The sequence below is a fragment of the Streptomyces sp. MA5143a genome (genome assembly GCF_900290235.1).
GTDB lineage: Bacteria > Actinomycetota > Actinomycetes > Streptomycetales > Streptomycetaceae > Streptomyces.
Map to the genome: position 1 here is coordinate 1 of NZ_OLMK01000076.1, position 55,720 is coordinate 55,720.

Genomic DNA, 55,720 nt, shown 5'->3' on the forward strand with positions numbered 1-55,720 from the left:
CCTCCGCTTCGCCTGAGGGCCGCCCGTGTTTCATCCGGAAGACGATAGTGCGCGCGGGGCGGTCGAATGGCTCAAGGGCACGACGGGGATCACGGATGCACATCGCGGCCGGGGTTGTGACCGGCCACGGACAATCACCTGGGAACATGGGCCCCTGCACGGACGCACGGCGGGAAGGGCGACGGGGGATGGCACGGGGGACGAACGACTTCGTACGGGGGCGCACACACCCGGCGCGGGGGACGCGGGGACGGCTGGCGGTCCTCGTCCTGGCGCTGCTCGGTCTCCAGTTGGCGTCGCTGGTGGCCCCGGCGTACGCCTGTGGGTGCGGGGCCATGGTGCCGGACGGGCAGCGCAGTGTGTATGTGAACCGTGAGACGTCCGTGGTGCGCTGGGACGGCCGCGAGGAGCAGATCGTGATGCGTCTGACGGTCGCCGGGGACGCCCGGACGGCCGCGTGGATCATGCCGGTGCCGAATCGGGCGACGGTCGAGCTGGGGGACGCGGCCCTCTTCGACCGGCTCGCCGAGGAGACGGCGCCCGAGTACCGCGAGCGGGAGTACTTCTGGCCGCGGTCGGGCGACTGGCCGTTCGACGCGTTCGAGGAGGACGGCTCGGCGGGGGCGGCGCCCGGCGACGGCGCGGTGGACGTCGTCGGCCGGGAGCGGCTCGGCCCGTTCGACGTGGCCCGGCTGACCGCGACGGACTCCGGGGCCCTCGGCGACTGGCTCGACGACAACGGCTTCGAGCTGCCCGACCGCCTGGAGACCGCGCTGGAGCCGTACGTCCGCCAGAAGTGGGAGTACGTGGCGATCAGGCTGGCGCCACAGGAGGCGGCCGGGGACGTCCCACTCGGCGGCACCCTCGACCCGCTGCACCTCACCTTCGCCAGTGACACGCCGGTGTACCCGATGCGGCTGTCGAAGCTCGCCACCACCCCGCAGGCCCTCGACCTGTACGTCCTCGCCGGGCACCGGATGGAGCCGGGCTCGGCGATCGGCGGGGAGGAGCCGCGGGTCACCTTCGCGGGCCGGATCGGCGCGCCCGGCGGTCCGCTCGGCGAGCTCGCCGCCGGTGGCACGGACTTCCTGACCGCCGTCGAGCAGAACTTCCCCCAGCCGTCGCGGATCTCCGGCGATCACACGCTCCGGCGGGCGGCGGCCGACGACCCCTATCGAAAGGTCATCTACGTGGACGAGATGTGGACCGTGGGCGGCATCCCCGGCTGGCTGTTCACCTTCGGGCTCGGCATCGCCGTGCTCGCGATCAAGGCGGTGGCCGTCGCGATCGTGCTCCGCCGCAACGCCCGCAAGCAGCCGCCGCTGCCCCCGATGGCGCCGGGCCCGTGGGTCCCGCCGGGCGGCCCGCACGCCGGATACCCGCACGGCGCCCCCGTGCCGCCGGCCGCTCCCGCGCCGCCGTCGGACCACAAGCCCGGTCCGGGCGCCTGACTCCGAACGACCGAAACACGCACGCGAAACGCCTGACAGCGAAGGGACCTGCGCCTACCATTCGTTAGCGCAACTAGTTAGCCGATCTAACTAGCTATCGGAAAGGGCGCAGGTCCATGAGCAGCTCGCAGACGTGGGACGACGTCGACACCTACTTCACGACCCACCTCTCCCCCGACGACGCGGCCCTGGAGGCCGCGCTGCGCGACAGCGAGGCCAACGAGCTCCCGCACATCAACGTCGCCGCCAACCAGGGCAAGCTGCTCCAGCTCCTCGCCCTCGTCCAGGGCGCCCGGCGCATCCTGGAGATCGGCACGCTCGGCGGCTACAGCACGATCTGGCTGGCCCGCGCGCTGCCCGCCGACGGCAGGCTGATCTCCCTGGAGTACAGCCCCGAGTACGCGGAGGTCGCCTGCCGCAACATCGCGCGCGCCGGGCTGGACCCGCTCGTCGAGGTACGGGTCGGCGCGGCCCTGGACTCGCTGCCCAGGCTGGCCGACGAGAACCCCGAACCGTTCGACCTGGTCTTCATCGACGCCGACAAGGCCAACAACCCGCACTACGTCGAGTGGGCGCTGCGCCTGACCCGCGCCGGCAGTCTGATCATCGTCGACAACGTCGTACGGGGCGGCCGCGTCGCCGACGCCGACAGCACCGAACCGGACGTCGTCGGCACCCGCGCCGCCATCGAACTCATCGCCGGCCACCCGAAGCTGGACGGCACGGCCATCCAGACCGTCGGCACCAAGGGCTACGACGGGTTCGCGCTGGCCCGGGTCGTGGACTGACCCGAGGACGGCGGGGCCGGGGCCGGGCGCCGTCCTCGGGGGCGGGCTCAGAGCTCGTGGTAGAAGCCCACGTTGACGCTGCGCGGGCCCGTGCGGTCGACGATGACGAGCTCGCCGGAGCCGTTGTGCGGGAGCTTCGCGGTGCCGCCGTACGGCAGCGGCTGCGGCGGGTGGCCCTGGAGGGCCAGGCGGACCTCGGAGGAGGGCTCGGCGTGCGTACCGCGCAGCCAGGTCACCTGCCAGGTGCCGTCGGGGCCGCAGAGGAACTCCAGGTGCACACGGGAGACGAACAGCCAGTCGTCCGGGGTCGCGAGACGGCACACCGCCCGGTCCCGGCCCACCCGGAGCACGGCGCCCGGCTCGCTGGGCGCGTCGGCCATCTGCATGCCGGCCGTCGCCCCGGCGTCCGCCTCGGACACCGAGGCCATGGTGAGTTCGAGCACGTACCGCTCCTAACGGGTCAAACTCCGATTGTCGCTGGACACGGCGCGCTCGACGCACCGCCGCCGCATGATAAATCGCCGGATCGTCCGCTTGTGCGGGGTCCGGCACAATGGACGCATGACCGAGCGAAAGCCACCGGGTGTCAGCTTCGAGTCCTTCGTCGACAAACAGATCCGCGACGCGGAGGCGCGCGGCGATTTCTCCCACCTCCCCGGAGCGGGGCGACCGCTCGACGGGGACGACACGACGTACGACGAACTGTGGTGGATCAGGCGGAAGATGGCCCGTGAGGGGCTGTCGGTGCTGCCGCCCGCGCTGGAGTTGCGCAAGGAGGCGGAGGACGCGCTGGCCGCCGCGTCACGGGCCCCGTCCGAGCGGGCCGTACGGAAGATCATCACCGAGGTGAACGTGAAGATCCGCGCCATGATGTTCCGCCCGCCGCCTGGACCGCCGCTGGGGCTGAAGCCGTACGACGTCGAGGCGATCGTCGAGGAGTGGCGGGCGGCCCGACAGAACCGTTGACGTCCTCGGGCGCGGACACGGGGCGGCCGCGCCGCGCACGCGGGAGGCCGCGTCCCCGGGCACGACCGGGGGCGCGGCCTCGTTCAGGGGCGCCGCTTCAGGGGCGCCGTCGCAAGCGGAGCGGTTACAGGCGGAGCAGTCGTTCGGTGAGTTCGCGGTAGTCGCGCAGGGCCAGCCTCAGTTGCTCCGTGTCGGAGGAGGAGGCGCGCTCCTCGCCGGCCGTCTGCCAGCTGGCGCGCAGCGTGCGGCGCCGCTGGTTGACCGCGTCGGTGAAGCGGGAGGCCGCCTCCTCCAGGACGTGGTCGGCCTCCTCCACGGAGGTCCGGGGCCCGTCGACGAAGCCGCCGACCGCGTGCTGCAACCGCAGACTGAGCTTGTCGGTCTCCTCGTTCGGCAGCAGATGCCCGCCGGAGCCGGCGGCGGCACCGGTCGCCCGGCCCTCGGAACGTCCCTCGGTACGACCCCCGGTACGGCCTGCGGTAGGCCCCTCGGCCGCGTCCTCGCCCTCGTGACCCGCCACGAGCGGGGACCGGGCGTCCTCGGCGCCGGTGGCGCCCATGGTGTCGTTGGGGCCGGTGGTGCGGGTGGTATGGGTGGTGCGGGTGGGGTCCACGGTGCCCTTGGTGATGCCGGAGCCGCTGGTTCCGGTGGCGCCCGTGGTGTAGGCGGTGCCGGTGGCCGCGGGGCGCTGCTCGCGCCGCCCTCGGGTGTTGCCGTCACCTGTCGTCGTGTTCTCGGTCATCCCCCTCAACTCCCCTTCGCATGACGCCTGGTCAGGCCCCACGGCAGATGGTGTCGGCCGTCGGAGCGAGCGGCGGTGGTGGTGGTCGTGCGGCGGCGGTCGGCCGCCGTGCGGTCGGGTTCCGTCCCCGCGTCACGGTCGGCCCGCGTATCGCGGCGACCGGGCGCCACCAGGTCCTCGAACAGGGCGCGGCCCTCGACCATGGCCTCGCGCAGTTCCTCGGTGCCGGCGCCCGAACGGCCGTCGGCGGTCACGGTGTCCGGGGAACCGCCCTGCGCCGCGCGGTGCAGTCGGCGGTAGCCGTGGACATGGTGGGCGTGGTGGACGGAGAGCGCCTCCAGCTGGGTCTCGTAGCGGCCGCCGTCAGGGAAGCCGCGCGCACCGGCCAGGTCGGCGATCAGCCGGTCCGCCTCGACGACCGCCTCGCGCGGCGAGTCGACGAAGCGTTCCTGGGCGGCGGCCCAGCGGGCCTCGTACCGTTCACGCTCCGCGCTCGGCAGCGGCCGGCGCTCCAAGTTGCCGTGCCGCTTCACTCGTTCGGCGAGTTCGCGGGCGGCGGCCCGCTCGTCACCGTCATGGTGGGCCACGGTCCGGTCGTACTCGGGTCCGAAACGCCGCTTCAGCGATCCGCCGCCGTTCGAGGCGCCGCGGGCGCGCAGGGTCAGGACGGCCGCGAGAACGACCACGACCGCCACGATCACGATCAAAGCGATGATCACGCCTGTGGACATGGATGCCTTCCAGATTCGTCGGCCCAGGGCTTCTCGGCTCGGCGGGCCGTCTCTCGCACCGGGTTGCCCGAACCGTTTCGTTCAAACGGCGACGACGGGCGGGCGAGAGAGGCGATGGCGCCCGGCGCGGCCCCGGGGCGTCTGAAGTGGCCCCGGGCAGAACACCGTTGACCACGGACCGGCACAGCGTCCGCCGCCCGGCACTCGCCCGCCCCGTGAAGTCAGTGCCCGGCGCCGTGAAACCCGCTCGCGTCCGCCTCACCCGATCACCGACAATCCCGCCATGGCCTCCACGACGACCGCCTGGTCCATAGCCCCCGAACCGTTCGACTCGCCCGTCGCGGCAGCGCTCTGGCGGGCGTACTACACGGAGGTCAGCGACCGCTGGTACCTGCTGCACGAGGGCCGCGCCACCGACCCCGACGAACTGGAGCGGGAGATCGCGGCGAACACCGGGGACCGGCTCGCGCCGCCGGACGGGGTGCTGCTGGTGGCGCGGTACGCCGGCGAACCGGTCGGCACGGCGGGCGTCCGGCTGATGGACGCGGACACGGCGGAACTCAAGCGGGTGTTCCTCCGTACGGACGCCCGCGGCAAGGGCGGCGCCGCGCTGCTCGTGACGGCGGCCGAGGACCGGGCCCGGCTCCTCGGCGCGGAGCGGATCGTGCTCGACACCCGCGCCGACCTCGTCGAGGCCCGCGCGCTGTACGCACGGCTCGGCTACGAGGAGGGCGAGCCGCACAACGACGACCCGTACGCGGACCACTGGTTCACGAAGAGACTGGCGCGGCCGGCGGCTCCGACGGGCGGGTGACCGGCCGTTCGTCGTGCGGACGCTCGGCGTCCGAGCCGCACATCTCGTCGGTGAGCTCCTCGACCAGACGGACCAGATCGGTCGGCCGGTCGGGTCCCCACCAGTCGCCCAGCAGCTCCGCCAGTGACTCCTCACGGGCCTTGGCGAGCCGGTCGGCGGCCGCGCGCCCGGTACCGGTCAGCACCAGGTCGAGCCCCTCACGGCGGGCGAGCCGGCGCTCCTCGACCTGCCGCGACGCGGCCATGATCACATCCAGTGGCACGGTAGTGCGCTCGGCGAGAACGGCGGGTTCGACCCAGCCGTACCTCCGGATCCGCAGCAGCAGCCAGCTCGCGGCGGGCTCCAGGTCGTAACCGGCCCGCGCGGTGATCGTCCGGTAGATCTCCCGTCGGCCCTCCCGCGACCCGAGCAGGGACAGCGCCCGCCACACCTCGTCGTACGACGACCGCTCGACGGGGTTGCTGGCGAAGGTCTCTGTGCCGTCGGGGGCCGTCACCGAGGCGCGCAGCCGGTCCTCGCGCAGGAACCAGGCGAGGACGAAGCCGAGGAGGGCGACGGGGGCCGCGTAGACGAAGACGTCGGTGATGGCCTCGGCGTAGGCGTCGAGCGCGGCGGGACGCAGCGAGGACGGCAGCGCGGCGATCTCCCGCGGGTCCGCCTTCAGCCCGTCCACGCTGACGCCGGCCGGCAGCCGGGCACCGTCCAGGGCGCTCGCCAGCTTGTCCCCGAGGTGCCCCGCGAAGACCGTGCCGAAGACGGCCACCCCGAACGCGGCCCCGATGGACCGGAAGAAGGTCGCGCCGGAGGTGGCGACGCCCAGGTCCTCGTACGGGACGGCGTTCTGCACGATCAGCACGAGCACCTGCATGACGAGGCCGAGGCCGAGCCCGAAGACGAAGAGGTACGCGCTCATCTCGCCGTCGCCGCTGTGCGCGTCCAGCTGGTGCAGGAGCAGCAGGCCGAGCGTCGTCACCGCGGTCCCGGCGACGGGGAACACCTTCCAGCGGCCCGTACGGCTGACGATCTGCCCGGACACCGTCGACGACAGCAGCAGACCGAACACCATCGGCAGCATGTGCACACCGGACATGGTCGGCGACACACCGCGCACGACCTGGAGGAACGTCGGCAGATAGGTCATCGCCCCGAACATCGCGAAGCCGATGATGAAGCTGATCACGGCGGAGAGGGTGAAGGTGCGGACGCGGAAGAGCTTCAGGGGCAGCACGGGTTCGGCCGCCCGCCGCTCCACGGCCACGAAGACCACGGCGAGCGCCACGCCCAGTACGGCGAGACCGATGATCTGCGGCGAGCTCCAGTCCCAGGTCGTACCGCCGAGGGAGGCGACGAGGACCAGGCAGGTGGCGACGGAGGCGATGAGGAAGGTGCCGAGGTAGTCGATGACGTGCCGCTCGGCCTTGCGGGGGACGTGCAGGACTGCGGCGATGACGATCAGCGCGACCGCCCCGACCGGCAGATTGACGTAGAACACCCAGCGCCAGCTCAGATGCTCGGTGAACAGCCCGCCGAGCAGCGGCCCGAGCACGCTGGTGGCGCCGAACACGGCTCCGAACAGCCCCTGGTAGCGGCCTCGTTCACGCGGCGGGACGAGGTCCCCGACGATCGCCATCGACAGGACCATCAACCCGCCGCCGCCCAGGCCCTGGAGCGCCCGGAACCCGATCAACTGCGGCATGTCCTGCGCCATTCCGCACAGCGCCGACCCCACGAGGAAGATCCCGATCGCCGTCTGGAACAGCCGCTTGCGGCCGTACTGGTCGCCGAGCTTCCCCCACAGGGGTGTCGCCGCCGTGGCGGCCAGCATGTACGCGGTGACGACCCACGACAGATGCTCCAGGCCGCCCAGATCGCTCACGATCGTCGGCAGCGCCGTCGACACGATCGTCTGGTCCAGCGCGGCCAGCAGCATCCCGAGCAGCAGGGCCCCGATGGACACCATGACCCCACCGGGCACATGCTCGGCGGCCCCCGCGGCACGACGTGCACCGGCGGGGTCCGACGCCACCGCGCTCCCCGTCGGATCTCCCGCCGTGGGCCCCGCCCCGCGCCCCGCCTCGTGCCCCGCCGGGCGGCCGCCGTCGTCGTGCGCGGTGTCGTCGGTCATACGGACCTCCCGAGGGCTTCCGAGGGCCTCGTACGGCGTCCCCGGTTTCCTCATTCCTCCGGCTCGTTCTCCGGTCGTTCCTCCGGTGTTCCTTCCATCGTGGGCGGTGTGACCGGTTATGGCCTGTCGAACCACTGCGGCGCCCGTCACTCCTGTGACGATCGGGAGGTTGTGTGACGACGGTTTGCATAAACTCGGGAGTCTTCACGGGGAGGGACCACACGTGAGTGAACCGAACAGCCACATATGCCCGGAGTGCTTCGCTCCCCGGGCCACGGACGGGACCCCGTCCTGCGGCTGTGGCCGCCGCGTCTCCGAAGCACTCCTGGAAGCCCGCACGGCACAGGCGGCGGCAGCCGAGGACTTCGACCCGCTGCGCATCCGCCCGTACGTGGAACTGGGCGACGCCGGGGACCACGACGGGCACCCGGACGACACCGGCCCCCTCGCGGACCGGAGGCCCGCACGCGGCCCCGGACACGGCGAGCCCGCCGAGGCGGCGACGATGCGGCTGGCGGCCTTCCGCGCCCCGCGCAGGACCACACCGGCCGACGACCGCACCCGGCCGCTCACGGTCCCACCGCCCGCTTCCGCCTCCGGGCACCCGCACACCCGCTCCTCGACGCCCGCACGCCCCCGCTCCGCCGGCCGTCGCCGCCGTACGGGGCTGATCGTCGCGCTCGGGGGCACGGCGGCGGCCGGGGTGATGGCGGCGGCCGGCTTCATGAGCGGCCTCTTCTCCTACGAGGCGCCCGAGCGGAACGGGGCACTCCCGGACGACGTGCGGGCGAGCGCGCCGGACACCACGGTGGACGGCGACAAGACGCCGGTGCAGACGCCCGAGGAGGCCGCCGGGGGCGGGGCGCCCGCACCGGCACCGCCGGGCGGCGCCGGACGGGCGAAGCCGTCCGGGAGCCCGTCCCCCTCCGCCTCGAAGTCGTCGGCGTCACCGTCGGCGTCCCCGTCGCCCAGTCCCAGCGAGGCGTCGCCCAGCGCCCGCGCCTCCGACGGGTCGACGGCCGACGAAGCGAACAAGAAGGGGGACAGCCGACTGGAGGCCCCGAAGACGCTCCGCCTCGGCGACGACGACCCAGAGGTCACCGAACTCCAGCTCCGGCTGCGCCAGTTGGGCCTCTACAACGGCGACATCGACCAGAGCTTCGACCGCCAGGTCGAACAGGCCGTCATCGACTACCAGACCACCCGGGCCGTCTCGAAGGACGACGAACCCGGCGTGTACGGCCTGGCCACCCGAGCCCGCCTGGAAGCGGAAACCCAGGAACCCTGACGCCGGGGGTCGACGCACACCCCCGTCGACCCCGTGATGCAGGATGACCTCATGAGCATCGTCAAGATCAACGTCCTCACCGTACCCGCCGAGCAGCGCGAGGTGCTGGAGAAGCGGTTCGCCTCTCGTGCCGGGGTGGTGGAGGGTTCCGACGGGTTCGAGTGGTTCGAGCTGCTGCGCCCCGTCGACGGCACCGACAACTACCTCGTGTACACCCGGTGGCGCGACGAGGCGTCGTTCGAGGCGTGGATGGAGGGTCCGATGAAGCAGGCCCACCAGGGCGGCGGCGACCAGCCCCCGGCCGACCGCCCCAAGCCGGCCGCGTCCGCCTCCACCGTCTGGTCCTTCGAGGTGGTCCAGCAGACGGGCCCGAAGAACACCGAAGCCTGACGGCCCCCGCGTCGCGCCCCGCCGTCGCCCCACCGCGCGCGGGGCGGGGCCGCGGCGGCGCGGCCGCGCGGGGCGGGGCCGCGGCGGCGCGGCTCCGGGCCGTGTGTCGCGTCACACGGAGGGATCCACGTTCCACGCCTCCGGCAGATCGCCGCCGCAGAAGACGCAGACGAAGTCGTCCTCGCGCACGATGGTGGGCTCCTGGCAGTCGGGGCACCGCCGGAATACCACCTCGTGGGTGAAGCCGGAGGGCCGCCCGAGCTCCACGTCGTCCAGAGCACGCGCCACCGCCGGCCAGGAGGTGACGTCCGGACAGTATCCGGTGGACTGGTTGCTGACCTCGTCCACGGTCCACCGGTCCGCCTCACGCATGAAGCTGATCTCGCCGGCACTCAGAACCATGCGCCCACCGGCGCAGGCCACGTGCTCACTGCGCCGCGGCGCCAGCCGAAGCACACCGTCCGTGCCGACCACAAAGGTGAAGGGTTCGGTCAGTTCCGCTGCCGATCGCTCAGCGATCCAGCGGTCGAAGTCAGCCGCCGAGCCGATGCGGCACCCGCCACCGCCAGGCCGGACCGCGGCCTCCAGCTCAACCGGTCCGACGTACCTGTAACTCCGCCCCCGCACACTCACCTCGGCCGACCCCAAGCACTTCCGGCACACACCCCTAGGCGATGTGCAGCCGGACCAGCCCGTCCTCGCCCGTTACGACCCGTACCGAGCGCAGATCGGGGACCACGGCGTCCGGGCCGTGGGCGGCCGCGCGCGAGCCGATGCCGACGACGCGCATGCCGGCGGCGTGGCCCGCCTGAATGCCCGCCTCGGAGTCCTCGAAGACGACGCAGTCCTCGGGGGCGATACCCAGTTCGGCGGCGCCCTTCAGGAATCCCTCGGGGTCGGGCTTGCTCGCGCCGACGGACTCGGCGGTGACCCGGACGTCGGGCAGGGTCAGCCCGGCGGCGGTCATCCGCGCGGTGGAGAGGGGAACGTTCGCGGAGGTCACCAGCGCGTGCGGCACTCCGCCGGCGGTGAGGGACGCGAGGAACTCCGGCGCGCCCGGGATCGGGACGACCCCGTCCACGTCCGCCGTCTCCTCCTCCAGCATCCGCGCGTTGTCCGCGTAGTTCAGTTCCATGGGCCGGTCGGGCAGGAGTACGGCCATCGTGGCGTACCCCTGGCGTCCGTGGACCACCCGCATGACCTCGGTGCCGTCGAGCCCGTTCCGCTCGGCCCAGCGCCGCCAGACCCGCTCGACCGCGGCGTCCGAGTTGACGAGGGTGCCGTCCATGTCGAGCAGGAAGGCGCGGGCGGTCATAACGGTCGTGGCCGGCATCGGCAAGCTCCAGGGCGCGGGAACGCGGGCAGGGGCCGGGCGTCCGGAGAGAGCCGTACGGCCCCGTGAAGGACAAGGCGGCCCCGCCCACCGGTCAGGGAATGCGGGCGGGAGCCACTTTGTTCCTCCACGGTACAAAACAAACGGGGCTCACCGCCACCCCCCTTCGTCATCCCGTCACGGCTTCCCACAAACTCCACACACCGAGCCCCGTCATCAGCACGGCCGCGATCTGGGTGATCAGCTTCAGCGGCACCCTCTTCATCAGCGCCCGGCCGCCGACGATCCCGAGCCCGGCCACGGCCCACAGCGCGAGGACGGCCCCGAGGCCCACGGAGAGCGGGTCGTCGTACCGCGCCGCGAGGTTCGCCGTCATGATCTGGGTCAGGTCGCCGAACTCGGCGACGAGGATGAGCATGAAGCCCGCGCCGGAGACCTTCCAGAAGTTCTGGTTCTCGGGCCTGCGGATCTCCTCCTCACCCTCGTCCTTCTTCATCAGCAGCACCGCCGCGCCGCCCAGGAACAGCACACCGGTGAGCGCGTGCACGATCTGCTGGGGCAGCAGGGTGAGGACGCTGCCGGCGGCGACCGCCAGCGTGACATGCACGGCGAAGGCCGCGGCGACACCGGCGAAGACGTACGAGGCGCGGTAGCGGGTGCCGAGGACGAGGCCGGCGAGCGCGGTCTTGTCGGGGAGCTCGGCGAGGAAGACGACGCCGAAGACGAGCGCCGTGACACTGAAGCTGATCAAGGGTCCTCAATCGGTCGGGCTGCCCCACCGAGAGAAACCGTCCGCTGACGCGACACCTCGGCACGGCAGCACACGTTCACCCGTGCGGGGTCGCACGGGTGTGCACTGCTTGCCGAAGGTCTCGCTGGCGGGCCCCCTGTCGATGGACCCGCTCCGGGCGCCGGCTCAGACGAGCTGAGCAGTATGTCGACGGTCCGGCGAAGAGCTACTCCCCTTCTGCGCGGCCAATGGTACGCGACGCGGCCTGGGGGCTTCGGGGGCCGCCTTTCGGGTGCGGGCGCTTCGTGGTTTCTCGCGCAGTTCCCCGCGCCCCTGAAAAGCGACCGGGGCTGCGCCCCGTGCTTTTCAGGATGAAGGGCGGGCCGCAGGCCCGTTCCCTTCAGGGGCGCGGGGAACTGCGCGACAAGCCCCCACTCGTCCGCACCCGCCAACAACAAGCGCCCCCCGAGCCGGAAGGCGCCCCCGCACCAATCCCCGCCCAAACCCTTGTCGTGTCATGCGCACGTCATTAACTTCTCACCCGACGCTCATCCGCCGGTAACACCCCACCGCGACCCTTCAATCGCTCGCGCCCCAAACCCCCCGGCCCCACAAGGAGTTCCCATGCGCAGGTTCTACGCGCGTCGACGGCTCAGCATACTCACCGCGCTCAGCGGACTCATAGCCTCCGCCGCGCTCTTCAACGCCCCGACCGCCTCCGCCGCCCTGCCCACCCCGGTCAGCGCCGCCACCGCCCGCAGCTACCTCGCCACCCTCACCGTGGCCACCGAGGACCGCACCGGCTACAGCCGGGACCTGTTCAACCACTGGATCACCATCAGCGGCAGCTGCAACACCCGCGAGACGGTCCTCAAGCGGGACGGCTCGAACGTCGTCACCGACTCCGCCTGCGCCTCCACCAGCGGCAGCTGGTACTCCCCGTACGACGGCGCCACCTGGACCGCCGCCTCCGACCTGGACATCGACCACCTCGTGCCGCTGGCCGAGGCGTGGGACTCCGGGGCCGACAACTGGAGCAGCTCGCTGCGGCAGCAGTTCGCCAACGACCTGACCCGCCCGCAGCTCATCGCCGTCACGGACAACGTGAACCAGGCCAAGGGCGACCAGGACCCCGCCACCTGGATGCCGTCGCGCACCGCGTACCGCTGCACGTACGTCCGCGCCTGGGTCCAGGTGAAGTACTACTACGACCTCTCCGTGGACTCCGCCGAGAAGAGCGCCCTCACCGGCTATCTCGCGAACTGCTGACATACCCGACGCGCTCGCGGTGACCCGGAACCTCCCCGACCTCCTCCGTCGTTCCGTACCGTACGGGGCGACGGAGGAGGGTGGTCCGCGGGGACACAGGCGTCCCCCAGGGACCTCCGACCAGAGAGGGAGCGGGTGATCGCCGATGGCGGAACTGCGCCTTGGCCCACTGCTGAGATACGTGGACGGTTCGACCGCGACCGTCTGGGTCGAGACGAGCCGCCCCTGCACGGCCGAGGTGCGCTGCGCCGGCGGCGGGGGCGGCAGGGCCCGCACCTTCCAGATCTCCGGCCACCACTACGCGCTGGTGCCGGTGACGGGCCTGACCCCGGGCACGGTGTCGTCGTACGAGGTCCTCCTCGACGACTCGCCGGTCTGGCCCCCGCCCGACTCCCGTTTCCCGCCCTCCGAGATCCACACCCCGGCCGGCGACGACCCGGTCCGTGTCGCCTTCGGTTCCTGCCGCTGGGCCGCGCCGCCCCACGGCGACCCCGACCCGGTGGGGCCGGACGCCCTGGACGCGCTGGCCTCCCGTATCGCCGCCGGGGCGGGCGACGAGCGCCCCGACGTCCTGCTCCTCCTCGGCGACCAGGTCTACGCGGACGAGACGTCCAAGGCCACCCGCGCCTACCTCGCCTCCCGCCGCGACCTGAGGGAACCGCCGGGCGCCCAGGTCGCGGACTACGAGGAGTACACCCACCTCTACTACGAGTCCTGGCTCGACCCGGGCATCCGCTGGCTGCTGTCCACCGTACCCACCTGCATGATCTTCGACGACCACGACGTCATCGACGACTGGAACACCAGCGCGTCCTGGCTCGCCGACATGCGGGACACCCCCTGGTGGCAGGAGCGCATCCTGAGCGGGCTGATGTCGTACTGGGTCCACCAGCACCTCGGCAACCTCACCCCCGCCGAACTGGCCGCCGACCCGGTGTACGCCGCCGTACGCGCCGTCCCGGACGGTACGGACGTCCTGCGCGCGCACGCCACCGAGGCGGACCGTGACCTCGCCTCCGTCCGCTGGAGCTACCGGCGGGACTTCGGACGCGTGCGCGTGCTGATGCTCGACAGCCGGGCCGCACGGGTCCTCGACGAGGCGAACCGGTCGATGCTGGACGCGGGTGAGGCCGCCTGGCTGCGGGAGCAGGCGCTGGACGACCCCGGCTCCTGCGACCACCTCCTCATCGGCACCTCGCTGCCCTGGCTGCTGCCGCACCTGGTGCACGGGGCCGAGTCGTGGAACGCCGCGCTGTGCCAGGGCGTGCGCGGGGAGCGCTGGGCGCGGTTCGGGGAGAAGGTGCGGCGGGCGGCGGACCTGGAGCACTGGGCCGCGTTCCCGGAGTCCTTCGAGGCGCTGACCGCGCTGACGGCCGAGGCCGGCTCGGGGGACGGCGCCCCGGCGACCGTGCTGGTGCTCTCCGGGGACGTGCACCACGCCTACATCGCCCAGCCGACCTGGCCCGCCGACGCCCCCGCCGTGCCGGACGCCCGCGTTCTGCAGCTCACCTGCTCCCCGGTCCACAACTCCGTCCCGCTGTCCATGAAACTGGGCTTCCACTTCGGCTGGAGCCGGATCGGGCGGTCGATCGGCCGCTGGCTCGGACGGCACGGGCGGGGCCGACGGCCCTCCATCGACTGGCACAAGGCGGGCGGCCCCTGGTTCGGCAACCAGCTCATGACCCTGACCCTGCGCGGCCGTTCGGCCCGGCTGCGCTTCGAGCAGGCGCGGGCCCGGAAGGGCGAGAAGGCCCGGCTGGAGACGGTCACGGAGTCGGCACTCACCCCCTAATACCGCCATTGGACACGGTTGGCACCCCTGTTGTCCGGGATGCGCGTGAGGCATCCCACACCGGGTGCGCTGAAGGGTTTCAGTGCTCCGTTCGCGTGCCGTCCGACGGCATGATGAGGCGGACCGTCCGCTTGCTCTCGGGCGGTCCGCCGCGCCGCGCCCCACGACGCGCCCCACACGCACGGGAGTTACCCCCTTGTCCGAGTTGCCAGGGATCAGTGACATCGGCGTCGCTCTGGTCGGCGCCGGCCCCCGCGGCACCAGCGTCCTGGAACGCCTCTGCGCCTCAGCACCCGAACTGCTGCGTCCCGGGATCCGGTTGACCGTCCATGTCGTCGACCCGGCTCCGCCGGGGCCCGGCCAGGTGTGGCGCACCGCCCAGTCCCCGCGGCTGCTGATGAACACCGTGGCCTCGCAGGTCACCCTGTTCACCGACGAGAGCGTGGACTGCTCGGGTCCGATACGGCCGGGGCCGAGCCTCCACGAGTGGGCCGCCGACCGGGCCGATCCCGGCGGCCCGCCCGCGCCCGGCCCCGACGACTATCCGACGCGCGCCCAGTACGGCCGTTACCTGGAGTGGGTCTTCGCCGAGACGGTCCGGGGCGCGCCCCCCGCGGTCCGGGTACGGACGCACCGGACCCGCGCGGTCCGCCTCGACGACGCGCCCGACGGCAGCCAGCGCCTCACCCTCGCCACCGGTCACGTCCTCGCCGGCCTCGCCGCCGTGGTCCTCGCCCAGGGCCACCTGCCCACGGCCCCGGACGAGGAGGAGCGCCGTACGACGGCGTACGCCGCCCGGCACGGTCTGCGCCACCTCCCGCCCGCCAACCCGGCCGACCTCGACCTCTGCTCCCTGGCCCCCGGGGAACCGGTCCTCCTGCGCGGACTCGGCCTCAACTTCTTCGACCACATGGCCCTGCTGACGACGGGCCGGGGCGGCCGTTTCGTGTACGACCGGGACGAGGAGGAGCGGGAGCCGGGCACGCGGCGGTCCCGGTCGCCGCGCTACCTCCCCTCGGGCCGCGAGCCCCGCCTCTACGCCGGCTCCCGGCGCGGGGTGCCGTACCAGGCGCGCGGCGACAACGCCAAGGGCCCCTACGGCCGCCATGTGCCGCTCGTCCTGACCCCCGAGGTGATCGCCGGCTTCCGCAAGCGCGCCGACTCCGGGGAGGCACCGGATTTCCTCGCGGAGATATGGCCGTTGGTGGCGAAGGAGGTGGAGACGGTCTACTACGAGGCGCTGAGGCGGCGCCAGGGCGCGCAGGCGGCGGGCGCGGAGACCGCGGGCGAGCAGGCCGCGGGCGAGCAGGCCGCGGGGGACGGCGCCTTCCGTGAGCGGTTCCTGGCCGCCCCGCACCGCAGCCGCCAAGAGGTCGCCGTCCTGGACGAGTTCGGGGTGCCCGAGGGCGACCGCTGGTCGTGGGAGCGTGTCTCGCGCCCGTACGCGGGGCTCGTGTTCCCGGATCCGGGGGCCTGGCGGGCCTGGCTGCTCGCCCACCTCCGCGAGGACGCCACGCGGGCCGCGCTCGGCAATGTGGCGGGCCCGGAGAAGGCCGCGCTGGACGTGCTGCGGGACCTGCGCAACGAGCTGCGGCTGATCGTGGACCACGGCGGACTGACCGGCGACTCCCGCCGGGAGCACCTGGACCGCTGGTACACACCCCTGAACGCCTTCCTCTCCATCGGCCCGCCCCGCAGCCGTATCGAGGAGATGACCGCGCTGATCGAGGCGGGCGTCCTGACGGTCCTCGGCCCCGGCCTGGAGGTACGGCAGGACGACGGTGCCTGGCTCGCCCACTCCCCCGGCGTGCCGGGCTCCGAGGTCCGGGTCACGACGCTCGTCGAGGCGCGGCTGCCCGAACCGGATGTCCGCCGGACCACCGACGAACTGCTCGCCCGGCTGCTGCGCGAGGGCGCCTGCCGCCCGCACCGGGTGGACGGGCACGAGACGGGTGGGCTGGACGTCACATCCCGGCCTTATCACCTGATAGACCGTCACGGAGTGCCGCACGAGAAGCGGTTCGCTCTCGGGGTGCCGACGGAAGGGGTGCACTGGGTGACCGCCGCGGGAGCCCGACCTGGCGTGGATTCGGTCACTCTTTCGGACGCGGACGCGGTGGCACGGGCCGTTCTACGCGCGGTAACGGGGGGAAAATCCGACCAAGAGGAGGTAAGGACCTGGCCAGATGTTGAACTTGTAACCATCGAGTAGCGGTGCATAACTGGTGTGACCCGCCGGTAATCCCGTCCCCACCGGTCCCCACCGGGACCGGGTGATACCGAAGGAGTCACCCCACATGACCGGACGCCTCAACAGCGCCCAGCCATACGCCCTCGGGTTGTTCCGCATCGTCATCGGACTGCTGTTCACCTGCCACGGAGCCAAGAGCCTCTTCGGCCTCCTCGGCGGCGTCGACGGACAGGGCGGAACCGCCGCCACCGGAGCCTGGCCGGGCTGGTACGCGGCCGTCATCCAACTCGTCGGCGGCAGCCTGGTCCTTCTCGGCCTCGGCACCCGCATCGCCGCGTTCCTCGCCTCGGGCGCCATGGCCTACGCGTACTTCAAGGTCCACCAGCCGGAGGCCCTGTGGCCCCTCCAGAACAACGGCGAACTCGCGGCCCTCTACTGCTGGACCATGTTCCTCCTGGTCTTCACCGGCTCGGGCGCGCTCGGCCTGGACAAGTTCATCGCCAAGCGCTCGACGGCCCAGGGCAGGGAGGCGAGGAAGCGGGAGCCGGTGGCGGCCTGACCGACACCGACACCGACACCGCCGCTGAAGGACAGTCAGTGAACGCCGGTGACCGTCGGCCGATGGCCGTCGGTTGATCGCCGGTTGATCGCCGGTCTCCTCACCGCCGCGGCGGCACCGGGCCGCCGGGGGCGCCACACGCCCCCGGCGGTCGCGCGCGCACTCCCGGCTCCGCGGCCCCTTTCCTCCCGGCTCTCCTCCCCCGGGTCGTCCCTGACTCCTTCCGGCGTACGCACCGCCTCTGATGAACCGTTCGTGACGGACACATGAGCCCCTGTGGGCTTTGTGTCGTACCCGGGGCGTACGCTGTTCGGCTATCACGGGATCACCGTGATGTCGGGGGACAACAGGAGAGTGCTCGGTGCTTGAGAGTCTGGGCTGGCTGACCGCCGGCCCATGGATCTACGCCGTCGTGGCCGCGTCCATCGTGCTGGACGTGTTCCTCCCGGTCCTGCCGAGCGGTGTCCTGGTCGTCGCGGCGGCCACGGCGGCCGCGGCGGAGACGGCGGCGGGCGCGATGCCCCACGACGTCCCCGACGTGCTCGTCCTGATCCTCGCGGCGGCCACGGCGTCCGTCCTCGGCGACCTCGTGGCGTACCGCCTGGCGTGGGCGGGCAGTGCGCGCCTGGACCGCGCGATCGCCCGTTCCCGGCGCCTGACCACCGCGCAGGAACGTCTCGGCGCGGCGCTCGCCCGAGGCGGCGGCCTGCTGGTCGTCATCGCCCGGTTCGCCCCCGCGGGCCGCTCGGTCGTCTCCCTCGGCGCGGGCGCCGCCCGCCACCGCGCCCGCGACTTCCTCCCCTGGTCCGCGCTGGCGGGCCTCACGTGGGCCGGCTACAGCGTCGCCCTCGGCTACCTCGGCGCCCACTGGCTGGGCCCCACCTGGCTCGCGACGGCGGTCTCCCTGGCCGCCCTCTTCGGCGCGGGCGCGGCGGCGGCGTACTTCATGCGGCCACCGCGGGCCGCCGGCTGAGGGCCGGCGGCGGGTCACGGCGCAGGGGTGCGGGCGTCGCACCTGCCCGGCCCGCCGGACCTACCCTGCCCCCTGACCCCTGACCTACCCGGCCCGCCGGGCCGCGGCGCCCCGTACCTCCAGCCCGGCCAGCAGTTCCGCCGTGGCGGCCGCGACGGCCTCCACCGCGTGATCGAACACCTCACGGTTGTGGGCGGCGGGCGCGCGGAAACCGGACACCTTGCGGACGTACTGGAGGGCGGCGGCCCGGATGTCGTCCTCGGTGGCCTCCTCGGGGATCGCGGGCGGTCGCAGAGTCTTGATGCTTCGGCACATGAGCCCAGTCTCCCGCGCCCACCCCACTCCCACCCACCCTCACTCGACATGAAGCAAATCCTTGGGTATCGGCAAGTTTCCCCGAGGATTGACTCCACCCTGCCCCCTTGTGATCATCACGGAGGCCGCCGGCCGACCGACGAAGGCGACGCAGAGACGAGGGGACCATGTCGACGAACGAACGGCTCACCTTGGCGGTACTCGGACCCGGCGGGGTGGGCGGCCTGCTCGCCGCGCTCCTCGCCCGCGCGGGCAACCGCGTCGTCTGCCTGGCGGGGGACGAGACGGCCCGCGCCCTGGACAAGGACGGCATCAGCGTCACCAGTGCCCGCTTCGGCGACTTCACCGCCCGCGTGGAGACCGCCGCCGAACTGCGCGAACCGGTCGACGCGGCGCTCGTCGCCGTGAAGCACACCACCCTCGGCCCGGCCCTGGACCGCCTTCCCGCGTCGTCCCTGACCCCCGGCACCCTCGTCGTCCCGTTCCTGAACGGTGTCGAACACCCGGCGGCCCTGCGCGCCCACTACGGCGACACCGCCCGCATCGCCCCGGCGACCATCCGGGTCGAGTCGACCAGGGTCGCGCCGGGCGTCATCGCGCACGGCAGCCCCTTCGCGGAGGTCGACCTGACCGGTGACGAGGCCCCCGCGGACCGCCTCAACTCCCTTGTGGGGGCTCTGGAATGGTCCGGTATCACCACCCGAGTGCTGCTCGGCGAGACGGTGGCGCTGTGGGCGAAGATGTCGTTCCTGGCCCCGTTCGCCCTGCTGACGACCCGCTACGGCCTGCCCCTGGGCGAGATCCGCACCCGCCACCGCGAGGAGCTGACCGCCCTGGTCGAGGAGACGGCGGCGGTCAGCGCGGCGGTCGGCGCCTCCGTGGACCCGGCGGAGGCGGTACGCCGCTACGACGCCTTCCCGCCCGGCACCAAGTCGTCGATGCAGCGCGACGCCGAGTCCGGCCGCCCGCTCGAACTGGACGCGTTCGGCGGCGCGCTGCTCCGCGCCGCCGAACGCCACGGCGTACCGGCCCCGGTGGCGGCGAGGGTGATGGCGGACCTGAGGGCGGCGGGCCACTGAGCCGCCCACCAAGGCCGCGCCCCGCCGCCCGGCTCTCGCCGCTCACCCCTGCCCCCTCGGTCCTCCCCCTCACTCCTCGGGCGCCGGTCGCACCGCTCCTCCGACGCGCACCGCGTGCCGGGCGACCGTGTCGGCGAACGCCCGGGCCGGGGGTGAGAGCGCGTCCCAGCGCCGTACCGCCCAGCCGACGGTCAGCGGCGGCAGATCGGGGACCGGGACGAAGCGCAGGCCGGGGTGGCCGGGGCCGGTCCAGCCGGGCAGGGCGGGGACGACGGCGTGGCCGACCCCGAGTTCGGCGAGGAGGATCGCGGTGTCCCAGTCGGCGACCCCGGCTCCGGACGGGCCGGTCTTTATGCCCAACTCCCGGTAGGCGGCGTCCAGATGGGCGTAGGAAGTGGAGTTCTCCGGCAGCCCGATGAGCCGCATCCCGTCCAGTTCCCCGGCGTCGATCCGCTCCCGCCCGGCGAGTTCGTCGTCGGCGCGTACGGCGAGCACCCAGGGGAGTTCGACGACGGCCCGCTGTTCGATGCCGCGGACGGCGGGCCCGAGGGTCACCCAGGACAGGTCGAGGTCGCGCGCGGGATCGCCCAGCGCGTCGACGCAGCCGGCGCTGGACCGCACGGTCTGGAACTCCAGTCCCACGTCCGGGTACGCCCGCCGGAAGTCGACGATGCCCTGCGCCATGAAGTGCCGCACGGTCGTGCCGCCGGTGGCGATCCGTACGACACCGCCGTCGCCCCGCACCATCTCGGCGAGCCGCCGCAGGGCGAGATCGAGCCCGGTGATCCCCTCGGCCGCGGCCTCCTGAAGCAGGCGCCCGGCCCGCGTGGGCACGACACCGCGGGCCCGCCGTTCGACCAGCCCGACCCCCACCTCGCGCTCCAGCCGCCGCACATGCTGACTCACCGCCGACTGCGTACAGCCCAGCTCCCGGGCCACCGCACTGAGACTCCCGGCCCGGCACACGGCGACGAAGACACGCAGATCATCGAGGGTCATGGAGGGGAAGATACCGAAGAGACCCAAGGGAGAGCTTGGGTGAGGGGGTCGGGACGGAGACTCGTCCAAACGACACCGCCCCGAAGCGGAAGAAGGAACTCGCATCACAAAATCGAACAGGCGTAGCATTGCCGTGTGGCTAAGACCTATGACTTCCCCAGTGACCTCCTCGCCGGCCAGGAGGAGCTGCATCAGGTCCGGGCCGAGCTCCTGGCGCTGCTGAAGCGGCTGCCCTGGTCCGTCGAGCCCCTGGACGGTTTCAGCGACGACAAGGGCTGGCGCCAGATCGAGCGCCCGGCCTCTCCCGGCTGGACACCCGACGAACAGGCCGAGGTCGAGAAGCTCCGCGAACGCGAACGCGAACTGGCGGTGTTCGTCAGCTGCCACCGCTTCTGGGCGGAGGTGGCCCCGGAGGAACGCGTCGCGGCCCGCAGCCTGTTGAAGCACGCGCGCGAGACGACGGAGGAGGCCCCGGAGGACGGGGCCTGACACGCGGTGGTCCGTCCGCGGAGGTGGACCCCTTGTGGACTCCGGGCATGCGGAAGGCCCCCGGGAGCGTATTCCTGGGGGCCGGCACAGAACTGTCGACCTGGTCCTGCGGTCGGTGGGCGCGGACGGTTTCGAACCGCCGACATCCTGCTTGTAAGGCAGGCGCTCTACCCCTGAGCTACGCACCCGAGTACGAGTCGACAGCCTACATTGCCGTGGGCCGTGCCCCGCAAACCGTTAACCGGGGGATATCCCCACCCTCGATCCGGGAGCGGCCCGGATCCCCCCGAAGACCCCCGCTCCGTACGGTCGAAGCACGCTCGGCGGATGCCGGCGGACGTGGGAAACACCGGCCCCAGGGGGAGATCGTCATGGCTCGTACGGCTCGCAGCTCACGCACGGGAACGGTGGCCGTCGCCGGGCTCGCCGTCGCGCTCATGGCGTCCGTCGCCGCGTGCGGGGCGGACGCCGGGGACGACCGGGAGCCGGAGCACCGGGCCTTCGCCCTGGAGGGCCGTACGCTCACCGTCGACTCGGACGACTCGGCGCTGGAACTGGTCGCGGCGGACGTGGACGAGGTCGAGGTGACCCGGTGGTTCGAGGGCCGGGTCGTGGTCGGCGGGGACCCGCGGGTGACGTGGGAGATGAAGGACGACCGGCTGAAGCTGCGGCTGAAGTGCTCCGGCATCGTCGCGGACTGCTCCGCCAAGCACCGTATCGAGGTGCCGCGCGGCGTGGCCGTCGTCGTGGAGGACGGGGACGGGAGCGTGCGCGCGAAGGGGTTCACCCAGTCGCTGAGGATTTGGACCGCTGACGGCGCGGTACGGGTCAGCGACAGCAGCGGCCCGCTGGAGATGCACAGCGACGACGGCTCGGTGCACGCGTGGGGCGTCGAGTCGCGCAGCGTCCGGGCCAGCACGAAGGACGGCTCGGTCAGGCTCGAACTCGGCGCCGTGCCCGACCTGGTGGAGTCCCGCAGCGACGACGGCTCCATCACCATCGGCCTGCCCCGCGAGGCCTCGTACCGGGTGACGACCGGGAGTGACGACGGCTCCGTGGCCGTGTCCGTGCCCCGTGACTCCCGCAGCACCCATGTGGTGAAGGCCCACACCGAGGACGGCTCGGTCACCGTACGCGACGCCGACTGATCAATTCGTCCTCGAACCGATCGGCCCGTGTTTTCGTCCTTGACCGGTGGGAGAATGGCACCGGTCAGGGCGGATGACAGCACGGGAGAGGGATGTGACGGCGACACCAGCAGAGCCGTACACGCCGAATGCGCCCAGCGCACGACAACCCCACAGCCGTGCACCACGACCAGCAGCCGGCCCCCCGCGGCAGCGGCCCGGCCGCCCGCGCCCCCTCCGGCGCTCCGCCGCCCACGACTCCCTCCTGCTCCTCGGGCTGCCCCTGCTCGCCGCGCTGGCGCTGCCCGCCGCGTTCGCCGGGGGCGGGACCCGGCGGTGGTTCGGCGGGCGGGCGGAAGGGCAGCGGGCCGAGGCGCAGGCGGCGAAGGACGCGGCGGCGGCCGCGTTCTACGAGCTGGACACCGCCCAGCGCGACCTGCGGATCTCCATAGAGACCATCACGGCGGTGGACGACTCCCCCGCGGCCCGCCAGGCGGTCTCCGGCTTCGAGGCGCTCGGCCGGCGGATCGACGAGGTCAGCGGCCGGTACATCGCCGCCGTCGACGCCCATGATCTGGACCGGGACGACCTGGAGGCGTCCGCCGCCGCCCGCGCCCGGACCGAGCTGACCGCCGCCAAGGACGAGCTGGGGCGGGTCAAGCAGGAGCTGGACCGTTTCGCCGAGGGGCTGGGTCCGCTGCTCGGCAAGGCCGAGACACAGCTGGCCCGGCTCGCCCCGGCCGTGGAGCGCGCCCGGCAGGGCCTGCTCGCCGCCTCCAACGCCCTGGACGCCGTGCGGGAGTCGGGGCTGAAGGCGGACGACCTCGCCGCGCGGCTCGCCGCGCTCGCCCCGGAGCTGACCAAGCTCAACCAGGGGGCGGGCCGGCACGGCGTGGCGGAGACACTGGAGCGCGCCGACCGGGTCGTGCGGGAGGCGGAGGCGGTACGGGCGGAGGCCGAGCGGCTGCCGGAGAAGGCCGCCGAGATCGACCACCGGCTGGTGTCGCTGCGGACCCGCGCGGAGGCGCTGGGCACCCGGGCGGGTCAGGTGCCGCAGACCCTGAGCGAGCTGCGGCGCAGATTCGTGGCGGCCTGCTGGCAGGACCTCCAGCAGGTGCCGGAGCAGGCCGCGGCCGATGTCGAGCAGGCCCGGCTGAAGCTGCGTGAGGCGCGGGCCGCTCGTGACGCGCAGCGCTGGCCGGACGCGACGGCGCTGCTGTCGACCGTGCGGGCGCTGCTGAACCGGACCGACGAGGCGGTCTCCGCGGCGGGCGACCGGCTGCGGCGGTTGAACGCGGTGCAGAAGGACCCCCAGCAGGAGATCGACCGCACCCGGTTCGCCATCCGTGACGCGCAGCGACTCGCCATGGCGGGCCGTTCCACGCCCGATCCCCGGCACGCCCGCCCGCTCGACGACTCCGTGGCCCGGCTGGACCGCGCGGTCGCCACACTGGAGGGCCGGCACCCCGACTACTGGCACTTCCTGACCGAGACGGAGTCCGTCCGGCAGACGGTGTCCCATGTGGTCGACCAGATCCGCAAGGAGCGTGGCGGAAGCGCCTGAGGGGCGGGGCCGGTTTGCCCGCCGGGGCGCCCCGGCGGATGCTGAAGGGGTACGGAGGCCTCCGCTCACGCCTAGGAGGCGGATATGGCCACGCATGCCACGCACTCCCTGCGGTCCCAGGGCAAGCACGCGGGTCCCCGGCGGCGGATCAGGATCGACGAGCATCTTCCCGTCGACCACCGGCTGAACCGGGTCTACCGGTTCGGGGCGGGCCTGATGGGCCTGTTCCTGGTCGCGTTCGGCATCCTCGGCCTGATCGACAAGGTCGGCTGGTTCGACACGCGCGGCGACCAGGTGGCGGGGCTGAACACGAACGGCACGCTGAGCGTCCTGTCGATCGCGGTGGGGCTGCTGCTGCTCGTCGGCATGGTGATCGGCGGCAACTTCGCCTCCACGCTGAACATGACGCTGGGCGTCCTGTTCATCCTGAGCGGCTTCGGCAACATGGCCCTGCTGGACACCGACTCCAACTTCCTCGCGTTCCGCATCCCGAACGTCCTGTTCAGCTTTGTCGTCGGCGTCCTGCTGATGACGTTCGGCATGTACGGCAGGGTCGGCTCGGCGCTGCCCCACGACAGCCCGTACTGGCGGGCGCGGCATCCGGCCCAGGCGGAGCGGGAGAACCGGGTGCGGGCCGAGACCGAGGAGGGCAGGCGGAAAAGGGCCGACGCCCTCACCGAAGGCGGAGAGGGCGCCGGCACGGGCTCCTGAGAGGCCCGACAGAAGTCGGCCGAATCAGGTGCGGTACGCGTAGTAGTACGAGTTCGGGTACGAGGCGATGATGCTCGCCACCGAACGGCGGTAGGTGTCCGCGTCGTGGTACGTCAGGTACGGCACACCGCTGGAGCTGCGGAAGGTCACCATCATCGAGTGGTCCTTGTCGCCGTCCCGGTTGAAGTCGACCTGGAGCACGTCGCCGATGTCCAGCTGGTAGACGTTGGCGAGCGGGGTGGTGCGCTGGGCGGTCTGGGTGAACCAGGACCACTCGTTGACACCGATCCACGCGTCGGCCGTACCGTTCGAGGCGTAGTACCAGGTGTCGTACTCCTCGGGCGTCACCTTGGAGATCTGCTGCCAGCCGCCTGCCAGGAGGCCCTGGCTGAGGTAGTTGGTGCAGTCGCCGCCCATCGAGTTGTACTTGCGGTACGCCGGGTTGTAGTTCTTCCAGTACTTCTCGGTGTAGGCCACCATCGCCTGGTAGTTGTACTTCCCGCCGTTGATCGTCTTCGGCGCGGAAGGAGCGGGCCAGCTGGTGGCGGCCTTCGGAGCCTGGTGGACGGCCATGGGCGTACGGCTCAGCTTGGCGTCCGCCGCCGGGGCGACGGGGTCGTTGATGCGCTGGGCGCCGCCGTCCGTGCCCTTCATGGCGGTCAGTTGCCACGTGCCACCGGACGCCGTGAAGGTGAGCTGGTGGTGCGCCTCGAAGCCCGTGGAGGCGGGCTCGTCGCCACGTATCTTCTTGTACTTCAGGCTCGTCCGCTCGGTGATCTTCACCGTGGCCTTCGTGCCCTTGACCTTGGTGCTGTCGACGGTGACCGCGGTGTCGGCCGAGGTGTAGGCCTCGCCCAGGGCCGCGAGACGCGCCTTGGTGGCGCGCAGGGCGCTCAGCTTGCCGTCCTCGACCTTCTTCTGGGCGCTGGACAGCTTGACGCCACCGGTGGGCTTCAGCGACTTGCGGGTCGCCCCACCACCGACGAGCACGGCCGTGCGGTCGGTGATCACGTTGTCCGCGACCCGCCCGAACGCGTCCTTGGTCGCCTTCGTGACCTTGGGCGTCGACCCGGCGGCCTGGGCGGCGGTCATGGGCAGCAGCGCGGTGGCCAGTACGGCCGCCGCGACGGTCGAGCCTGCGAGGCTCAACGTCCTTGATCTCACTGCATTCTCCTTGCCCCCGAGTTGGTCTTACCCGGGGCCAGAATCTTTACATGACCTCCTCAACTGGAGTAAGGCCGGGGGGAATAACAAGTCGGAGAACGGGAAGGCTACTTGATTACCGTCGCCCAGTCCGGGGACTGACCGGGGTCCAGATTGCGCAGGTTCGCCAGGGTCGACGGCTTCTGTACGTCCATCCAGTCGGCCAACTCCTGGAAGGACACGCACTTCACGTCCTTCTTGGTGCAGACGTTCTTGATGATCTCGTCGACGGCGTTCATGTAGATGCCGCCGTTCCACTGCTCGAAGTGGTTGCCGATGAACAGCGGGGCGCGGCTGCCGTAGTAGACGCGGTTGAAGCCGGACATGTAGGTGTCGATGGTCTCCCGCTGCCAGGTCGGGTGCATCGCCGGGTCACCGTCGGTCTCGCCGTTCGACTGGTTGTAGAGGAAGTTGAAGTCCATCGACAGCGCCTGGTAGTCGTCGTTGAACGGGAGCATCTGCAGCGGGAAGTCCCAGACGCCCTCCTTCTTGGCGGGCCACACCTGGTAGGCGCCCGGGGAGCTGGCGTCGTAGCGGTAGCCGAAGCCCTTGACCGCCTTCAGCAGGTTCTTCTGCCCCTCCAGGCAGGGCGCGCGGCCGCCGGTGACGGCCTTGACGTCGAAGGGCAGCGGGTCCATGTCGGTGAAGCCGGTGTTGGTCTTCCAGTTCTCCAGGAAGGAGTTGAACTCCTCGATCTCCTGCTTCCACTCCGCGACGCTCCAGTCGCCGCCGCCCTTGGCGCCGCAGAAGTGACCGTTGAAGTGGGTGCCTATCTCGTTGCCCTCGCGCCAGGCCTCGCCGAGTTCCTCGATGGTGGTGCGGATGTGGTCGTCGGTGGGGTAGCTGATCGCGGCGGAGCCCTTGTCGTGCTGCGGCGGGTCGTAGAGGTTCCGCTTGTCCTTCGGCAGCAGGTAGATACCGGTGAGGAAGAACGTCATGTGCGCGTTGTAGCGCTTCGCCATCTGCCGGTAGTGATCGAAGAGGTTGTCGTCGCCGGCCAGGGCGCCGTCCCAGGAGAACACGACGAACTGCGGGGGCTTCTCGCCCGGCTTGAGCGGTACGGCCTTCAGCTGCCCCTTCTGCGGGCCGGTGTACGACGTGGAACCGTCCCCGATGACCTTGGTCTTGCCGTCCCACTTCGGTTGGGCGTTCTTGGCGGAGTCGCCCTTGCCGTCCCCGCGGCCGGAGGACGACGCGGTCGGCGCGGTACTGGTCGTACGGTTCAGCACCATGTAGCCGCCGACGAGGGAGGCGACGACGAGCAGCGCGGCCAGGGTCAGGAACTGCGGCCGGGTGGTACGGCGGGGCTGGCGTGCTTTGCGGCGGCGGCCCTTGTGTGACGTGCTGCCAGGCTTCATGTGCGGCTCATTCTGCGAGGATGGCGGGTCGGGTGCTCATGGCGGGCGTCAGCCGACGCTCGTCGCACGGGACCAGATGTCGTAGGGCACGCCGGATCCGGGGGTTCCGGCGATGCCGTCGAGCCGCAGCGGCTCCAGGCTCTTGGACAGGTCGATCCGGTACAGGACGACCGCGGTCGACACCTTCTCCGCGGTGCCGACGTACCAGGCCGCCTTGTCGTCCTGGGTCGTCCCGCCCTTGCCCGCGACCTCGAAGGAGGCGGCGCCGGGCGAGGCGGGGTGGTCGCTGCGGAAGGCGTCCGTGAGCGCCTCGGTGACCTGCCGGGCCACCTCGGCGCCCACCGCCCGCTTCGGCTTGGGTGTGGACATCCCGACCTTGGATCCGTTGTGGGTGATCTTCCGCACCGAGTACGGCTCGGTGTGCCGGCCGTCCGCGGCGAACGTGCTGTAGCCGCTGGCCATGCGGATCGCGCTGGGGGTGGCGCTGCCGACGGACAGGGCGGGCACCTGTGCCCCGAAGCTGGACGACAGCAGTCCGGCCGCCTCGGCGGTGGAGCGCACCTTGTTCAGACCGGTGTCCATGCCGAGCTGCATGAACGGGGAGTTCACGGACTTGGCGAGCGCGTCGTGCAGGGTGATCTGGCCGTAGGACCGCTTGCCGTCGTTGCGGGCGCGGACCCGCTTGCCGTTGCGGTCCCAGTAGGGGCCCTCGGGCGTGGTGACGACCACCCCGTCGTCACCGTTGTAGAGCGTCTGCGGGGTGACAGGTGTCGACCGGCCGTCGCGTTCCTTGACGACACCGTGTTCCAGGGCGGCGGCGTAGACGAACGGCAGGAACGCCGAGCCGGACGGGACGGTGGTCGAGTTGGACTCGTTGTAGCCCTGTCTGCGGTGGTCCGGGCCGCCGTAGACGGCGAGGATCCGTCCGTCGGCGGCGACGGAGGACGCTCCGAAGTGGGCGGACTTCGCCTTCTTGGGGCTGTCCTTCTCGACGCCCTCGCGGGCCTTGGTGACGGCGTCGGTCAGCTCGGTCTGCCGCTTGCGGTCGAAGGTCGTGTAGATCTGGTAGCCGCCCATGTCGAACTCCTGGGCCGGTATGTTCCCGGCCTTCTTCGCGTACTGGGCGGCCAGCTCCACGAGGTAGTCGCTCTGCTTGCCGGTGTCGTACTGGTTCGACTGCTTCAGCGGCTCGGGGAACTTCTGGTACGTGGCGCGCTCGGCCTTGGAGAGCTTGCCGATGGCGACCATCCGGTCCAGAATCCACTCCCAGCGCACGACGGCCCGGGCGTGGTTGGACCGGCTGAGGGAGGGGTCGTACAGGGCGGCGCCCTTGAGGAGCGAGGCGAGGAAGGCGGCCTCGCTCGCGTTCAGCTGGCTGACGTCCTTGCCGTAGTACGCCTGGGCGGCCCGCTGGATGCCGTAGGTGCCGCGGCCGAACCAGCTGGTGTTGAGGTAGCCCTCCAGGATCTCGTCCTTGCTCATCTGGTTGTCGAGCTTGATGGCGATCATCGCCTCGTCGAACTTGCGGCTGAGCGAGCGGTCCTGGGTCAGATAGACGTTCTTGACGTACTGCTGGGTGATCGTCGAGCCACCCTGGGTGTCGCCCTCGCCCACGGTGCGCACCAGGGCCCGGGTGATACCGCTGAAGGATATGCCGGGGTCGGAGTAGAAGCTCGAGTTCTCCGCCGCGAGGACCGCCCAGCGCACGTCCTCGGGGACGTCCTTCAGCGGCATCGCCTGGCGCCGCACCCAGCCGGTACGGGCCATGGGCGTGCCGTCGGACCAGAAGTACACGTTGTCCTGCTGGGTGGCGAAGGTGTTCAGGTCGTCGGGTATGTCCGTGGCGGCGTAGGCGATGGTCAGCAGCATGGTGCTGAACCCCACGGCGAGCCCTCCGGCGCCCAGGGACTGCCGCCAGGACGGCACCCAGCGCCGCCAGTCGGTACGGCCGGGGCGCGGGTACTGCGGGCGTATTCGGTGGGCATACGGGGCAAGCGGGGCGAGGCGCGGGCCCACGGCGGCCAGGAATCTGGCGCGAACCGACGGCCGGGCCGCCTTGCGCCGGTCCCGCCTGCCGCCCGGCGCCGACCGCTCCGGCCGGCTCTCGAGCATGCCCGGTTCGAGCACCCGCAGCTGCATGGTCTCGTCGGCCGGCGGGGGCGGGGCCTTGAGCTCCATGGTCTCGTCGGCCGGCGGGGGCGGGGCCTTCAGCTCCATGGTGTACTCGGACTCCGGGAGCCCCTGCTCCCGGCGCTCCTGTGCCGCTCCCCGGCGGCGGCGCATACGGCCCTCTCCTTCAGCGCTGCCCATGGCACACTCCGCTGCGGGTACGGCTCATGTGCTGCGCGGCGACGATTCGGCGGATCGCGGCAACCTTTCGCCCGCCCACGGCGACATAGCGACCGGGGGACGTGACTCCCGATCGACACAGGACAGCGGTCATGACTGTCCCCCCTCCCACTTGGCATCGCCCGCGTGGACCGCCACAGCCGCCACACCCGCGGCTGTGAGTCCCCCGGCCCCCCGGTCCCCCGGCCGTCCGGTCTCCACACAGCGACCACAAATTATCAGTCACTTTCACAACCGCCCCGGTCGGCAGCGTGAAAATTTGGCCAGTGTGACCGACCCGTCGAAAACAAGTCCTGCTGACGGCGGTCCGCCGCCGGTTAGCCTGAGCACATGCCTCGCTACGAATACCGCTGCCGGACCTGCGGCGACACCTTCGAACTCAGCCGTCCGATGGCCGAGTCGTCCGCCCCCGCGGACTGCCCCTCGGGCCACCCGGACACCGTCAAGCTCCTGTCGACGGTCGCGGTGGGCGGCTCGGCCTCCGCTGCCGCCCCCGCGCCCCGGGCGGGCGGCGGCGGGGGCGGTGGATGCTGCGGCGGCGGATGCTGCGGTTGATCACACTGGGTTCAACGGCCTCCGGCCCGGGAGCGTTCATCCGCACCTCAGGCTCCCTTCAGCTTCGTTCCCCTAGCCTGCGCCCATGACAGCCATGCAAGCGGAGTCGATGAGCGGCGCACCCCTGTGGATCATAGGCCTGATGGATCTGCTGGGGGCACCGGGGGCCGGTCTGGCCGTCGCCCTGGAGAACCTCTTCCCGCCGATCCCCAGCGAGGTCGTCCTCCCTCTCGCCGGCTTCGCCGCGAGCACCGGCCGGATGGACCTCTACGCCGCGCTGCTGTGGACCACGGCGGGCTCGGTCATCGGCGCCCTCGCCCTGTACGGCGTGGGCGCCCTCCTGGGCCGCGACCGCACCCTGGCGATCGCCGCGAAGCTGCCCCTCGTCAAGGTCTCCGACGTGGAGCGGACGGAGGCGTGGTTCCTGCGGCACGGCACCAAGGCGGTCTTCTTCGGCCGGATGATCCCGGTCTTCCGCAGCCTGATCTCGGTCCCGGCCGGCGTCGAACGCATGCCCCTGCCCGTCTTCACGCTCCTCACCGCGCTGGGCAGCGCGATCTGGAACACGCTCTTCGTCCTGGCCGGCTACTTCCTGGGCGCCAACTGGACCGAGGTGACGGCGGTCGTCTCGACGTACTCGAAGATCGTCCTGGCGGTCGCCGCACTGGCCGTGCTGGCCTTCGTTTTGCTCCGCCTCATGAAGAAGGGCAAGAGCGAAGGGGCGCGGGGAACTGCGCGCCCGACCACCGACGACCGGCAGCCCGCGGACCGCAGCACCCCCACCCCCTGACCGGACCCGACAGGACTGACCGGGCCGGACCCTGAGTTCACGCCCGGCCGACGGCCCCCGCGTCACCCTTCCCGCGCGGCCCGGAGGAACTCCCGCAGGATCCGCTCCCCGGCCATGACCCCCCGCTCCGGCAGCGCCGTGATCGTCGGCCCCGACCAGCCGGCGTCCGCCAGCTCACCGTGGCCCGGCCGCCACGCCCGGTCCGCCGCCAGCAGCAGATCCGCGTCGAGCAGCGAGTCGCCCGCGGCCACCGTCAGCTGCGCCCCGGTCCGCCGCGCGACCTCCCGCATCGCCGCGCTCTTCGTCAGCGGCTTCGGCACGGCGTAGAGCTTCCGGCCCTGGAGCGACACCGTCCAGCCCCGGTTCTCCGCCCACACCGCGAGCCCCTTCACCCACTCCTCGGGCAGCAGCTCGCGCTCGACGGCGAGATAGACGAAGAGGTCCTCGGCGATGCGGTGCTTGCGCACCCAGGACGGGTCGGCGGTGGCGGCGAGATGGTCCCGTACCTCCTCCAGCGGCGCGCACTCGTCCGCGAGCCGCGCGATGACGCCCGCGTACCAGTCGGGGTCCGAGACCCCGTCGACCAGCAGATGCCCGCCGTTCGCGCAGATCGCGTACGTCGGGGTGGGTCCGGGCAGATTGATCCGCTGGTACTGCTTGCGGGTCCGGGTCGTCGTCGGTACGAACACCGCCGCGTCGCCCAGCTCGGTGAGCAGGTGCGCCGACGTCTCGGTCAGATACGACAGGGGCTTGTTCTCGTGCACCTCGACGGTGAGCAGCCGGGGCGCCCGCGCGTCCGGCATGGTCAGCGCGAGCGCGGCGGTCGAGTAGATGAGCGTACGGTCGAGGTCGCTCGCGACGAGCACACGGGGGCCGGGCATCAGACCGCCACCGCCTTGCCGTCGGCACCGGTCGCGCCCCGGGTGTACTTGGGGTGGATCAGTCCCACACAGGTGTACGGCAGCTCCGCCACCTCTTCCACCGGTACCCCTCTCTGTTCGGCGAGCAGGCGTACGTGGTCGAGGTCCGCGCCCGCCCCGGCCCGCGCGAGGATCTTCCACGGTACCCGGCGCAGCAGCACCCGGGTGGTCTCCCCGACACCGGGCTTGACCAGGTTGACGTCGTGGATCCCGTACTCCTCGCTGATCCGTTCGACGGCCGCCCAGCCCTCCCAGCTGGGCGTGCGGTCGGCGGACAGCAGGTCCTTGGTGCGGGCGTCGACGGTGTCGGCGACGTCGGCGAAGCGGGCCGAGACGACGTCCAGGAACTCCACGGACACATCGGCGCCGGCCAGCTCACGGTAGAACTTCGCGCCGTGGAAGTCGTCCGGTCCGACGAGGTCCGCGCGCAGCACGGTCCGCGATATCAGCCCGGAGACGGTCGAGTTGAGGCACGCCGAGGGGATGAGGAAGTCCTCGCGGGTGCCGTAGGTGCGGACGCAGGAGCCGGGGTCGGCGAGCACCGCGATCTCCGGGTCGAACCCGGTGATGCCCTCGGTCCGCTCGAACTCCTCGATGGCGGCGGCGAGTTCACGGGTGATCGCGCCCTTGCCGGTCCAGCCGTCGACGAACACCACGTCCGCCGGGTCGTGGTGGGCGGCCAGCCAGCGCAGCGCGTTGGCGTCGATGCCGCGGCCCCGCACGATCGAGACGGCGTAGTGCGGCAGTTCGACGCCGTGGCGCTGCCGCGCCCACCGGCGCATCAGCACGCCCACGGGCGTCCCGGCGCGGGCCAGCGACACCAGGACGGGACGCGGGGAGCGCTCCGCGAGCACGGTCTCGGTCACGACCCCCACGGCCACGGCGATCCGCTCGGCCGAGGCGTCCAGGGCGCTGTGGAAGAGGGCCTGGTACTGCTCGCTCGGCTGGTACTCGACCGGCAGCGATTCGGCGTAGTGCGCCCCGCCGCTCTGGATGGCCTCCTCCCGCTCCTCGGTCGGCGCCTCCAGGGTCACCTCGGAGAGGTCCTGCAGCAGCCACCCGACCTCCTCGGCTGCATAGGAGGAGAACGCGGGGCCGCGCAGGGGCTCGGGCAGCATGAAGGGCCTTTCGGTGCGGTGCGGGGGCGGCGCCCCGTCCTTCGACGGGGCGGGGGGCGGGACATAGGACGGGACGACCGCGAGGAGGACGGTCGGGGTGTGGGCGGCGAGGGCGGCCAGGAGGCCGTCGGGCGCGTGGAGGGCGGGCGTGTCGGCGGTCGAGTCGACGACGGCGATCACCGCGTCGAAGCCCCCGCCGGCCACGTTGTACGCGTACCGCTCCCCCGGCCCGTCCGCGGGCTCGTCGTGGGCGGGGAAGACGATACGGCTGCGTATCGCGTAGCCGGGGTCGTCGACGGCCAGCACGGGCGACCTCGTGGTGGTGGAGAACCGTGTCTCCACCCCGTCCACCAGCCGCTCCAGTTCCGTCGCCAGTCGCAGCGGCGCGTACATCAGCTCCTCGAAGCCGAGGACGAGCACCCGTCGGGCGCCCTCGGGCAGGGCGCGGACGAGGCGTGTGGCCATCCCCGGCAGCGCGGCCTCCAGGCGGTCCCGGTGCGCGGGGGCGAAGCCGTGCCGCCCGCCGTCGGGCACACCCTGGGGCCAGCCCAGCTCGACCCGGCCGACCCACCCCGCGCACACCGGCGCGGCGGGCGCCCCCTCGTGCTCGGCGACCAGCGCCTGCCCCTTCTCCAGCACGCCCCCCGGGAGCCGCACGGTCCCCTTGGCGGTGGTCACCAGGTCGACACGGGCCCCGATCTCCCGGGCGAACCCGGCGAGCCGCCCCTGGTCCTCGGCCGACCGCATGTCGACCAGGGCCACGACGACGTACCGCTCGCGCGGATACCGCTCGTGCAGCGCGCGGATGGTGTTGAGGACCGTGTTCCCGGTGGAGAACTCGTCGTCGACGAGGACCAGCGGCCCGGCCCCGGCCAGCAGGCGCGGGTCCTCCGGCAGCAGCAGGTGCGACGTCGCGTGGGAGTGGGACTCCTCGAAGCCGCCGGCCCGGTCGACACCGTCGACGGGCCGCCGGGTGGAGTGGAGGTAGGGCGCGTCGCCGAGGCCGTCCGCGACGGAGTGCCCGAGCCCGGTCGCGGTCTCGGCGTACCCGAGGACGACCGAGGCCCGCGCCCCGTCGGCCCCGAGCAGGTCCCGTACCCGGCGGCCGAGGGCGACCCCGTGTCCGTGCACGACGGCCGGCGACTGCGGCACGTGCTTGCCGAGCACGTTCGACACGAGCAGATGCGCCCGCTTGGGGTTGCGCCGCAGCGCGAGCCCCAGCAGACCGCTCAGCTCCTCGTCGCCCACCAGCTCGACCCCGAGCCGCTCGGCCACCCAGGTCCCGGACCAGATCGGGTCGTTCACTGCGTTGTTCATCGATTCCTTCGTCGGTTACGGCAGGTGCGGGCGGCCACCGCGGGTACTGGGCGGCGGCTCCTCAGTCGGTGAGCCCCGCTGCCAGCAGGTCCACGAAGCCGATGTCCTCGTTGGCCACACCGAAGACCTCGGCCCGCTGCAGAACCCTTTCAGCCCAGGCCCGGTGCGGCTTGACCTCGTTCATCTTGTTCCGGGAGGCGGAGCGCAGGACCCCGCCGCCGCCCCGCTCGGGGCGCAGGATGTCCTCGGCGTCGCTGAACTCCTCGTGGCTGACCACGGACAGCGCGTGCACGGGCAGCACATGCGAGGGGTGGATGCAGGTCTTGCCGAGCAGACCGTTGGCCTGGTCGAGGGAGATCTCGCGCAGCAGTCCGTCCAGGGCGTGCTCTATCAGTGTCTCGCGCAGCCGCCCGGCGCGGTTCTCCAGGAACGGGCTGGTGCGCAGCTGCGGCTTGAACATGCGCTCCTGCACCCGGAAGTACTCCCACACGGGCCCCGTCACCGTGAACCCGGTGCCGTCCGCCCGCCCCAGCACGTTCACCACGTCCGCGATCACGGAGGCGACGATCTGGACGTCGTACGCGGTCATGTCGGGTGCCCGGCGCAGCGCGTACGAGGAGCAGAAGTCGGTGACGCCGAGGCGCAGGGCGAGGACGCGGTCGCGGTACTTGTCGACGGTGTGGGCGATGCCCTGGAGGGCCTCTACGCGCGTCTCCCGGTACATCAGCTCGGGCGATTCCAGCACGGGCATCGCGAACAGCCGCCGTCCGCTCGTGGCCTCGGCGGCGGTGAGCGCCTCCAGGAAGGCGATGCCGCGCTCCTCGGTGAACTTCGGGAGTACGAATCCGGACAGCAGCGTCACGTCCGGGCCGAGTCGCCGTACGAGGTCGGGTATCTGCTCGGGGAAGCGGACCCGGATGAACAGCAGCGGCAGATCGGCGTGCGGGCGTGCGGCGAGGTCCGCGAACTGCCGCACGAGGTTCTCCTCGGCGCCCACGACCTCCGCGTCGTCGATGGAGTCCTCCAGGCACAGCACCATGGAGACCACACCGCGCCCGGCCTGCTTGACGATGTCGTCGGCCAGCCGCTCGCGGGTCGCCGGGCTGTAGAGGGTGGCGCCGAGGGCGGCGGCGAGGACACGGGCCGGTGAGTCGGCGGTGAAGCAACCCGGCTCGCGGAAGAAGAGACGCTGACGCTCCTCAGGGGCGATATGCCCGAAGTGACGCATGGAGATCCCCCGTGGCTGCTGGGCGGCCGGTCGTGAAGGTGGCCGGTAATAGTACGTACAAATGTGTGTCTTCAGTTCCCTCCGGGCGTGAAGTTCTGGTAACCCGGCCATGTCGGCCGCTCGACGACCCGACCGACCCGTCCTCGCCCCCGCGTTGTCGTGATCAGGACCGAGAGGGCAGGATGAACGACATGACGCACGCGATGCTGAAGGGGTCGAACGTCCCGGTCGAAGCCACGGCGGTCCGCGCCGTGCTGCGCTGGGCGCCCGGACAGGGTGCCCCGGAAGTCGATGCCTCGGCGCTGCTCCTCGGCCCCGACGGACGGGTACGGTCCGACGAGGACTTCGTGTTCTACAACCAGCCGCGCCACCCCTCGGGCAAGGTGTGGCGACTCGGCAAGAAGCGCGTCGCCGACGGCCTCACGGACACCATCCAGACTGACCTGGCCGGTGTCGAGTCCGCCGTCGGCCAGATTCTGCTCGTGGCCTCCGCCGACGACGTCACCTTCGACCACGTACGTTCCCTGCGCATCCTGCTGTACGACGCCACGGTCTCCGACGCGGAACCGCTGGCGTACTTCGACATCAAGCCGGAGACGGGCGAGGAGACCGCGCTGATCTGCGGCGAGCTCTACCGCCGGGGCGGCGGCTGGAAGTTCCGCGCCCTCGGCGAGGGCTACACCAACGGCCTCCAGGGCCTCGCCACCGACTTCGGCATCTCGGTCGACGAGTCGGAGGCGGCGGCCGCCGCGGCGAACCAGACGTCCACCACGCAGGCCCCGGCACCCGAGGTCTCGGCCCCGCTCCCCCCGGAGCAGCCGACCACCGGGGTGCCGTCCCAGCCGGCGTACGGCTACCCCCCGGCGGCGCCGACCCAGCAGCCGCCCCAGCCCGCCTACGGCTACCCGCACACCCAGCAGGTCCCCGCGACCGCCGGCGCCGCCTACGGCTACCCGCAGCCCACGGGCGCCGGACCGGGCTCCGACGTCCGGCTCCCTCCGCAGGGCCCGCAGTTCATCGGCAGGTGAGCGTCAGGGAGCCGGGGAAGGCCCCGTGCAGGGCACGGGAGGACGTGGGGGCGGGCGGGGCCGCGGTCAGCGCTCCGCCTTGGTCTTGAAGCCGCGCCCCCACTGCAGGCCCCACCCGTAGAGCCGGTCGAGCTCCGCCTGGAAGCCGTAGACGAACTTCACCTCGCGCCGCACGATGATCTCCCCCTTGACGTTCTCGATCATCACCACCGCGCACGACCGGGCCTGCGGGTGGCGTTCGTCGAGCCCGATCTCGATCCTGGGGCCGTTGCTCGGGTACAGCGTCACGACGGCGTGCGTACGGTCGAAGGCCGGCGTCTGGTCGTAGATGTAGACGAAGACGAGCATCCGCTTGAAGGCGTCGCGGTGGTCCAGGTTGATGTACATGGTCTCGCCGGACCCGGACCCGAACCGGTCGTCTCCGCTGAGCCGCATGTACGGCGGGTCGTTGATGTCGCCGAGGAAGCCGCCCAGCGGCTGCACGACCCCCTTCGTCCCGTCGGCCAGCTCGTACAGGCAGCCGAGGTCGAGGTCGACGTTGACCATGCTCTGGCTGTGCGCCACGACCTCCTCCGGCTTGAGCGCCCTGAAGGGGTGCCGGAGCACGCTCTGCCGCTTGGGTCCGCCGATGTCGGAGGTCCGCATCCGCCAGGACAGGTTGACGCGCAGATGGCCGGTGGCGGCGCCCTGCTTGCTGAGGGAGACCTTCTGGTGCCGTTTGGTCAGCTCGATGGCGTTGGTCGCCGCGTTGCCCGCGTCGAACTCCGTGGACCGTCCGCGCCAGAGGTTGTCCAGGAAACTCATGCCCGCCCCACAACTGCCGTGTCGTCGCGTCAACCACCAGCGGGGCGGCCGACGAGGACGAGTCCTCGTCGGCCGCCCCGCTCAGAGCGTTCCCTCACCTGGAGGGCAATCACACTCCGGAACCGGTCACACCGGCCCCGGCTTCCGGGTCGTACCAGCCTCGGGGTCAGACGCCGGACGCCACCTCCTCCTTGGAGGCCTCAGCTTTTCCCTCCGCGGCCTCCAGCGCCTTGTTGCGGCGGACCGAGGACCAGAAGGACCAGCCGATCAGGACGACCCCGATGAGGCCGGTGATGATCTCGTTGATCTCGTACTGGATGGTGACGAGCAGGATCACGGCGAGGGCGCCGATCGCGTAGTGCGCGCCGTGCTCCAGGTAGACGTAGTCGTCGAGGGTGCCCTGGCGGACCAGGTAGACGGTGAGCGACCGGACGTACATCGCGCCGATGCCGAGGCCCAGCGCCATCAGGACGATGTCGTTGGTGATGGCGAACGCGCCGATCACGCCGTCGAAGGAGAACGACGCGTCCAGGACCTCCAGGTAGAGGAACATGAAGAACGCGGCCTTGCCGGCGAGGGCGACGGCCGAACGCGGCTTGCCGGTGCGCTCCGCCTCCTCCTCCGCCTCGTGCTCGCGCTCCTCCTCTTCCTCCAGGCGGTTCTCGAAGAAGCTGGAGAGACCGCCGACGATGAGATAGGTGATGAGGCCCGCGAGCCCCGAGATCAGCACGGTCTGCGCCTTGTCGACATGGGTGCCGCCGTGCTGGTGGGCGTGGGTCGCGAAGGTCATCGAGGTGATCAGCAGAACGATCATCGCGATACAGGCGGACAGCATGTCGATCTTGCCGAGCTTGGCCAGCGGACGCTCCAGCCAGGCCAGCCACTTGATGTCCCGGTCCTCGAAGATGAAGTCGAGGAAGATCATCAACAGGAACATACCGCCGAACGCCGCGATCGACGGGTGGGCGTCGGTCACGTACTGCTGGTACTGGTCCTTGTCGGTGAGGGCCAGGTCGACGGCCTCGATCGGGCCCAGCTTGGCGCTGATCGCGACGATCACGACGGGGAACACCAGGCGCATGCCGAAGACGGCGATGAGGATGCCGATGGTGAGGAAGATCTTCTGCCAGAAGGCATTCATCTTCTTCAGGATCCCGGCGTTGACCACTGCGTTGTCGAACGACAACGAGATCTCCAGGATGGACAGGATGGCGACGAGCCCGAGCGCCGTCCATCCGTCGTAGAGAACCGCTGCAACCAAGCCGAGCGCGGTGACCGCGAACGACCAGCCGAAGGTTTTCAGAACCACTGGCTACCCAATCGTGTGTGTACGGGGTTCCCCCGCGCCGCGCGCGGCTTTACCAAACATTGACTCCGAAGCCGAAGTCTAGTCGGGCGCCCCTCGTCCCCCACCAGGCCCCAGGTTTTGCGCATATAGCGCCCAGCCCTTCGCCTACGACACATTGACCCCGAAATCGAGGGCGATACCGCGCAAGCCTGACGCGTACCCCTGGCCGACCGCGCGGAACTTCCATTCCCCGCCGTAGCGATAGACCTCACCGAAGATCATCGCGGTCTCGGTGGAGGCGTCCTCCGAGAGGTCGTAGCGGGCCAGTTCCTGGCCGTCGAGCTGGTTGACGACGCGGATGAAGGCGTTGCTGATCTGTCCGAAGGACTGGCCGCGGTTGTCCGCGTCGTGGATGGAGACCGGAAACACGATCTTGTCGACGGTCGCCGGCACGCGGGAGAGGTCGATGATGATCGACTCGTCGTCGCCTTCCCCCTCGCCGGTGAGGTTGTCACCTGTGTGCTTCACCGAGCCGTCGGGGCTCGTCAGGTTGTTGTAGAAGACGAACCACTCGTCCCCCAGCACCCGGCCCCCCTGGCACAGCAGCGCGCTGGCGTCGAGGTCGAAAGGGGCTCCGGTGGTGGTCCGGACGTCCCAGCCGAGCCCGATCATCACCTGAGTGAGGTTCGGCGCGGCCTTGGAGAGGGAGACATTGCCTCCCTTGGCGAGCGTGACGCCCATGGCGTGGGTCCTCCCCGTTGTCTGGCTTCGCAGGTGTTCCGTTGTGGTGCACGAGCGCGTCCGGCGCCGCGGTCGAGGACGACTGCGGCGCCGGAGCGGTTGAGCCGGATGGTTCTTCCCCGGTGGCTCAGACGTTCACACCGAAGTCCTGGGCGATACCGCGCAGACCCGAGGCGTACCCCTGGCCGATGGCGCGGAACTTCCACTCGGCGCCGTGCCGGTAGAGCTCACCGAAGACCATGGCGGTCTCGGTGGAGGCGTCCTCGGACAGGTCGTAACGGGCGATCTCCGCCTCGCCGGCCTGGTTCACCACGCGGATGAAGGCGTTGCGGACCTGGCCGAAGGACTGCTGGCGGTTCTCGGCGTCGTAGATCGACACCGGGAAGACGATCTTCTCGATCTCGACCGGCACGGCGGCGAGGTTGACCTTGATCTGCTCGTCGTCGCCCTCGCCCTCACCGGTGAGGTTGTCACCGGTGTGCTCCACGGAGCCGTCGGGGCTCTTGAGGTTGTTGAAGAAGACGAAGTTGGCGTCGCTGCTGACCTTGCCCGACGCGTCCAGCAGCAGTGCGCTGGCGTCGAGGTCGAAGTCCGTGCCGGTGGTGGTGCGGATGTCCCACCCCAGACCGACGATGACCGCGGTCAGGCCCGGGGCCTCCTTGGTCAGCGATACGTTGCCGCCCTTGCTGAGGCTGACTCCCACGAAGTCCTCCCATAGATGTCTGGGGCGGGGAGCCCCGTCGTGCGTTGGTATCGGATCAACGTGTCGATCCTAGTGACGGGTTCCCGAGAACCGCAGGCCTTGGAACCGAAGAATCACAGGGTGTCGAGCGCGGCGACGTACTCGTTCAGGTCACGGGCGTCCGGCAGGGCGTTGACGACCGTCCAGCGGACGACGCCCTCCTTGTCGATGATGAACGTCCCGCGCACCGCGCAGCCCTTGTCCGCCTCGAAGACGCCGTACGCGCGGGAGACCTCGCCGTGCGGCCAGAAGTCCGACAGCAGCGGGTACTCCAGCCCCTCCTGGTCGGCGAAGACCCGCAGGGTGTGGATGGAGTCGTTGGACACGGCCAGCAGCTGGACGTCGTCGTTGACGAACTTCGGCAGGTTGTCCCGCAGCTCGCACAGCTCGCCCGTGCACACGCCGGTGAAGGCGAACGGGTAGAAGAGCAGCACCACGTTCTTCTCGCCCCGGAAGTCCGAGAGCTTCACCGTGGCGCCGTGGTTGTCCTTGAGCTCGAAGTCGGGTGCCTTGTCGCCGACCTGGATCGCCATGATTTCCTGCGTCCCTTCGTGGGGCTGTTCGGGTGGCCCAGCCTACGCAGGTGACCGGCCGCAGAAACGGAGCGCCCCTGGACGGGCCCTGGAGGGGCGCCCGTCCAGGGGCGCGGGGAACTGCGCGACCGGCCACGGCGACGCCGCGACCGCCTCGACGCAGAACCCACCGAGTTCTCGGGCGACGCTCTATTTCTTGCCGGACTTCGCCGCCTTCGGCGTCACCAGACGGCTTCCGCTCCAGTCCTTGCCGACGCTGACGCTCTTCGACGCGGACAACCCCGCGGTCGTCGCGGCTTCCGAGATGTCACTGGGCTCCACATAGCCGTCGCGCCCGGTCTTGGGCGTCAGCAGCAGGATCGAGCCACCTTCCTCGATGTACGTGGTGGCGTCCACCAGCACATCCGTCAGGTCGCCGTCGTCGTCTCGGAACCACAGCACGACGGCATCGGCCACGTCGTCGTAGTCCTCGTCGACGAGATCGCTGCCGATGACTTCCTCGATGGACTCGCGGAGCTCCTGGTCGACATCGTCGTCGTAGCCGATCTCCTGGACCACCTGCTCGGGCTGGAACCCCAGCCTCGCGGCAGGGTTCGTCCGCTCCTCCGCGTGGTCCGCGGTCGCGCTCACGGGTTGCCTCCTGATCATGTTTCGAGTGGGGTCGCCCCCGGGGAATCAGCCACGCGCGTACGCGAGGCATTGGCCGTAGTCCACACGGGCGGGACGGATCGCGCAAGTACCCAGCCTGCGAGACCGCCGAAACGGTGACGATCCGGGCCGTGTCCACGCAACTCCAGGCATCGAATCCCAGCGCCGCGTGACGCACACCACACCATTCTGTCCGGTTTGCGCATTCGGCAACCGCTCGGGGGTACGAGTGCCGCATGCACTTCCTACTGTGACAGAGCGGGTGACCAGCTTGGTTACCTCTCGGTAGAGATGACGTTTGCGCCCTCGAGGTACACGATGGGGGCGGTGCAGGCACCCAGAAGAACCCATGAAGAGTGGCCCTCTGACAGCTAAGGAACAGCGTGGCTTCCGGATCCGATCGCAATCCGATCATCATTGGCGGCCTTCCGAGTCAGGTCCCTGACTTCGATCCCGAGGAGACCCAGGAGTGGCTCGACTCGCTCGACGCCGCCGTGGACCAGCGCGGGCGTGAGCGCGCGCGCTACCTGATGCTCCGGCTCATCGAGCGGGCCCGCGAGAAGCGCGTGGCCGTGCCCGAGATGCGCAGCACGGACTACGTCAACACCATCGCCACCAAGGCGGAGCCGTTCTTCCCCGGCAACGAGGAGATCGAGCGGAAGATCCTCAACGCCACGCGGTGGAACGCCGCCGTGATGGTGTCCAGGGCCCAGCGCCCGGGCATCGGCGTGGGTGGCCACATCGCGACCTTCGCGTCGTCCGCCTCCCTCTACGACGTGGGCTTCAACCACTTCTTCCGGGGCAAGGAGGAAGGCGACGGCGGCGACCAGATCTTCTTCCAGGGGCACGCCTCCCCCGGTATCTACGCCCGCGCGTTCCTGCTGGACCGGCTCGACGAGCAGCAGCTCGACGCGTTCCGCCAGGAGAAGTCGAAGGCGCCGTACGGCCTGTCCAGCTATCCGCACCCGCGGCTGATGCCGGACTTCTGGGAGTTCCCGACCGTCTCCATGGGCCTCGGCCCGCTGGGCGCGATCTTCCAGGCGCGGATGAACCGCTACATGGAGGCGCGCGGGATCGCGGACACCTCCAAGTCCCATGTCTGGGCGTTCCTCGGCGACGGCGAGATGGACGAGCCGGAGTCGCTCGGCCAGCTCACGCTCGCCGCCCGTGAGGGCCTCGACAACCTGACCTTCGTCGTCAACTGCAACCTCCAGCGCCTCGACGGCCCGGTGCGCGGCAACGGCAAGGTCATCCAGGAGCTGGAGTCGGTCTTCCGCGGCGCCGGCTGGAACGTGATCAAGCTGGTGTGGGACCGCACCTGGGACCCGCTGCTCGCCCAGGACCGCGACGGTGTGCTCGTCAACAAGATGAACACCACGCCGGACGGCCAGTTCCAGACGTACGCGACCGAGACCGGCGCGTACATCCGCGACCACTTCTTCGGCGGCGACCACCGGCTGCGCGCCATGGTCGAGAACATGTCCGACGACCAGATCCTGCACCTGGGCCGCGGCGGTCACGACCACCGCAAGATCTACGCGGCGTACAAGGCGGCCCACGAGCACAAGGGCCAGCCGACGGTCATCCTGGCCAAGACCATCAAGGGCTGGACGCTGGGGCCGAACTTCGAGGGCCGCAACGCCACGCACCAGATGAAGAAGCTGACCGTCGCCGACCTCAAGGGCTTCCGCGACCGTCTGCACCTGCCGATCTCCGACAAGGAGCTGGAGGGCGGGCTTCCGCCGTACTACCACCCCGGGCGGAACTCCGACGAGATCCAGTACATGCACGACCGCCGCAAGGGGCTCGGCGGTTATGTGCCCACCCGGGTCGTGCGGGCGAAGCCGCTGCCGCTGCCCGAGGACAAGACGTACGCGAGTGTGAAGAAGGGCTCCGGTCAGCAGTCGATCGCCACCACCATGGCGTTTGTACGACTGCTGAAGGACCTCATGCGGGACAAGGAGATCGGCAAGCGGTTCGTACTGATCGCGCCCGACGAGTACCGCACCTTCGGCATGGACTCGTTCTTCCCGAGCGCGAAGATCTACAACCCGCTCGGGCAGCAGTACGAGGCGGTCGACCGGGAACTGCTGCTCGCGTACAAGGAGTCGCCGACGGGGCAGATGCTGCACGACGGCATCTCCGAGGCGGGCTGCACTGCGTCGCTGATCGCGGCCGGTTCGGCGTACGCGACGCACGGCGAGCCGCTGATCCCGGTCTACGTCTTCTACTCGATGTTCGGTTTCCAGCGCACCGGCGACCAGTTCTGGCAGATGTCCGACCAGCTGGCGCGCGGCTTCGTCCTGGGCGCGACCGCGGGGCGTACGACGCTGACCGGTGAGGGTCTCCAGCACGCGGACGGGCACTCGCAGCTGCTGGCCTCCACCAACCCGGGCTGTGTCGCCTACGACCCGGCGTTCGGCTTCGAGATCGCGCACATCGTGAAGGACGGTCTGCGCCGGATGTACGGCGAGACCGCCGACGGCCGGCCCGGCGAGGACGTCTTCTACTACCTCACGGTCTACAACGAGCCGATCCAGCACCCGGCCGAGCCCGCCGACGTCGACGTCGACGGCATCCTCAAGGGCATCCACCGCTTCAAGGCCGGCGAGTCGGGTGCCGTCCCGGCGCAGATCATCGCCTCCGGTGTCGCGGTGCCCTGGGCGGTCGAGGCGCAGCGGATCCTCGCCGCCGAGTGGAACGTCAAGGCGGACGTCTGGTCGGCGACCTCCTGGAACGAGCTGCGCCGTGAGGCGGTCGAGGTGGAGCGGCACAATCTGCTCCACCCGGAGGAGGAGCAGCAGGTCCCGTACGTGACGCGGAAGCTGAGCGGCGCCGAGGGGCCGTTCGTGGCCGTCTCCGACTGGATGCGGTCGGTTCCGGACCAGATCGCGCGGTGGGTGCCGGGCACGTACCAGTCGCTCGGCGCGGACGGCTTCGGCTTCGCGGACACGCGGGGCGCGGCCCGGCGGTACTTCCACATCGACGCCCAGTCGATCGTGGTCGCGGTGCTGACCGAGCTGGCGCGTGAGGGCAAGGTCGACCGCTCGGTGCTCAAGCAGGCCATCGACCGGTACCAGCTGCTCGACGTGGCGGCGGCGGACCCGGGCGCCGCGGGAGGCGACGCATAGCATCCGCTTCTCGGTCAAGGGGTGGTGAACCGGTGGGTTCACCACCCCTTCACGTTTTCTACTATGCGCTCATGAAGCAGCGAACGGTCCCGGCGCAGGTCCGGTGGGAACAGAACACTCAGCGGCCGCTGTTCGTCCTGGCGGCCGTGTTCGCGGTGGCGTACGCCGTCCCGATCGTCCGGCCGGACGCGGGCGACGAGGTGGAGTGGTGGTGCGAGCTCGCCGAGTGGGTGGTGTGGGGCGCGTTCGCGCTCGACTACGTCATCCGGCTCGCGCTCACCGACCAGCGTCGGGAGTTCGTACGGACCCGCTGGCTGGACCTGGCGGCCGTGGTGCTCCCGATGATCCAGCCGCTGCGGCTGCTGCGGGTGGTGGCGACGCTGCTGCTGCTCGGGCAGCGTGCGCGGATGGCCTCGCAGATACGGTTCACGACCTATGTCGGCGGGTCGCTGATCGGGCTGCTGATGTTCGGATCGCTGGCCGTGCTCTCCGTGGAACGGGACGCGCCCGGTGGGAACATCGACACGCTGGACGACGCGGTGTGGTGGTCGTTCACGACGATGACGACCGTCGGGTACGGGGACCACGCGCCGACGACCGGGCTCGGGCGGGTGCTGGCCGTGGGGCTGATGCTGTCGGGGATCGCACTGCTCGGTGTGGTGACCGCGAACATCGCCGCGTGGTTCATAGCGCGGTTCGAGAAGGACGACGCGGAGGAGCGGCGGCAGACCGCGGCGATTGCGGAGCTGACCGAGGAGGTACGGCTGCTGCGGGCCGAGGTGATGGCGCTGCGGGCGGGGAGGGTGATGCCGGAGCAGCGGCGCGGCTGTTCTTGAGAGCGCCGAGGGCCGTAGGGGTGCGGATGCTTGGGCGGGTGCGGGTGCGTCGTGGCCGGTCGCGCAGTTCCCCGCGCCCCTTGGCATGCTGCACTGCCCGGCGTGGGTAAAGGGCGCCCCTCGGCTGTCGTCGGCCGATTGCGCAGTTCCCCGCGCCCCTGGAGGTTCGCTGTCCTGCCCGGAACTGGAAAAGGGGCCCTCGGCTGTTGCCGAGGGCCCCTGCCCTTTTCCCGCACTCCTGTGGGTCAGAAGAGTCCGGCCCCCGGAGTGGCTGTGCCGGCCAGCCAGAGGATGGCCAGGAGTGTGTCTATGGCACCCAGGACGACCGCGACGAGGGCGGGGACGGAGCGGGTGCCGGACCAGCTGCGGTTCATGGCCAGCCAGCCGCAGACGATCGCGACGGGACCGAGGATGATCCCCAGGACGAAGAATCCCGCGATCGCGCAGATGACTCCGATGATGCCGAGGGTCGCGCGATCCGGCCCGGTCCGTGACCACGTCCGGCCACGTGAGCGGGGGTGCCTGCGCGTACTGTGTCCGAAACCCGCCATCGCCAACAACTCCCTGAACTTCGCCGTCAGTTCGGGTACGAAGTGCCGGGTACCCCCCGATGAGGGTTGAAACCAGGGAGTGTTGACGGACGTGCCCGAGCGCGCCGCCCCCCTCCGGCAGCGCGCCCCGGACCCCACGACCCCCGCCGTCGAACACCCATGCAGTGCGGAGGAGTTGACTTACTGTGACCTGCGGCGCGTATCGGGTGGAAGTGATCTTCAGCCTTGTCACCCTGATAGGCGAACGCGGGTGGAAACCCGCGCATGAAGCGCCGGGGGGATCAGATGTGCGCCGCCCCGGCGCCCGCCTCCGCGTTCTCGCCCCGCTTGGTCAGGAACGCGACCAGCACGGCGACGGCGGCCACCCCGGCGGCGACGAGGGACGCCAGACCCATGCCCGACATGAACGTGTCGTGCGCGACCGTGGCGATCTTGGCGGCGATCTCCGGCGGGGTCCCCGGCGCGACCGGGGGCACACCGACCTGGACGGCCTCGGACGCCTGGTCGAGTTGGGCGCCCTTGAGCGGCGGGAGACCGGCGTCGGCCCAGTTGCCCGGCAGGTCGCCGTCGACCTTGGAGGCCATCACGGCGCCCAGGACGGCCGTACCGAGGCTGCCGCCGATCTGCATGGCGGCCTGCTGGAGACCACCGGCGACACCGGACAGCTCCAGCGGCGCGTTGCCGACGATGACCTCGGTGGCGCCGACCATCACCGGGGCGAGGCCGAGGCCCAGCAGCGCGAACCAGAGGGACATCACGGCGCTGCCGGTGTCGGTCTCCAGGGTCGACATGCCGTACATGGCGATCGCGGTGCAGGCCATGCCGCCGGCCAGCGGGATGCGCGGTCCGGCCTTGGTGATCAGCGCGCCGGCCAGGGGCGAGCCGACGATCATCATGCCGGTGAGCGGCAGCAGGTGCAGACCGGCGTCGATGGGGCTCATCCCGTGCACGTTCTGGAGGTAGAACGTCACGAAGAACAGGCCGCCCATGAAGGCGATGGCCATCAGGACCATCAGGACCACACCCGCGGACAGCGGTACGGAGCGGAAGAGGCCCAGCGGGATCAGGGGCTCCTTCACCCTCGTCTCCCAGAAGGCGAACAGGGCGAACAGGACGAGGGACGCCGCGACGAACGTCCAGGTCGTGCCGGAGCCCCAGCCCCACTCGGGGGCCTTGATGAGTGCCCAGACCAGGCAGAACATGGCCCCGGAGAGCAGGGCTATGCCGAGGATGTCGAAGGAGCGCGGGGCGTTCTCGGCGCGGTGGTCGAGGAGGATCCCCACGCCGAGGGCGACGGCGAGGACGCCGACGGGGACGTTGATCCAGAACACGGACTGCCAGCTGACGTTCTCCACGAGGAAGCCGCCGAGGATCGGACCGCCCGCGGTGGAGGCGCCGATGACCATGCCCCAGATGCCGATCGCCATGTTGAGCTTCTCGGCGGGGAAGGTCGCGCGGAGCAGACCGAGCGCGGCCGGCATGAGCAGCGCGCCGAACAGTCCCTGGAAGACCCGGAAGGTCACCACGAAGGCGACCGAGTTCGACAGGCCGATGGCACCGGAGGCCGCGGCGAAGCCGACGACACCGATGAGGAAGGTCTGGCGGTGGCCGAAGCGGTCGCCGAGTTTGCCCGCGGTGATGAGGGTGACCGCCAGCGCGAGGAAGTACGCGTTGGTGATCCACTGGACCTCGGCGAAGCTCGCCTTGAGGTCGTCCGCGATGGCCGGGTTGGCGATGGCGACGATGGTGCCGTCGAGGGCGACCATCATGACGCCCACGGCCACGGTGAGGAGGGTGAACCACGGGTGGCCGCGCAGGCCCCGCCCCTGGCCCGGTGTCGGGTCCGACGGGGTTGCTGGCGCCTGGTCCCCCGGTCCCGTCTTGTCGACAGTGGTCTGACTAGTCATGCGTGCGAGGCTAGTGACAGCCACTGACAGTTGACAAACGAGTTCACAAGTCGGTAACTGTCACGTCACTCGGAGCACGGACCGGGTGGAGAAGAGGGTTCATGGAGACGGCGGAGGCGACGGCGGCGGAACGCCCTGGGCTGCGCGAACGGAAGAAGCAGCGCACCCACGACGCACTGCTGCGGGCCGCCCTGGAGCTGTTCACGACCCAGGGGTACGAGGCGACGACCGTCGACGAGATCGCCGAGGCCGTGGACGTCTCGCAGCGCACCTTCTTCCGCTACTTCACCGGCAAGGAGGAGGCCGCCCTCGCGGTCGTCGACCTCGGCCAGGAGCACTTCGTCGCGGCCCTGCGGGCCCGGCCCGCGCACGAGGCCCCGCTGGAGGCCCTGCGCAACGCCCTCCTGGAGGGCTGGGACGCCATCGGCGAGGCCGTCGCGCGGATCGTCCCCGTCGACCTCTATCTGCGCAGTTACGGGATGATCGAGTCGACGCCCGCGCTGCTCGCCGCGCATCTGCGCCGCACGGACGAGGTGGCCCGCGAGATCGAGGCGATCGTCGCCGAGCGCGAGGGAGTCGATGTCCGCACCGACCCCCGGCCCCGGGTGGCGGTGGCCGTCTTCGCCGGAGTCATGCGCGTCACCGAACGCCTGTGGGCCATGGGCGGCGACCTGAGCATGGAGGCGATGCGGGAACTGACCGCCGCCCACCTGGACGCCGTACGGCCCTCACTGGCCGAGAAGTGGCGGAATGTCTGAAATACCCTCATAACACCACCATCGGGACGCTCTCTGCACACCCCGCGGAACAGACGCGCTCAAACGTGATCCCTCTCACTCGGTTAACGCGAGACCCTTCCGTTCTCTTAGTGTGTCCTTTCAGTGACTTCCTTCGACTCCTCCCCGCAACTGAACGTCTGGCGCGCACTGCTGGCGCTGGCCGTCGTTTTCGTGATGCTGGCGACCACCGGCTGGACCGCGATCCGCAGTCATCGGGGGGAGTCGCCGCTACAGGCGTCGCTCTCCGCGTGGCGGCACGGACACCTCGACGGGCGTGAACTGCCCGACGCGGAGTCGTCCCCGCACCGGCTGACCGCCTTCTTCGCCTCGCTCACCGATCAGCAGCAGCGGCGGCTCGCCCACCGCTACCCGCTCGCGGTCGGCAACATGAACGGCGCCCCCGTCGAGCTGCGCTACCGCGCCAACCGCGTCGCGCTCCGGCAGCAGAGCAAACGCGAACGGGCCCGCACGCACGACGAACGGCTCTCCGCGACCGGCCAGTACGAGGCGACCCGGCGCATGCACCGCTATGTCTCGCTGGCGGACGAGGACCGGCAGATCCTCGCCTTCGACCCCGAGGGCTCCGGCCGGGTCGCCGAGGTCTTCGGCAACCTCGACAAGGCGGAGCGCGTCTCGGTCGTCGTCCCCGGCGTCGACACCGACATCCTCAACTTCCAGCGCACCAACCGCCGGTACTCGGCGCCCGTCGGCATGGCCAAGGCGCTGTACCGGGCGGAGCGCACGGCGAGCACCCGGACGCGTACCGCCGTGATCGCCTGGGCCGACTACACCGCGCCCGACGGTCTCGGCCTCGACTCGGCCACCGCACTCCGCGCCGAACGGGGCGCGGTCCGGTTGAACACACTGGTCAGGGCGCTGCCCGGCGGGTCCACCGTCGCTCTGGTGTGCCACAGCTACGGCTCGGTGGTGTGCGGGGTCGCCGCACGCTCCCTGCCGTCGCGGGTCACGGACATCGCGGTCGCCGGCAGCCCCGGCATGCGGACCGAGAAGGTCTCCTCGCTGCGCACGGCGGCCCGGGTGTGGGCCATGCGGGACGGCGACGACTGGGTCCAGGACGTGCCGTACCTGGAGGTCGGCGGGCTCGGTCACGGCGCCGACCCGATGTCGGCGGAGTTCGGGGCGCGCCTGCTGTCGGCGTCCAACGCCGAGGGGCACAGCGGCTACTTCGAGCCCGGGACCGTGAGCCTGTACAACTTCGCGGAGATCGGGATCGGCGCCTACCACCTGGTGGAGTGCGCGCGGAAGAACGACGGGTGCCGGGCGGGTCTGCCGGACAGCAGCGCCGCCTGACGCGCGTAGAGGCCGCAAAAGTGCGGTTCGCCACGGGTCGGGACTTCGCCGCCCCGTCCGCATACGATGAGCCGCATGGGTGACGTACTGGCCGGATTTCATGCCGCCTGGGAGTTCGAGTCCGACTCCGTGCTCATCCGCTTCGAACGGGGGATCCGAACACCGAAACTGTTCCAGGCGCTCGGCGAGCGACGTGTCCCCCTGGAGGCGATCGCGGGGGTGACGCTCACACCGGGCAAGCGGGGCACCGTCGTCCTGCGGGCCGTGCCGCGGCCGGGCGCCGACCCGCTGATGGAGGCGGCGGCGGATCAGCTGAAGGAGGGCTCCGATCCCTACCGGCTGGTGCTGCCGGCCGAGCGGGAGACCCTCGCCGAGTACTACGCGGACGAACTGCGGGCCCGGCTGACCGAGTCGGGGCCGGCCGAGCGGTTCCTGGTGGCGGCGCCGGAGGCGCCGTTGCAGTTCAAGGCGTACGACGGGAAGGCGTCGTTCGACGGGCGGTCGGTGTCGTTCCGGTGGTCCTGGACGGGTGCCTCCTCGGCGAAGTGGAAGGCCGGCGACCAGAGTTTCCCGGTGAGCGGGCTGAGCGGGGTCGAGTGGCGGTCGCCGGAGGTCTTCGAGGGGTATCTGCGGCTGCTGCGGCGGGACACCGCCGGTGACCGCCCGCCCCAGCCCGACCATGATCCGGCCGCCGTGGTGTTCGGGCTGGGGTACGGGCCGGTGCACGAGTCGCTGCCGTTCGCCGCGGCGGTCCTGGCGGCGACGCGGTCCACGGGCGCCGGGGCCCTGGCTCCGGTCGCGGCCGGGGCCCGACGGGACCCGGCCGACATCGCCGACCGGATCCGGCACCTCGGGGAGCTGCACGAGGCGGGGCTGGTCACCGACGAGGAGTTCAGCGCGAAGAAGGCGGAACTCCTCGCGGAACTGTGAGCCCCGGACCACTCCCTGCCCGATACTCCCTACCTGTTACTCCCCACCTGTTACTCCCTGCCTGCCGACGTGAACCTCATGTCCGGGTAGCGGTCGCCCGCCACCCCGGCCGCAATCGGCTCCAGTAGGGCCAGGTCCGCCTCGGTCAGGGCGAGCCTCGTGGCCGCGGCGTTCTCCTCGATCCGGCCCGGCTTGCGGGTCCCCGGGATGGGGACGACCGGGAGGTCGTGCACGGACGCCCGGTGGTGGACCCAGGCGAGGGCGACCTGACCGGGGGAGGCGCCGTGGGCTTCGGCGACCTGGCGGATCGGGTCGAGGAGAGCCGCGTTCGCGGCGGCGTTGTCGCCGGTGAAGCGGGGCTGGTGGCGACGGAAGTCGTCGGCGGTGAGGTCCTCGGCCCTGGCGAAGGAACCGGTGAGGAAGCCCCGGCCGAGCGGGGAGTACGCCACGAGTGCCACGCCGAGGTCACGGGCCGCGGGAACCACGGTGGCCTCGATGTCCCGGCTGAAGAGGGACCACTCGGACTGGAGGGCGGCGATGGGGTGCACGGCGTGCGCGGCACGGAGCTCCCCGGCCGTGACCTCGCTGAGCCCCAGGTGCTTCACCTTGCCCTCGCGGACCAGTTCGGCCATGACGCCGACGGACTCCTCGATGGGGACGTCCACGTCCCGGCGGTGCATGTAGTAGAGGTCGATCGCCTCGACGTCGAGGCGTCGCAGACTGCCCTCGACGGACTCGCGGATGTGCGGGGCGTCGTTGCGGATGATCCGCCTGGTCGGGTCGTCCGGGTCCACGGCCAGGCCGAACTTCGTGGCGATGACGACCTCGTCGCGGTGCGCCTTCAGGAACGGTGAGAGGAACTTCTCGTTCTCCCCCGCGCCGTAGGCGTGGGCCGTGTCGTAGAGGGTGACGCCCAGCTCCAGCGCCCGCTCCAGGGTGGCCCGGGACTCGGCCGCGTCCGAGGGGCCGTACGCGAAGCTCATGCCCATGCAGCCGAGGCCCTGTACGCCGACCTCGGGGCCGTCGGCTCCCAGTCGTGCCTTCGCGATCGTGCCGTTCGAGCCGTTCGTCATGAGGCCCTCTCCGACGCCAGGGCCTGCCCGGCGTCCGCATAGAAATTGATCTTCCGGTCGAGCACGGCCAGGGTGTCCTGGAGCTCGGCGATCCGGGACAGGACGTCGTCCCGGGTCGACTTGAGCAGGTCGAAGCGCTCGGCGTAGGTGTGGTCGCCCTCGCGCACCAGCTCCGCGTACCGGACCATGTCGGCGACCGGCATCCCGGTGAGCCGGAGCTTGCCGACGAGGTCGAGCCAGTCGAGGTCGCGGTTGCGGTAGCGGCGCTGGCCGGTGTGCGAGCGGTCGATGTGCGGCATCAGGCCGATCCGCTCGTACCAGCGCAGGGTGTGCGCCGTCAGACCGGTGAGGGTGACGACCTCGCTGATCGTGTACTTGTCCTGCCCGTCCGGCCGCCGGGGCTGCCGCGGCGGTCCGGCACAACTGTCGGCACTGGCAGTGCTGGTGGTACTCGTGGTCTCCATCACCGTCATGCCCACCACGCTAAAACCTTGGAGTGGGCTCCAAGCAAGCGAATGCGGTGAGAAAACACGAGGACGTGACGTGGGCCCGCTGGCTAGCGTGCGGGACATGGGTCTCGTACGACGTGCCACGGACGGGGACGCGGGGGAAGTGCTCCGACTGCGTCAGGTGATGATCGACTCCTTGGCCGGGACTCCCGGCGCCACGGACTGGCACACCGCCTCGCTGCCCACACTGACCGCCGAACTCACCGACCCCGGCGCCAGGTTCGCCGCGTTCGTCGTCGACTTCCCAGGGCGGCCCGGCACGTTGGCCGCGCTGGCGGCGGGGACGCTGGAGTACCGGATCGGGCGGGCCGGCAATCCGCACGGGCTGATCGGGTACGTCTTCAGCGTCGCCACGGACCCGGACGCCCGCCGCCGGGGGTACGCCCGCACCTGCGTGGAGGAGCTCCTGGACTGGTTCCGGGAACGAGGCGCCGGGTATGTCATGCTCACCGCATCGCCGGACGCGGAGCCGCTGTACACGTCCATGGGGTTCACCCGGGACGCGGACCCCTCGATGCGTCTGCTCTTCGGGCCCGCATAGGCTCGTCGTATGTCCTTGCAGAGCCTCGCCCTGATCGAGAACTGGCCGGTCCCCACGGCCGCCGCGGCCGTCGTCCGGGCGGACGGCACCGTCCTCGGGTCGCACGGCCCCACCGGGCACCGTTTCCCCCTGGCCTCGGTCACCAAGCCGCTCGCCGCGTACGCGGTGCTCGTCGCGTACGAGGAGGGGGCGATCGAGCTGGACGAACCGGTCGGGCCCGCGGGGGCGACCGTACGGCATCTGCTGGCGCACACCTCGGGGCTGGCCTTCGACGAGCACCGGGCGATGTCGGCGCCCGGGGAGCGGCGGCTGTACTCCAACGCCGGGTTCGAGGTGCTCGGGGACCATGTGGCGAAGGCGACGGACATCCCGTTCGCCGAGTACCTGCGGCAGGCGGTGCTCGCACCGCTGGGGATGACCGCGACCACGCTCGACGGGTCACCGGCCAAGGACGGCGTGTCCACCGTCGACGACCTCGTCCGGTTCGCCGCCGAGGTGCAGGCGCCCCGGCTGCTCGACCCGCGCACGGTCGCCGAGGCGATGACCGTGCAGTACCCCGGCACGAAGGGCGTGCTGCCGGGGTACGGGCACCAGAACCCCAACGACTGGGGGCTCGGTTTCGAGATCCGGGACTCCAAGTCACCCCACTGGACCGGGAAGTCGTCGTCGCCGGGCACGTTCGGACACTTCGGCCAGTCGGGCACGTTCCTGTGGATCGACCCGACGGCGGGCCTCGCCTGCGTCGCCCTGACGGACCGGCCGTTCGGCCCGTGGGCGATCGAGGCGTGGACGCCGTTCACGGACGCGGTGCTCGCCGAGATCCAGGGCTGAGGCACGTCACCCACCGGCGGACGAGTACCTGATTCCCACCCCCGCGCCACGACTCCTCGCTTACGCTCGACTACGCAACGAGACGAACGCCGCGAGGCGTTGGAGGCCGGAGGCAGCACGGTGGCCCACACCCAACCACTCGATCCCAGCGCGTCCCCGCTCGACTACTACGGCTGGGAACTCCGTCGGCAGCGCGAGGCCCACGGCCTCAGACAGGGCCAGCTCGGCGACATCATCTTCTGCTCGGCCTCGTTGATCGGGCAGATCGAGACCACGAGGAAGATCCCCACCCGTGACTTCTCCGAGCGTGTGGACGCGGCGCTCGGCACGGACGGTGTCTTCTCCCGGCTGATCGGCCTCGTGCTGCGCAGTCAGCTGCCCAGCTGGTTCCAGCCGTACGCGGAGATGGAGGCGAAGGCCACCTACATCTCGACGTACCAGGCGCAGGTGGTGTACGGGCTGTTGCAGACGGAGGAGTACGCGCGGGCGGTCCTGGCCACCGGCATGCCGGACGACCTCGACGGCCTGGTCGCGGCGCGGATGGAGCGCCAGCGCATCCTGGAGAGGGAGCAGCCGCCGCTCTCCTGGGCGATTCTCGACGAGGCGGTGCTGCACCGGCCCATCGGTGGCCCTGAGGTCATGCGGGGGCAACTGACCCGGCTGTTGGAGTTCAGCGGGCACCGGTGGATGCGGGTGCAGGTGTTGCCGTACAGAGCAGGTGAACACACGAGCCTGGACGGGGCGTTCAACCTCCTCCGTTTCGAGGACGACCCGGACATCATCTACACGGAGGACCTGATCTCCGGCCATATGACGGCCGACCCGGGCGCCATCAGGGAAGCCGCACGCCGTTACGCTCATCTCCAGGCCGCCGCTCTGTCCGTTGAGGCTTCGGCGGAGTTGATCAACCGTGTGATGGAGGAGCGTTATGGAGAACAGCCCCGACCTGACGAAAGCACGGTGGCGTAAGTCCAGCTTCAGCGGTAGCACCGGCGGCGACTGCGTCGAGGTGGCCGACGGCTTCCCCGGCGCGGTCCCCGTGCGCGACAGCAAGAACACCGGTGGCCCCGTCCTGCTCGTCGGCCCGGACGCCTGGCGGACCTTCGTGGACGGCCTGCGCCGGTAGCGCGCACCGGACCCGGTGCTCGCCGGGACGCACGGTAACTGCGCCCCCCGAGAAGGCTGTTGATCCACTCGGATAACCTCCCCATGCACACACGCCACAGCAGACGCGGAGCCTCGGGGGAGACGATGGGCGAGGTACGAGCGGGCGGGCAGTTCCGTCCGCTGGACGACAGCGATCCGAGAGCCGTGGCGGGTTACCGGCTCGCCGCCCGGCTCGGCTCGGGCGGCATGGGCACGGTGTATCTGTCGTACACCCCCGGCGGGCACCCCATCGCCCTCAAGACGATCCGGCCGGAGCTGAGCGAGGATCCCGAGTTCCGCCGCAGGTTCCGGCAGGAGGTGCAGGCCGCCCAGCGGGTCCAGGGCCTGTACACCGCGCCGGTCATCGACTACGACACCGAGGGCGACCGGCCGTGGCTGGCCACCGCCTACGTGCCGGGGCCGTCGCTGCACTCCGCCGTCGCCGAGCACGGCGCGCTGCCGGTCACCTCCGTCCTGCTGCTGCTCGCCGGGGTCGCCGAAGCGCTGAAGGTCATCCACGCGGCCGGCATCGTCCACCGCGACCTCAAGCCGACCAATGTGCTGCTCACCTCCGACGGCCCCCGGGTCATCGACTTCGGCATCGCGCGTGCCGCCGACGCCACCGCCCTCACCGGCACGGGCGTGTCGATCGGCACCCCGGCTTTCATGTCGCCCGAGCAGGCGGCCGGCAAGCCCATCACGCCCGCGTCGGACGTGTTCGCGCTGGGACAGGTGGCGGCGTACGCGGGTCGGGGCAGCGGCGCGTACGGCGACGGGCCCTCGCACGCCGTGCTGTACCGCATCGTCCACGAGGAGCCGGACCTCTCCGGTCTCCCCGGCGAACTCGGCTTCGTCGGGCGCTGCCTGGCGAAGAACCCCGAGGACCGGCCCTCGCCCGAAGAGGTCATCGCGCTGTGCCAGGAGGCCTCGCCCGCCCCGCTGGTCCAGTCCGGCACCTGGCTGCCGGAGGCGATCGGCGCCGACATCACACGCCGGGTCTCGGCGTCGGCGGAGTTGCTGGCGGCGGGGAACGCCGCGGCGGAGCCACCGACCCGCGTGCTCCCGCCGGTTCCGCCCACCGCCCCGGTGACCCAGCAGGACGTCGGGGCCGTCGGCCGGGCCGCGCC

54 protein-coding genes and 1 tRNA gene (1 of these 55 cut by a window edge) are annotated in these 55,720 nt (G+C 71.1%); 29 read left to right on the forward strand and 26 right to left on the reverse strand.

What is annotated here, in order from left to right; genetic code table 11:
* Positions 1-188 precede the first annotated feature (188 nt).
* Positions 189-1,451 (forward strand): DUF2330 domain-containing protein, encoded by a 1,263-nt coding sequence (locus SMA5143A_RS30100; protein ID WP_107465930.1) that lies wholly within the window; start codon positions 189-191, stop codon positions 1,449-1,451.
* Between the two features lie 116 nt (positions 1,452-1,567).
* A complete protein-coding gene (locus SMA5143A_RS30105; RefSeq protein ID WP_107465931.1) occupies positions 1,568-2,239 on the forward strand; it encodes an O-methyltransferase in 672 nt (223 codons plus the stop codon).
* Positions 2,240-2,286: 47 nt separating this feature from the next.
* On the opposite strand, the gene SMA5143A_RS30110 is transcribed toward SMA5143A_RS30105, so the two are convergent.
* Positions 2,287-2,682, reverse strand: a complete 396-nt coding sequence (locus SMA5143A_RS30110) for a hypothetical protein (protein WP_055519135.1) — start codon at positions 2,680-2,682, stop codon at positions 2,287-2,289.
* Between the two features lie 118 nt (positions 2,683-2,800).
* Between SMA5143A_RS30110 and SMA5143A_RS30115 the strand changes: the two genes are divergently transcribed.
* Positions 2,801-3,205, forward strand: coding sequence for a J-domain-containing protein (locus SMA5143A_RS30115; RefSeq protein WP_107465932.1), 405 nt, complete (start codon positions 2,801-2,803; stop codon positions 3,203-3,205).
* Between the two features lie 124 nt (positions 3,206-3,329).
* On the opposite strand, the gene SMA5143A_RS43165 is transcribed toward SMA5143A_RS30115, so the two are convergent.
* Both SMA5143A_RS43165 and SMA5143A_RS30125 read right to left on the reverse strand, forming a co-directional pair.
* Complete coding sequence (locus SMA5143A_RS43165; protein ID WP_258193814.1) at positions 3,330-3,947, reverse strand: hypothetical protein; 618 nt, start codon at positions 3,945-3,947, stop codon at positions 3,330-3,332.
* A 5-nt stretch (positions 3,948-3,952) separates the two neighbouring features.
* On the reverse strand, positions 3,953-4,678 hold the full coding sequence (locus tag SMA5143A_RS30125; RefSeq protein WP_107465933.1) for a hypothetical protein: 726 nt from the start codon (positions 4,676-4,678) through the stop codon (positions 3,953-3,955).
* A gap of 283 nt (positions 4,679-4,961) precedes the next feature.
* Between SMA5143A_RS30125 and SMA5143A_RS30130 the strand changes: the two genes are divergently transcribed.
* Entirely contained in the window at positions 4,962-5,492 is a 531-nt protein-coding gene (locus SMA5143A_RS30130) for a GNAT family N-acetyltransferase (protein WP_107465934.1), read from the forward strand.
* Here SMA5143A_RS30130 and SMA5143A_RS30135 read toward each other — a convergent pair.
* The gene (locus tag SMA5143A_RS30135) at positions 5,449-7,617 is read right to left on the reverse strand and encodes an MDR family MFS transporter (protein WP_308812052.1); all 2,169 of its coding nucleotides are present in this window, start codon (positions 7,615-7,617) and stop codon (positions 5,449-5,451) included. The genes SMA5143A_RS30130 and SMA5143A_RS30135 overlap by 44 nt on opposite strands.
* Before the next feature lie 223 nt (positions 7,618-7,840).
* Between SMA5143A_RS30135 and SMA5143A_RS30140 the strand changes: the two genes are divergently transcribed.
* Both SMA5143A_RS30140 and SMA5143A_RS30145 read left to right on the forward strand, forming a co-directional pair.
* A complete protein-coding gene (locus tag SMA5143A_RS30140) occupies positions 7,841-8,905 on the forward strand; it encodes a peptidoglycan-binding domain-containing protein (RefSeq protein WP_181362068.1) in 1,065 nt (354 codons plus the stop codon).
* A gap of 51 nt (positions 8,906-8,956) precedes the next feature.
* Positions 8,957-9,295 (forward strand): antibiotic biosynthesis monooxygenase family protein, encoded by a 339-nt coding sequence (locus tag SMA5143A_RS30145; protein ID WP_107465936.1) that lies wholly within the window; start codon positions 8,957-8,959, stop codon positions 9,293-9,295.
* 111 nt (positions 9,296-9,406) lie between these two features.
* Here the strand turns inward: SMA5143A_RS30145 and SMA5143A_RS30150 are convergent, their stop codons facing one another.
* The 3 genes from SMA5143A_RS30150 to SMA5143A_RS30160 all read right to left on the reverse strand — a co-directional run bounded on the left by SMA5143A_RS30150 (position 9,407) and on the right by SMA5143A_RS30160 (position 11,379).
* On the reverse strand, positions 9,407-9,928 hold the full coding sequence (locus SMA5143A_RS30150; protein WP_107465976.1) for a hypothetical protein: 522 nt from the start codon (positions 9,926-9,928) through the stop codon (positions 9,407-9,409).
* A gap of 34 nt (positions 9,929-9,962) precedes the next feature.
* A complete protein-coding gene (locus SMA5143A_RS30155) occupies positions 9,963-10,628 on the reverse strand; it encodes an HAD family hydrolase (RefSeq protein ID WP_107465937.1) in 666 nt (221 codons plus the stop codon).
* A gap of 169 nt (positions 10,629-10,797) precedes the next feature.
* A complete protein-coding gene (locus SMA5143A_RS30160) occupies positions 10,798-11,379 on the reverse strand; it encodes a TMEM165/GDT1 family protein (protein WP_107465938.1) in 582 nt (193 codons plus the stop codon).
* Positions 11,380-11,982: 603 nt separating this feature from the next.
* Here SMA5143A_RS30160 and SMA5143A_RS30165 point away from each other — a divergent pair.
* The 5 genes from SMA5143A_RS30165 to SMA5143A_RS30185 all read left to right on the forward strand — a co-directional run bounded on the left by SMA5143A_RS30165 (position 11,983) and on the right by SMA5143A_RS30185 (position 18,142).
* Positions 11,983-12,627 carry an HNH endonuclease family protein gene (locus SMA5143A_RS30165; RefSeq protein WP_099964195.1) on the forward strand — a complete coding sequence of 215 codons (645 nt, stop codon included), beginning with the start codon at positions 11,983-11,985 and terminating at the stop codon, positions 12,625-12,627.
* 145 nt (positions 12,628-12,772) lie between these two features.
* On the forward strand, positions 12,773-14,419 hold the full coding sequence (locus SMA5143A_RS30170) for an alkaline phosphatase D family protein (RefSeq protein WP_107465939.1): 1,647 nt from the start codon (positions 12,773-12,775) through the stop codon (positions 14,417-14,419).
* 205 nt (positions 14,420-14,624) lie between these two features.
* Positions 14,625-16,631, forward strand: coding sequence for an FAD/NAD(P)-binding protein (locus SMA5143A_RS30175; protein ID WP_375136562.1), 2,007 nt, complete (start codon positions 14,625-14,627; stop codon positions 16,629-16,631).
* 85 nt (positions 16,632-16,716) lie between these two features.
* Positions 16,717-17,169, forward strand: a complete 453-nt coding sequence (locus SMA5143A_RS30180; RefSeq protein ID WP_107465940.1) for a DoxX family protein — start codon at positions 16,717-16,719, stop codon at positions 17,167-17,169.
* A 361-nt stretch (positions 17,170-17,530) separates the two neighbouring features.
* Positions 17,531-18,142, forward strand: coding sequence for a DedA family protein (locus SMA5143A_RS30185; RefSeq protein ID WP_107465941.1), 612 nt, complete (start codon positions 17,531-17,533; stop codon positions 18,140-18,142).
* 84 nt (positions 18,143-18,226) lie between these two features.
* On the opposite strand, the gene SMA5143A_RS30190 is transcribed toward SMA5143A_RS30185, so the two are convergent.
* Positions 18,227-18,457 carry a DUF2277 family protein gene (locus SMA5143A_RS30190; RefSeq protein WP_107465942.1) on the reverse strand — a complete coding sequence of 77 codons (231 nt, stop codon included), beginning with the start codon at positions 18,455-18,457 and terminating at the stop codon, positions 18,227-18,229.
* Between the two features lie 167 nt (positions 18,458-18,624).
* Here SMA5143A_RS30190 and SMA5143A_RS30195 point away from each other — a divergent pair, with 167 nt between their 5' ends.
* On the forward strand, positions 18,625-19,536 hold the full coding sequence (locus tag SMA5143A_RS30195; protein WP_107465943.1) for a ketopantoate reductase family protein: 912 nt from the start codon (positions 18,625-18,627) through the stop codon (positions 19,534-19,536).
* Positions 19,537-19,605: 69 nt separating this feature from the next.
* Here the strand turns inward: SMA5143A_RS30195 and SMA5143A_RS30200 are convergent, their stop codons facing one another.
* Positions 19,606-20,535: a LysR family transcriptional regulator gene (locus SMA5143A_RS30200; RefSeq protein ID WP_107465978.1), complete on the reverse strand. Its 930-nt coding sequence runs from the start codon at positions 20,533-20,535 to the stop codon at positions 19,606-19,608.
* A 135-nt stretch (positions 20,536-20,670) separates the two neighbouring features.
* Here SMA5143A_RS30200 and SMA5143A_RS30205 point away from each other — a divergent pair, with 135 nt between their 5' ends.
* Positions 20,671-21,024 carry a hypothetical protein gene (locus SMA5143A_RS30205; protein ID WP_099964207.1) on the forward strand — a complete coding sequence of 118 codons (354 nt, stop codon included), beginning with the start codon at positions 20,671-20,673 and terminating at the stop codon, positions 21,022-21,024.
* Positions 21,025-21,140: 116 nt separating this feature from the next.
* Here SMA5143A_RS30205 and SMA5143A_RS30210 read toward each other — a convergent pair.
* Positions 21,141-21,212: transfer RNA gene (locus tag SMA5143A_RS30210), tRNA-Val, on the reverse strand.
* Between the two features lie 183 nt (positions 21,213-21,395).
* Between SMA5143A_RS30210 and SMA5143A_RS30215 the strand changes: the two genes are divergently transcribed.
* The 3 genes from SMA5143A_RS30215 to SMA5143A_RS30225 all read left to right on the forward strand — a co-directional run bounded on the left by SMA5143A_RS30215 (position 21,396) and on the right by SMA5143A_RS30225 (position 24,426).
* Complete coding sequence (locus SMA5143A_RS30215) at positions 21,396-22,172, forward strand: DUF4097 family beta strand repeat-containing protein (protein ID WP_146193976.1); 777 nt, start codon at positions 21,396-21,398, stop codon at positions 22,170-22,172.
* A gap of 94 nt (positions 22,173-22,266) precedes the next feature.
* Complete coding sequence (locus SMA5143A_RS30220; RefSeq protein WP_107465945.1) at positions 22,267-23,715, forward strand: hypothetical protein; 1,449 nt, start codon at positions 22,267-22,269, stop codon at positions 23,713-23,715.
* Between the two features lie 84 nt (positions 23,716-23,799).
* Positions 23,800-24,426: a DUF4383 domain-containing protein gene (locus tag SMA5143A_RS30225; protein WP_107465946.1), complete on the forward strand. Its 627-nt coding sequence runs from the start codon at positions 23,800-23,802 to the stop codon at positions 24,424-24,426.
* A 24-nt stretch (positions 24,427-24,450) separates the two neighbouring features.
* Here SMA5143A_RS30225 and SMA5143A_RS30230 read toward each other — a convergent pair whose 3' ends face one another.
* The 3 genes from SMA5143A_RS30230 to SMA5143A_RS30240 all read right to left on the reverse strand — a co-directional run bounded on the left by SMA5143A_RS30230 (position 24,451) and on the right by SMA5143A_RS30240 (position 29,165).
* The gene (locus SMA5143A_RS30230; RefSeq protein ID WP_107465947.1) at positions 24,451-25,590 is read right to left on the reverse strand and encodes an amidase domain-containing protein; all 1,140 of its coding nucleotides are present in this window, start codon (positions 25,588-25,590) and stop codon (positions 24,451-24,453) included.
* A 107-nt stretch (positions 25,591-25,697) separates the two neighbouring features.
* Complete coding sequence (locus SMA5143A_RS30235) at positions 25,698-26,987, reverse strand: hypothetical protein (RefSeq protein ID WP_107465948.1); 1,290 nt, start codon at positions 26,985-26,987, stop codon at positions 25,698-25,700.
* 48 nt (positions 26,988-27,035) lie between these two features.
* Positions 27,036-29,165, reverse strand: coding sequence for a transglycosylase domain-containing protein (locus SMA5143A_RS30240; RefSeq protein WP_107465979.1), 2,130 nt, complete (start codon positions 29,163-29,165; stop codon positions 27,036-27,038).
* 501 nt (positions 29,166-29,666) lie between these two features.
* Here SMA5143A_RS30240 and SMA5143A_RS30245 point away from each other — a divergent pair.
* Together SMA5143A_RS30245 and SMA5143A_RS30250 are read left to right on the forward strand one after the other, a co-directional pair.
* On the forward strand, positions 29,667-29,891 hold the full coding sequence (locus SMA5143A_RS30245) for an FmdB family zinc ribbon protein (protein ID WP_055713288.1): 225 nt from the start codon (positions 29,667-29,669) through the stop codon (positions 29,889-29,891).
* Positions 29,892-29,976: 85 nt separating this feature from the next.
* A complete protein-coding gene (locus tag SMA5143A_RS30250; protein ID WP_107465949.1) occupies positions 29,977-30,681 on the forward strand; it encodes a DedA family protein in 705 nt (234 codons plus the stop codon).
* A 62-nt stretch (positions 30,682-30,743) separates the two neighbouring features.
* Here the strand turns inward: SMA5143A_RS30250 and SMA5143A_RS30255 are convergent, their stop codons facing one another.
* From SMA5143A_RS30255 to SMA5143A_RS30265, 3 genes are all read right to left on the reverse strand, one after another.
* A complete protein-coding gene (locus SMA5143A_RS30255; RefSeq protein ID WP_107465950.1) occupies positions 30,744-31,562 on the reverse strand; it encodes an HAD family hydrolase in 819 nt (272 codons plus the stop codon).
* Positions 31,562-34,036, reverse strand: a complete 2,475-nt coding sequence (locus tag SMA5143A_RS30260) for a phosphoribosyltransferase (RefSeq protein ID WP_107465951.1) — start codon at positions 34,034-34,036, stop codon at positions 31,562-31,564. The genes SMA5143A_RS30255 and SMA5143A_RS30260 overlap by 1 nt, the downstream gene beginning before the upstream one ends.
* A 61-nt stretch (positions 34,037-34,097) precedes the next feature.
* A complete protein-coding gene (locus SMA5143A_RS30265; protein ID WP_107465952.1) occupies positions 34,098-35,264 on the reverse strand; it encodes an HpcH/HpaI aldolase/citrate lyase family protein in 1,167 nt (388 codons plus the stop codon).
* A 191-nt stretch (positions 35,265-35,455) separates the two neighbouring features.
* On the opposite strand from SMA5143A_RS30265, the gene SMA5143A_RS30270 reads away from it, so the two are divergent.
* Complete coding sequence (locus SMA5143A_RS30270) at positions 35,456-36,292, forward strand: TerD family protein (RefSeq protein ID WP_107465980.1); 837 nt, start codon at positions 35,456-35,458, stop codon at positions 36,290-36,292.
* Between the two features lie 66 nt (positions 36,293-36,358).
* Here the strand turns inward: SMA5143A_RS30270 and SMA5143A_RS30275 are convergent, their stop codons facing one another.
* From SMA5143A_RS30275 to SMA5143A_RS30300, 6 genes are all read right to left on the reverse strand, one after another.
* Positions 36,359-37,096, reverse strand: coding sequence for a TerD family protein (locus tag SMA5143A_RS30275; protein ID WP_107465953.1), 738 nt, complete (start codon positions 37,094-37,096; stop codon positions 36,359-36,361).
* Between the two features lie 166 nt (positions 37,097-37,262).
* Entirely contained in the window at positions 37,263-38,405 is a 1,143-nt protein-coding gene (locus SMA5143A_RS30280) for a DUF475 domain-containing protein (RefSeq protein WP_107465954.1), read from the reverse strand.
* Between the two features lie 144 nt (positions 38,406-38,549).
* Positions 38,550-39,125, reverse strand: coding sequence for a TerD family protein (locus tag SMA5143A_RS30285; protein ID WP_107465955.1), 576 nt, complete (start codon positions 39,123-39,125; stop codon positions 38,550-38,552).
* A gap of 127 nt (positions 39,126-39,252) precedes the next feature.
* On the reverse strand, positions 39,253-39,828 hold the full coding sequence (locus SMA5143A_RS30290) for a calcium homeostasis/redox stress adaptation protein (RefSeq protein WP_055520220.1): 576 nt from the start codon (positions 39,826-39,828) through the stop codon (positions 39,253-39,255).
* A 113-nt stretch (positions 39,829-39,941) separates the two neighbouring features.
* Complete coding sequence (locus SMA5143A_RS30295; RefSeq protein ID WP_107465956.1) at positions 39,942-40,400, reverse strand: peroxiredoxin; 459 nt, start codon at positions 40,398-40,400, stop codon at positions 39,942-39,944.
* 189 nt (positions 40,401-40,589) lie between these two features.
* Entirely contained in the window at positions 40,590-41,030 is a 441-nt protein-coding gene (locus tag SMA5143A_RS30300) for a DUF3052 domain-containing protein (RefSeq protein WP_055520217.1), read from the reverse strand.
* Between the two features lie 401 nt (positions 41,031-41,431).
* Between SMA5143A_RS30300 and aceE the strand changes: the two genes are divergently transcribed.
* Positions 41,432-44,179, forward strand: coding sequence for a pyruvate dehydrogenase (acetyl-transferring), homodimeric type (aceE, locus tag SMA5143A_RS30310; RefSeq protein ID WP_107465957.1), 2,748 nt, complete (start codon positions 41,432-41,434; stop codon positions 44,177-44,179).
* A gap of 71 nt (positions 44,180-44,250) precedes the next feature.
* A complete protein-coding gene (locus SMA5143A_RS30315; protein ID WP_107465958.1) occupies positions 44,251-45,015 on the forward strand; it encodes a potassium channel family protein in 765 nt (254 codons plus the stop codon).
* A gap of 245 nt (positions 45,016-45,260) precedes the next feature.
* Here SMA5143A_RS30315 and SMA5143A_RS30320 read toward each other — a convergent pair whose 3' ends face one another.
* Both SMA5143A_RS30320 and SMA5143A_RS30325 read right to left on the reverse strand, forming a co-directional pair.
* On the reverse strand, positions 45,261-45,566 hold the full coding sequence (locus tag SMA5143A_RS30320) for a hypothetical protein (protein WP_055539647.1): 306 nt from the start codon (positions 45,564-45,566) through the stop codon (positions 45,261-45,263).
* Between the two features lie 281 nt (positions 45,567-45,847).
* A complete protein-coding gene (locus SMA5143A_RS30325) occupies positions 45,848-47,473 on the reverse strand; it encodes an MFS transporter (protein ID WP_107465959.1) in 1,626 nt (541 codons plus the stop codon).
* A gap of 101 nt (positions 47,474-47,574) precedes the next feature.
* Here SMA5143A_RS30325 and SMA5143A_RS30330 point away from each other — a divergent pair, with 101 nt between their 5' ends.
* From SMA5143A_RS30330 to SMA5143A_RS30340, 3 genes are all read left to right on the forward strand, one after another.
* Positions 47,575-48,231, forward strand: a complete 657-nt coding sequence (locus SMA5143A_RS30330; RefSeq protein ID WP_107465960.1) for a TetR family transcriptional regulator — start codon at positions 47,575-47,577, stop codon at positions 48,229-48,231.
* A 123-nt stretch (positions 48,232-48,354) separates the two neighbouring features.
* Positions 48,355-49,563, forward strand: coding sequence for an alpha/beta hydrolase (locus SMA5143A_RS30335; RefSeq protein ID WP_107465961.1), 1,209 nt, complete (start codon positions 48,355-48,357; stop codon positions 49,561-49,563).
* Between the two features lie 75 nt (positions 49,564-49,638).
* Positions 49,639-50,493: a DUF4429 domain-containing protein gene (locus tag SMA5143A_RS30340; RefSeq protein ID WP_107465962.1), complete on the forward strand. Its 855-nt coding sequence runs from the start codon at positions 49,639-49,641 to the stop codon at positions 50,491-50,493.
* A gap of 50 nt (positions 50,494-50,543) precedes the next feature.
* Here the strand turns inward: SMA5143A_RS30340 and SMA5143A_RS30345 are convergent, their stop codons facing one another.
* A complete protein-coding gene (locus SMA5143A_RS30345; RefSeq protein ID WP_107465963.1) occupies positions 50,544-51,566 on the reverse strand; it encodes an aldo/keto reductase in 1,023 nt (340 codons plus the stop codon).
* Positions 51,563-52,039 (reverse strand): MerR family transcriptional regulator, encoded by a 477-nt coding sequence (locus tag SMA5143A_RS30350; RefSeq protein ID WP_055539661.1) that lies wholly within the window; start codon positions 52,037-52,039, stop codon positions 51,563-51,565. Before SMA5143A_RS30350 ends, SMA5143A_RS30345 begins: the two co-directional genes overlap by 4 nt.
* A 97-nt stretch (positions 52,040-52,136) precedes the next feature.
* Between SMA5143A_RS30350 and SMA5143A_RS30355 the strand changes: the two genes are divergently transcribed.
* From SMA5143A_RS30355 to SMA5143A_RS30375, 5 genes are all read left to right on the forward strand, one after another.
* Complete coding sequence (locus SMA5143A_RS30355) at positions 52,137-52,616, forward strand: GNAT family N-acetyltransferase (RefSeq protein ID WP_107465964.1); 480 nt, start codon at positions 52,137-52,139, stop codon at positions 52,614-52,616.
* Between the two features lie 9 nt (positions 52,617-52,625).
* Positions 52,626-53,447, forward strand: coding sequence for a serine hydrolase domain-containing protein (locus SMA5143A_RS30360; RefSeq protein ID WP_107465965.1), 822 nt, complete (start codon positions 52,626-52,628; stop codon positions 53,445-53,447).
* 120 nt (positions 53,448-53,567) lie between these two features.
* Positions 53,568-54,416 carry a helix-turn-helix domain-containing protein gene (locus SMA5143A_RS30365; RefSeq protein ID WP_107465981.1) on the forward strand — a complete coding sequence of 283 codons (849 nt, stop codon included), beginning with the start codon at positions 53,568-53,570 and terminating at the stop codon, positions 54,414-54,416.
* Positions 54,376-54,573 carry a DUF397 domain-containing protein gene (locus tag SMA5143A_RS30370; protein WP_107465966.1) on the forward strand — a complete coding sequence of 66 codons (198 nt, stop codon included), beginning with the start codon at positions 54,376-54,378 and terminating at the stop codon, positions 54,571-54,573. The genes SMA5143A_RS30365 and SMA5143A_RS30370 overlap by 41 nt, the downstream gene beginning before the upstream one ends.
* Positions 54,574-54,656: 83 nt before the next feature.
* A protein-coding gene (locus SMA5143A_RS30375; RefSeq protein ID WP_375136561.1) for a serine/threonine-protein kinase crosses the window boundary here: on the forward strand, positions 54,657-55,720 show its 5' portion. The gene runs 760 nt beyond the window's last position; only the first 1,064 of its 1,824 coding nucleotides appear in the window; it begins with the start codon at positions 54,657-54,659; its stop codon lies off the right edge, out of view.

Coding starts and splice junctions, on each gene's coding strand:
- SMA5143A_RS30315 (WP_107465958.1), top strand. CDS start 44,251: ATGAAGCAGCGAACGGTCCCGGCGCAGGTCCGGTGGGAACAGAACACT.
- SMA5143A_RS30250 (WP_107465949.1), top strand. CDS start 29,977: ATGACAGCCATGCAAGCGGAGTCGATGAGCGGCGCACCCCTGTGGATC.
- SMA5143A_RS30235 (WP_107465948.1), bottom strand. CDS start 26,987: ATGAAGCCTGGCAGCACGTCACACAAGGGCCGCCGCCGCAAAGCACGC.
- SMA5143A_RS30135 (WP_308812052.1), bottom strand. CDS start 7,617: ATGACCGACGACACCGCGCACGACGACGGCGGCCGCCCGGCGGGGCAC.
- SMA5143A_RS30245 (WP_055713288.1), top strand. CDS start 29,667: ATGCCTCGCTACGAATACCGCTGCCGGACCTGCGGCGACACCTTCGAA.
- SMA5143A_RS30285 (WP_107465955.1), bottom strand. CDS start 39,125: ATGGGCGTCACGCTCGCCAAGGGAGGCAATGTCTCCCTCTCCAAGGCC.
- SMA5143A_RS30270 (WP_107465980.1), top strand. CDS start 35,456: ATGACGCACGCGATGCTGAAGGGGTCGAACGTCCCGGTCGAAGCCACG.
- SMA5143A_RS30145 (WP_107465936.1), top strand. CDS start 8,957: ATGAGCATCGTCAAGATCAACGTCCTCACCGTACCCGCCGAGCAGCGC.
- SMA5143A_RS30320 (WP_055539647.1), bottom strand. CDS start 45,566: ATGGCGGGTTTCGGACACAGTACGCGCAGGCACCCCCGCTCACGTGGC.
- SMA5143A_RS30115 (WP_107465932.1), top strand. CDS start 2,801: ATGACCGAGCGAAAGCCACCGGGTGTCAGCTTCGAGTCCTTCGTCGAC.
- SMA5143A_RS43165 (WP_258193814.1), bottom strand. CDS start 3,947: ATGACCGAGAACACGACGACAGGTGACGGCAACACCCGAGGGCGGCGC.
- SMA5143A_RS30330 (WP_107465960.1), top strand. CDS start 47,575: ATGGAGACGGCGGAGGCGACGGCGGCGGAACGCCCTGGGCTGCGCGAA.
- SMA5143A_RS30170 (WP_107465939.1), top strand. CDS start 12,773: ATGGCGGAACTGCGCCTTGGCCCACTGCTGAGATACGTGGACGGTTCG.
- SMA5143A_RS30350 (WP_055539661.1), bottom strand. CDS start 52,039: ATGACGGTGATGGAGACCACGAGTACCACCAGCACTGCCAGTGCCGAC.
- SMA5143A_RS30255 (WP_107465950.1), bottom strand. CDS start 31,562: ATGCCCGGCCCCCGTGTGCTCGTCGCGAGCGACCTCGACCGTACGCTC.
- SMA5143A_RS30360 (WP_107465965.1), top strand. CDS start 52,626: ATGTCCTTGCAGAGCCTCGCCCTGATCGAGAACTGGCCGGTCCCCACG.
- SMA5143A_RS30165 (WP_099964195.1), top strand. CDS start 11,983: ATGCGCAGGTTCTACGCGCGTCGACGGCTCAGCATACTCACCGCGCTC.
- SMA5143A_RS30295 (WP_107465956.1), bottom strand. CDS start 40,400: ATGGCGATCCAGGTCGGCGACAAGGCACCCGACTTCGAGCTCAAGGAC.
- SMA5143A_RS30265 (WP_107465952.1), bottom strand. CDS start 35,264: ATGCGTCACTTCGGGCATATCGCCCCTGAGGAGCGTCAGCGTCTCTTC.
- SMA5143A_RS30100 (WP_107465930.1), top strand. CDS start 189: ATGGCACGGGGGACGAACGACTTCGTACGGGGGCGCACACACCCGGCG.
- SMA5143A_RS30325 (WP_107465959.1), bottom strand. CDS start 47,473: ATGACTAGTCAGACCACTGTCGACAAGACGGGACCGGGGGACCAGGCG.
- SMA5143A_RS30155 (WP_107465937.1), bottom strand. CDS start 10,628: ATGCCGGCCACGACCGTTATGACCGCCCGCGCCTTCCTGCTCGACATG.
- SMA5143A_RS30345 (WP_107465963.1), bottom strand. CDS start 51,566: ATGACGAACGGCTCGAACGGCACGATCGCGAAGGCACGACTGGGAGCC.
- SMA5143A_RS30370 (WP_107465966.1), top strand. CDS start 54,376: ATGGAGAACAGCCCCGACCTGACGAAAGCACGGTGGCGTAAGTCCAGC.
- SMA5143A_RS30215 (WP_146193976.1), top strand. CDS start 21,396: ATGGCTCGTACGGCTCGCAGCTCACGCACGGGAACGGTGGCCGTCGCC.
- SMA5143A_RS30180 (WP_107465940.1), top strand. CDS start 16,717: ATGACCGGACGCCTCAACAGCGCCCAGCCATACGCCCTCGGGTTGTTC.
- SMA5143A_RS30195 (WP_107465943.1), top strand. CDS start 18,625: ATGTCGACGAACGAACGGCTCACCTTGGCGGTACTCGGACCCGGCGGG.
- SMA5143A_RS30225 (WP_107465946.1), top strand. CDS start 23,800: ATGGCCACGCATGCCACGCACTCCCTGCGGTCCCAGGGCAAGCACGCG.
- SMA5143A_RS30125 (WP_107465933.1), bottom strand. CDS start 4,678: ATGTCCACAGGCGTGATCATCGCTTTGATCGTGATCGTGGCGGTCGTG.
- SMA5143A_RS30355 (WP_107465964.1), top strand. CDS start 52,137: ATGGGTCTCGTACGACGTGCCACGGACGGGGACGCGGGGGAAGTGCTC.
- SMA5143A_RS30240 (WP_107465979.1), bottom strand. CDS start 29,165: ATGGAGCTCAAGGCCCCGCCCCCGCCGGCCGACGAGACCATGCAGCTG.
- SMA5143A_RS30260 (WP_107465951.1), bottom strand. CDS start 34,036: ATGAACAACGCAGTGAACGACCCGATCTGGTCCGGGACCTGGGTGGCC.
- SMA5143A_RS30340 (WP_107465962.1), top strand. CDS start 49,639: ATGGGTGACGTACTGGCCGGATTTCATGCCGCCTGGGAGTTCGAGTCC.
- SMA5143A_RS30275 (WP_107465953.1), bottom strand. CDS start 37,096: ATGAGTTTCCTGGACAACCTCTGGCGCGGACGGTCCACGGAGTTCGAC.
- SMA5143A_RS30200 (WP_107465978.1), bottom strand. CDS start 20,535: ATGACCCTCGATGATCTGCGTGTCTTCGTCGCCGTGTGCCGGGCCGGG.
- SMA5143A_RS30190 (WP_107465942.1), bottom strand. CDS start 18,457: ATGTGCCGAAGCATCAAGACTCTGCGACCGCCCGCGATCCCCGAGGAG.
- SMA5143A_RS30130 (WP_107465934.1), top strand. CDS start 4,962: ATGGCCTCCACGACGACCGCCTGGTCCATAGCCCCCGAACCGTTCGAC.
- SMA5143A_RS30105 (WP_107465931.1), top strand. CDS start 1,568: ATGAGCAGCTCGCAGACGTGGGACGACGTCGACACCTACTTCACGACC.